This window comes from Luteolibacter algae (assembly GCF_042683045.1).
Taxonomy (GTDB): Bacteria; Verrucomicrobiota; Verrucomicrobiia; order Verrucomicrobiales; family Akkermansiaceae; genus Luteolibacter; species Luteolibacter algae.
Genome location: NZ_JBHUIT010000002.1, coordinates 634385 through 692055 on the forward strand (window position 1 = coordinate 634385; position 57671 = coordinate 692055).

The 57671-nt window shown below is 53.2% G+C and carries 49 protein-coding genes and 1 tRNA gene (2 of these 50 running past the window's edge); 13 read left to right on the top strand and 37 right to left on the bottom strand.

Annotation, left to right across the window (positions count from 1 at the left end):
- Window positions 1-389: the final stretch of an LLM class flavin-dependent oxidoreductase gene (locus ACFSSA_RS03915; protein WP_386818502.1), read on the top strand. Its footprint begins 616 nt before the window's first position; 389 of the gene's 1005 nt are visible here — the last part of the coding sequence; the start codon falls outside the window, past its left edge; it ends in the stop codon at window positions 387-389.
- A 12-nt stretch (window positions 390-401) separates the two neighbouring features.
- Here ACFSSA_RS03915 and ACFSSA_RS03920 read toward each other — a convergent pair whose 3' ends face one another.
- Window positions 402-1640: a GAF domain-containing sensor histidine kinase gene (locus tag ACFSSA_RS03920; protein WP_386818504.1), complete on the bottom strand. Its 1239-nt coding sequence runs from the start codon at window positions 1638-1640 to the stop codon at window positions 402-404.
- A gap of 252 nt (window positions 1641-1892) precedes the next feature.
- Here ACFSSA_RS03920 and ACFSSA_RS03925 point away from each other — a divergent pair, with 252 nt between their 5' ends.
- Window positions 1893-2672 carry a tRNA threonylcarbamoyladenosine dehydratase gene (locus tag ACFSSA_RS03925; RefSeq protein WP_386818506.1) on the top strand — a complete coding sequence of 260 codons (780 nt, stop codon included), beginning with the start codon at window positions 1893-1895 and terminating at the stop codon, window positions 2670-2672.
- Here ACFSSA_RS03925 and ACFSSA_RS03930 read toward each other — a convergent pair.
- Entirely contained in the window at window positions 2656-4155 is a 1500-nt protein-coding gene (locus ACFSSA_RS03930; RefSeq protein WP_386818509.1) for an alpha-L-fucosidase, read from the bottom strand. The two genes, ACFSSA_RS03925 and ACFSSA_RS03930, sit on opposite strands and share 17 nt — an antisense overlap.
- 199 nt (window positions 4156-4354) lie before the next feature.
- Here ACFSSA_RS03930 and ACFSSA_RS03935 point away from each other — a divergent pair, with 199 nt between their 5' ends.
- From ACFSSA_RS03935 to ACFSSA_RS03970, 8 genes are all read left to right on the top strand, one after another.
- Window positions 4355-5029 (top strand): LURP-one-related family protein, encoded by a 675-nt coding sequence (locus ACFSSA_RS03935; RefSeq protein ID WP_386818511.1) that lies wholly within the window; start codon window positions 4355-4357, stop codon window positions 5027-5029.
- 174 nt (window positions 5030-5203) lie between these two features.
- Window positions 5204-6172 (top strand): AAA family ATPase, encoded by a 969-nt coding sequence (locus ACFSSA_RS03940; RefSeq protein WP_386818513.1) that lies wholly within the window; start codon window positions 5204-5206, stop codon window positions 6170-6172.
- A gap of 31 nt (window positions 6173-6203) precedes the next feature.
- Window positions 6204-7052 (top strand): DUF58 domain-containing protein, encoded by an 849-nt coding sequence (locus ACFSSA_RS03945; protein ID WP_386818515.1) that lies wholly within the window; start codon window positions 6204-6206, stop codon window positions 7050-7052.
- Between the two features lie 13 nt (window positions 7053-7065).
- Window positions 7066-7833 (top strand): hypothetical protein, encoded by a 768-nt coding sequence (locus tag ACFSSA_RS03950; RefSeq protein WP_386818517.1) that lies wholly within the window; start codon window positions 7066-7068, stop codon window positions 7831-7833.
- Window positions 7830-8855, top strand: a complete 1026-nt coding sequence (locus tag ACFSSA_RS03955; RefSeq protein WP_386818518.1) for a vWA domain-containing protein — start codon at window positions 7830-7832, stop codon at window positions 8853-8855. Before ACFSSA_RS03950 ends, ACFSSA_RS03955 begins: the two co-directional genes overlap by 4 nt.
- The gene (locus ACFSSA_RS03960) at window positions 8852-10930 is read left to right on the top strand and encodes a vWA domain-containing protein (protein WP_386818520.1); all 2079 of its coding nucleotides are present in this window, start codon (window positions 8852-8854) and stop codon (window positions 10928-10930) included. The genes ACFSSA_RS03955 and ACFSSA_RS03960 overlap by 4 nt, the downstream gene beginning before the upstream one ends.
- On the top strand, window positions 10930-13428 hold the full coding sequence (locus tag ACFSSA_RS03965) for a hypothetical protein (protein ID WP_386818522.1): 2499 nt from the start codon (window positions 10930-10932) through the stop codon (window positions 13426-13428). Before ACFSSA_RS03960 ends, ACFSSA_RS03965 begins: the two co-directional genes overlap by 1 nt.
- 69 nt (window positions 13429-13497) lie before the next feature.
- The gene (locus ACFSSA_RS03970; protein ID WP_386818524.1) at window positions 13498-16167 is read left to right on the top strand and encodes a DEAD/DEAH box helicase; all 2670 of its coding nucleotides are present in this window, start codon (window positions 13498-13500) and stop codon (window positions 16165-16167) included.
- Between the two features lie 8 nt (window positions 16168-16175).
- Here the strand turns inward: ACFSSA_RS03970 and ACFSSA_RS03975 are convergent, their stop codons facing one another.
- From ACFSSA_RS03975 to xseA, 16 genes are all read right to left on the bottom strand, one after another.
- Window positions 16176-17531: a tetratricopeptide repeat protein gene (locus ACFSSA_RS03975; RefSeq protein WP_386818526.1), complete on the bottom strand. Its 1356-nt coding sequence runs from the start codon at window positions 17529-17531 to the stop codon at window positions 16176-16178.
- Window positions 17528-18250 (bottom strand): TonB family protein, encoded by a 723-nt coding sequence (locus ACFSSA_RS03980; protein ID WP_386818528.1) that lies wholly within the window; start codon window positions 18248-18250, stop codon window positions 17528-17530. The genes ACFSSA_RS03975 and ACFSSA_RS03980 overlap by 4 nt, the downstream gene beginning before the upstream one ends.
- A 30-nt stretch (window positions 18251-18280) precedes the next feature.
- On the bottom strand, window positions 18281-18688 hold the full coding sequence (locus ACFSSA_RS03985) for an ExbD/TolR family protein (protein WP_386818681.1): 408 nt from the start codon (window positions 18686-18688) through the stop codon (window positions 18281-18283).
- Between the two features lie 17 nt (window positions 18689-18705).
- Complete coding sequence (locus ACFSSA_RS03990) at window positions 18706-19272, bottom strand: MotA/TolQ/ExbB proton channel family protein (RefSeq protein WP_386818530.1); 567 nt, start codon at window positions 19270-19272, stop codon at window positions 18706-18708.
- Complete coding sequence (locus ACFSSA_RS03995; protein ID WP_386818532.1) at window positions 19269-20660, bottom strand: MotA/TolQ/ExbB proton channel family protein; 1392 nt, start codon at window positions 20658-20660, stop codon at window positions 19269-19271. Before ACFSSA_RS03995 ends, ACFSSA_RS03990 begins: the two co-directional genes overlap by 4 nt.
- A 52-nt stretch (window positions 20661-20712) precedes the next feature.
- On the bottom strand, window positions 20713-21450 hold the full coding sequence (locus ACFSSA_RS04000; RefSeq protein ID WP_386818534.1) for a DUF3450 family protein: 738 nt from the start codon (window positions 21448-21450) through the stop codon (window positions 20713-20715).
- Between the two features lie 189 nt (window positions 21451-21639).
- Complete coding sequence (locus tag ACFSSA_RS04005) at window positions 21640-22566, bottom strand: sugar phosphate isomerase/epimerase family protein (protein ID WP_386818535.1); 927 nt, start codon at window positions 22564-22566, stop codon at window positions 21640-21642.
- Between the two features lie 26 nt (window positions 22567-22592).
- A complete protein-coding gene (locus tag ACFSSA_RS04010) occupies window positions 22593-24416 on the bottom strand; it encodes a sodium:solute symporter family protein (RefSeq protein ID WP_386818537.1) in 1824 nt (607 codons plus the stop codon).
- Window positions 24417-24443: 27 nt separating this feature from the next.
- Window positions 24444-24734: a DUF4212 domain-containing protein gene (locus ACFSSA_RS04015; protein ID WP_386818539.1), complete on the bottom strand. Its 291-nt coding sequence runs from the start codon at window positions 24732-24734 to the stop codon at window positions 24444-24446.
- A gap of 105 nt (window positions 24735-24839) precedes the next feature.
- The gene (locus ACFSSA_RS04020) at window positions 24840-26033 is read right to left on the bottom strand and encodes a prenyltransferase/squalene oxidase repeat-containing protein (RefSeq protein ID WP_386818541.1); all 1194 of its coding nucleotides are present in this window, start codon (window positions 26031-26033) and stop codon (window positions 24840-24842) included.
- A gap of 46 nt (window positions 26034-26079) precedes the next feature.
- Entirely contained in the window at window positions 26080-26895 is an 816-nt protein-coding gene (locus tag ACFSSA_RS04025; RefSeq protein ID WP_386818543.1) for an LpxI family protein, read from the bottom strand.
- A gap of 49 nt (window positions 26896-26944) precedes the next feature.
- Window positions 26945-27025 (bottom strand) — tRNA-Leu (locus ACFSSA_RS04030).
- Window positions 27026-27162: 137 nt separating this feature from the next.
- A complete protein-coding gene (msrB, locus tag ACFSSA_RS04035) occupies window positions 27163-27711 on the bottom strand; it encodes a peptide-methionine (R)-S-oxide reductase MsrB (RefSeq protein WP_386818545.1) in 549 nt (182 codons plus the stop codon).
- Window positions 27712-27768: 57 nt separating this feature from the next.
- On the bottom strand, window positions 27769-28521 hold the full coding sequence (locus tag ACFSSA_RS04040; protein WP_386818547.1) for a succinate dehydrogenase/fumarate reductase iron-sulfur subunit: 753 nt from the start codon (window positions 28519-28521) through the stop codon (window positions 27769-27771).
- Window positions 28522-28603: 82 nt separating this feature from the next.
- Complete coding sequence (locus ACFSSA_RS04045; protein ID WP_386818549.1) at window positions 28604-28939, bottom strand: hypothetical protein; 336 nt, start codon at window positions 28937-28939, stop codon at window positions 28604-28606.
- 18 nt (window positions 28940-28957) lie between these two features.
- On the bottom strand, window positions 28958-30250 hold the full coding sequence (gene xseA, locus ACFSSA_RS04050) for an exodeoxyribonuclease VII large subunit (protein ID WP_386818551.1): 1293 nt from the start codon (window positions 30248-30250) through the stop codon (window positions 28958-28960).
- Between the two features lie 127 nt (window positions 30251-30377).
- Between xseA and ACFSSA_RS04055 the strand changes: the two genes are divergently transcribed.
- Window positions 30378-31043 carry a hypothetical protein gene (locus ACFSSA_RS04055; RefSeq protein ID WP_386818553.1) on the top strand — a complete coding sequence of 222 codons (666 nt, stop codon included), beginning with the start codon at window positions 30378-30380 and terminating at the stop codon, window positions 31041-31043.
- A gap of 115 nt (window positions 31044-31158) precedes the next feature.
- On the opposite strand, the gene ACFSSA_RS04060 is transcribed toward ACFSSA_RS04055, so the two are convergent.
- Together ACFSSA_RS04060 and ACFSSA_RS04065 are read right to left on the bottom strand one after the other, a co-directional pair.
- Window positions 31159-33921: a phosphoenolpyruvate carboxylase gene (locus ACFSSA_RS04060; RefSeq protein ID WP_386818554.1), complete on the bottom strand. Its 2763-nt coding sequence runs from the start codon at window positions 33919-33921 to the stop codon at window positions 31159-31161.
- Window positions 33922-34114: 193 nt separating this feature from the next.
- Entirely contained in the window at window positions 34115-35041 is a 927-nt protein-coding gene (locus tag ACFSSA_RS04065; RefSeq protein ID WP_386818555.1) for a ribose-phosphate diphosphokinase, read from the bottom strand.
- A 78-nt stretch (window positions 35042-35119) separates the two neighbouring features.
- On the opposite strand from ACFSSA_RS04065, the gene ACFSSA_RS04070 reads away from it, so the two are divergent.
- Both ACFSSA_RS04070 and ACFSSA_RS04075 read left to right on the top strand, forming a co-directional pair.
- Window positions 35120-36118: an exosortase/archaeosortase family protein gene (locus ACFSSA_RS04070; RefSeq protein ID WP_386818557.1), complete on the top strand. Its 999-nt coding sequence runs from the start codon at window positions 35120-35122 to the stop codon at window positions 36116-36118.
- A complete protein-coding gene (locus ACFSSA_RS04075; RefSeq protein ID WP_386818559.1) occupies window positions 36115-36846 on the top strand; it encodes an EpsI family protein in 732 nt (243 codons plus the stop codon). The genes ACFSSA_RS04070 and ACFSSA_RS04075 overlap by 4 nt, the downstream gene beginning before the upstream one ends.
- 33 nt (window positions 36847-36879) lie before the next feature.
- On the opposite strand, the gene ACFSSA_RS04080 is transcribed toward ACFSSA_RS04075, so the two are convergent.
- The 17 genes from ACFSSA_RS04080 to ACFSSA_RS04160 all read right to left on the bottom strand — a co-directional run.
- A complete protein-coding gene (locus tag ACFSSA_RS04080; protein ID WP_386818561.1) occupies window positions 36880-39093 on the bottom strand; it encodes an O-antigen ligase family protein in 2214 nt (737 codons plus the stop codon).
- A gap of 25 nt (window positions 39094-39118) precedes the next feature.
- Window positions 39119-40528 (bottom strand): sugar transferase, encoded by a 1410-nt coding sequence (locus ACFSSA_RS04085; protein WP_386818562.1) that lies wholly within the window; start codon window positions 40526-40528, stop codon window positions 39119-39121.
- A gap of 68 nt (window positions 40529-40596) precedes the next feature.
- Window positions 40597-41556: a glycosyltransferase gene (locus tag ACFSSA_RS04090; protein WP_386818564.1), complete on the bottom strand. Its 960-nt coding sequence runs from the start codon at window positions 41554-41556 to the stop codon at window positions 40597-40599.
- 10 nt (window positions 41557-41566) lie between these two features.
- Window positions 41567-42718 (bottom strand): glycosyltransferase family 4 protein, encoded by a 1152-nt coding sequence (locus tag ACFSSA_RS04095; RefSeq protein WP_386818566.1) that lies wholly within the window; start codon window positions 42716-42718, stop codon window positions 41567-41569.
- A 54-nt stretch (window positions 42719-42772) separates the two neighbouring features.
- Window positions 42773-44323, bottom strand: a complete 1551-nt coding sequence (locus tag ACFSSA_RS04100; RefSeq protein WP_386818568.1) for a hypothetical protein — start codon at window positions 44321-44323, stop codon at window positions 42773-42775.
- A gap of 151 nt (window positions 44324-44474) precedes the next feature.
- On the bottom strand, window positions 44475-45302 hold the full coding sequence (locus ACFSSA_RS04105; protein ID WP_386818570.1) for a glycosyltransferase family 2 protein: 828 nt from the start codon (window positions 45300-45302) through the stop codon (window positions 44475-44477).
- Window positions 45271-46317 (bottom strand): acyltransferase family protein, encoded by a 1047-nt coding sequence (locus tag ACFSSA_RS04110; RefSeq protein ID WP_386818572.1) that lies wholly within the window; start codon window positions 46315-46317, stop codon window positions 45271-45273. Before ACFSSA_RS04110 ends, ACFSSA_RS04105 begins: the two co-directional genes overlap by 32 nt.
- A 34-nt stretch (window positions 46318-46351) precedes the next feature.
- Window positions 46352-47191 (bottom strand): alpha-1,2-fucosyltransferase, encoded by an 840-nt coding sequence (locus ACFSSA_RS04115; protein WP_386818574.1) that lies wholly within the window; start codon window positions 47189-47191, stop codon window positions 46352-46354.
- A gap of 4 nt (window positions 47192-47195) precedes the next feature.
- Complete coding sequence (locus ACFSSA_RS04120) at window positions 47196-48308, bottom strand: glycosyltransferase family 61 protein (RefSeq protein ID WP_386818576.1); 1113 nt, start codon at window positions 48306-48308, stop codon at window positions 47196-47198.
- A 13-nt stretch (window positions 48309-48321) separates the two neighbouring features.
- Window positions 48322-49878 (bottom strand): lipopolysaccharide biosynthesis protein, encoded by a 1557-nt coding sequence (locus ACFSSA_RS04125; RefSeq protein ID WP_386818578.1) that lies wholly within the window; start codon window positions 49876-49878, stop codon window positions 48322-48324.
- A 47-nt stretch (window positions 49879-49925) separates the two neighbouring features.
- Window positions 49926-50645, bottom strand: a complete 720-nt coding sequence (locus ACFSSA_RS04130) for an FkbM family methyltransferase (RefSeq protein ID WP_386818580.1) — start codon at window positions 50643-50645, stop codon at window positions 49926-49928.
- Entirely contained in the window at window positions 50642-51706 is a 1065-nt protein-coding gene (locus ACFSSA_RS04135; RefSeq protein WP_386818582.1) for a hypothetical protein, read from the bottom strand. Before ACFSSA_RS04135 ends, ACFSSA_RS04130 begins: the two co-directional genes overlap by 4 nt.
- 227 nt (window positions 51707-51933) lie before the next feature.
- Entirely contained in the window at window positions 51934-53034 is a 1101-nt protein-coding gene (locus ACFSSA_RS04140) for a glycosyltransferase family 4 protein (protein ID WP_386818584.1), read from the bottom strand.
- Window positions 53035-53182: 148 nt separating this feature from the next.
- Window positions 53183-54427, bottom strand: coding sequence for a sulfate adenylyltransferase subunit CysN (gene cysN / locus ACFSSA_RS04145; protein ID WP_386818586.1), 1245 nt, complete (start codon window positions 54425-54427; stop codon window positions 53183-53185).
- A gap of 130 nt (window positions 54428-54557) precedes the next feature.
- Window positions 54558-55463: a sulfate adenylyltransferase subunit CysD gene (gene cysD, locus ACFSSA_RS04150; RefSeq protein ID WP_386818587.1), complete on the bottom strand. Its 906-nt coding sequence runs from the start codon at window positions 55461-55463 to the stop codon at window positions 54558-54560.
- Window positions 55464-55662: 199 nt separating this feature from the next.
- Window positions 55663-56256, bottom strand: a complete 594-nt coding sequence (gene cysC / locus ACFSSA_RS04155; protein ID WP_386818589.1) for an adenylyl-sulfate kinase — start codon at window positions 56254-56256, stop codon at window positions 55663-55665.
- Between the two features lie 173 nt (window positions 56257-56429).
- Window positions 56430-57671, bottom strand: partial view of a nucleotide sugar dehydrogenase gene (locus ACFSSA_RS04160; protein WP_386818591.1) — the 3' portion only. The gene runs 147 nt beyond the window's last position; 1242 of the gene's 1389 nt are visible here — the last part of the coding sequence; its start codon lies off the right edge, out of view; the stop codon is at window positions 56430-56432.

A 57671-nucleotide genomic window follows, 5' to 3' on the forward strand; every position in this document is an offset into this window, starting at 1 on the left:
GAGAGGAGTTCCAACCTTCCGGATCATTGGCTAAGCCGTATGTCATGATCGGTCTGCCGGTAATTGCAGCGGATACGGATGAAACCGCGAGACATCTTGCGACATCTCCACAACAGCAAATCCTCAACCTGATCCGAAATGCCCCGACACCTGTCCCTCCTCCGGTGGAGTCGATGGAAGGGCGCTGGAATGCGGCTGAGAGATCCGCGGTTAATGATTTCCTGGCCGCATCAATTATTGGTGGTCCGGGATCGGTAAAATCCCAGTTGGAGGAATTTGTCGCGGCGACGGATGCCGACGAGCTGATCATTCACTCCGGTTTTTACGATCAGGAAGATAGAAAACGCTCCTACGAGATCGTTGCGGAAGCAGCGGATCTGGTGCTGTGAGAGGGAGTAGATTCAGGCGACCGAGGAGGCATTCTGGACGGCCAGAGGAAGATCGAAACTAAAAGTGGAACCTTCACCGACGCGCGAAGCAATTTTCAACCGGCCACCGTTTTTTTCCACGAATTGCTTACATAATAGAAGGCCCAGTCCGGTGCCTTTCTCTCCAGCGGTTCCCGCTGTGCTGATGCTTTCCTGGAGATTGAGAAACGATTGTAATACTCCCTCGGGAATTCCCACTCCTGTATCGCTGACCGAAATGTGTGCGTGGGTGGCGGTTTTTGTGACCTTGAGGACCACGCTCCCGCCAGGAAGGGTGAATTTCAGCGCGTTGTGAAGAAGATTCTGAAGGACCGAAAAGAGCATATACCGGTCTCCGAAAACCTCCAGGCCCTGAATGCCTTCCATCCGCAGGGTGATGGATTTTTTTGAGACCATACCGCTCACCAAGCCTTTTACTTCATCCGCAAGGTGCTCAAAATCAATGAGTGAAGGGCGATACTTGATTTTTCCAGACTCGCACATTGCCCATTCAAGTAGGTTGTTGAGGAGTTTGAGCGTGGATTTACAGCACTGGCTGATTTCTTCTGCCATGTCCTTGGAGTCGGCGAGCTCCGGGCTGTTCAGACTGTCCTCCAGCATTTTTGCATAGCCAGTCATGATATTGAAAGGGCTGCGCAGATCATGGGCAATAATATAGAAAAAGCGGTCTTTGGCATTGTTCGCGGCAAGCATTTCCTGTCCGTAGGTTTGCAATCGCTGGCATACCTGGCGGAGCTCGATGAGCTTCATGACCTGCTTGGCAAGGATACTCAGAGACTTCCTTTGATGCGGATCGAACTGCCGGGGAACGCGATCGATGACGCAAAGAGTGCCCAGCTTGTGCCCTTCCGAGGTGATTAGCGGAGCACCCGCGTAGAAGCGGATATGGGGATCGGAAGTGACCAACGGATTATCGGCAAAGCGGCCATCCTCCAGAGCGTTTTCCACGACAAAGACCTCGTCTTGCAAAATGGCGTGAGCACAGAAGGCAAGCTCTTTGGGCGTTTCTCTGGCTTCCAATCCCACTTTGGATTTGAACCACTGGCGTTCGGAATCGATCAGGCTGATCAGAGAAATCGGCGTCCCGCACATGATGGAAGCTAACTCTGTAAGCTCGTCATACGAACGCTCGAATTCTGAATCGAGAATGTCGTAACTCAACAATGCTGCGATACGTTCGGATTCATTAAGTGGAGTAGGCGCTATTTTCATTACGAAATCGATGCCATACAGAGTGCTAAAATGTTATTTATTGATAGTTGCACCCATAGGTCGCGGGGAATGTTTCATCTAACAGAAAATAGGTAAAGAGAGAAAATCGGATATTATCGACACAGCAGTTCTTTGACATAGACGTTTTTAAAAATCCGCCTTTGGGAAATTTGATAGGGAAATCTTCCGTGAAAACTTCATTGTAAGGTAGAGCTCGAGCTTGGATGGTGCGGGCGGATGCTCAGTGAAGAAGTGAAGAATCGGTTTGGTGGGATCGCCCGGCTCTATGGGGAAAATGCGTTGCAGCGCTTTGCCGGTGCGCGCGTTGTCGTGGTGGGGATCGGAGGTGTTGGCTCCTGGACGGTCGAGGCCCTGGCCAGATCCGGCATCGGGAAAATCCGGATGGTGGATCTTGATGAGATCTGCATCACCAATGTGAACCGTCAGCTACATGCGATGGATGGGCAAATCGGCCGTCAGAAAACGGCGGCAATGGCGGAACGCGTCCGGGCGATCAACCCGGATTGTGTTTTGGAAGTCATTGAGGGCTTTTTTACCGAGCGATCTGTCGAAGAGGTTCTGGGCGGTGAAGTCGATGGCGTGGTGGATGCGATCGATTCAATGAAGCACAAGGCGCTATTATTGGCGGAGTGCCGGAAGCGGGGGCTTCCTGTCGTCACTTGCGGTGGGGCAGGCGGCAGAAGGGATGCGACGCGGATTTCCATACGTGATCTGGCATTTTCCGGGAAGGATGCATTGCTGCATCAGCTCCGGAAGAACCTAAGAAAGCACCACGGATTTGCCAGCGTGCCAATGGGTTCGAAACCAGAGGAGATGGGGATCACCGCAGTTTTCTCAGACGAGCCTCCCGTCTATCCGGGAAGTGATGGGGAAGTCTCCTGCGAGCGGCCGGAAGGCAGCGATATGCGGCTGAACTGCGCCACCGGATATGGAACGGTGACGCATGTGACGGGTGCCTTTGGGATGATAGCTGCGGGAGCTATGCTGGATCTTCTCAGCGGTGGATCTTGAAAACGTAGGCGTGCGAATTTTCAAAATCCTCCGGAATGGTGATCGAGAGGCTTTGTTTGTCTCGGGTCCAGGTAATATCTCCGGAATAGCCTAGAAGGGTGATGCCTTTGATCTCATCGTTATACGCAGTTTCGCTGAGTTCTTCTATGGTCACGGGTGCGTTATCCTCGTGACGATCCAGAGCGATGGCGTAGAGCGTCTGGCCGGACGTTGTAAACCGGATGTCTTCCGGGCCGAATCCATTGAATTTCAGATCACCCAGATGGCCGTCTCCTCCTGCTTTTGTATCGCCTTCGCCATACACGAACCAAGGGCGGGAGCTATAGATCGCCTCGCCGTTGATTTTGAGCCAGGCACCCATACTGCGGAGAATTTCCCGCTGTTCATCGGGGATGGTGCCGTCCGGAGCCGGCGCAATGTTGAGCAGCAGACAGCCGTTTTTACTGACAATGTCGATCAGATCGTCCGTGAGCCTGTCGGCGGAGTAATACTCCGGCGCAGTGACATAAGACCAAGTATTCTTCGCAATTGATGTATCTGTGAGCCACGGGTCCGGATAGATATCGGGCATGCGGGAGCGCTCTAGATCGACAGTGCCCGTGCCGACGATAAGATCCGGGCGTTTGTAGCTGAGGACCGCCTCCCGCTGATTCTCATGGCTGCTATTGTAATAAAAAGCCGCCATTTCCTTCCGGGTCTGCTCCGGCAGAATTTGCATGCGGTTATCGAACCAGAGTAAATCCGGCTGGTAGCCTGTCACCACTTCTTTCACCCGGGCCAGCCAATCATCGGCGAAAGCTTGATCCGGCATCGGATCCACCCGCATGGGATCAAGCTTGCCGTTTGCCTGCTTGGTGGAAAACCCCGTCATCGGGACCGAAGGGCCGTAGAGATCCTGATAATGGGGATCTGCGCTGTCAGGCTCCGGTTGCTCGCTGGAAAACCAGCCGTATTTCCACTGGTGGTGCATGCTGACCATGAACTTGAGGTCGGTTTTCCGGATCGCTTTTTCCATCTCCGCCACGATGTCCCGTTTCGGTCCCATGTTCGCAGCATTCCATTTTGTTTGCTTTGATGCCCACATGGGAAAGCCATCCGCATGTTCACCCACAGGACCGGCAAAACGAGCTCCGGCCTCGATGAAAAGTTTCACCCATTCATCCGCATCGAAATTTTCCGCGGTGAACTTCGGAATAATGTCCTTGTAGCCGAACTCCGAGAGCGGCCCGTAGGTCTCAAGATGGAATTTGGTCATTTCACCATTCTCACCGTAGACTTTGCGTCCATACCAATCGCTGTGATCCGGAGCCATTGTGGCGGAATAGGGACCCCAATGGGTGTAAATGCCGAATTTCGCATCCTGGAACCACTGAGGGCGTTCGTATTTCCTTAGCGAATTCCAATCGGCGGAAAATGGCTCGGCATGGATGATGCCTAGTCCGAGGCAGCTGGCTATTAGGGCGAAGTAGGATTTTGTGGTCATGAGAAATAAGAGTGTGGGGTGCGACTGTCTGTCTGCTCGGGGAGCGCTGGATTACGCGGCCCAAGCGGGGAATGTATCGGTGGGATCGATTGCTGCAGATAATGGTATTGGGTAGTCGAAGGTCGGAGCCGATTGTTTCCAAATGAAAAATTTGTGATTACTTACTTGGTATTTTTATAGGCTCTCATTCTATTGCTGCATGAATGAAAATCCTCACAACACCCCGGCGGACAGGTTCGCGGGGATACCTCCAACGGATGATATCGCAAAGCAACTGGCGGGAATCCAATATCCGCTGCGATTGAGTTTCAAAGTTCTGGCATTGGCGAGTCAGGCGACGGTTGTCGATGCTTCGGGAAAGACAGTTCTTTATACCAAACAGAAGATGTTCAAATTCCGTGAACACGTGGAGATCTACACGGACAAAAGCCGCGCGACACGTCTGGCGGATATCCGGGCGAACAAGGTAATTGATTGGTCCGCCCGATATGTCTCCACGGATGCGGACGGAAGGGAAATCGGTGCTGTGGGCCGGAAAGGCTGGCGCTCGATCTGGAGGGCGCATTACGAAACGTTCAATCCGGGCGATAACGTGCCGGATTTCTCGATTCGCGAGGAGAATCCTGCCGCGAAACTGATGGACGGCTTGCTTGGCGATATCCCCGTCCTAGGCCTTGCCACAGGTTATTTATTTCATCCCAAATATCTTGCCACCCGCTCCAATGGGGAGCCTGCAATGCGTTTGGAAAAGAAGGCAGCCTTTTTCGAAGGGCGATTCATGATCGAAAAAATTGGCGAAATGACCCCGCGCGAGGAGCTGAATCTGATCCTTTCGTTCATGATGTTGGTCATGCTAGAGCGGAAACGCGGCTGATTTTGCTCTTTTTCCGTTTAAATTCCAGAGCCGCAGGAATTTCCCATCCGGAAGGCCATCTCTTGCAAAATGTGTCCAAATCCGCGTTTTGGGTGCTAGGAACCGGCTCTGGGATTCGTATAAACTGATGTCCACGTTTTGCGTCTCCCGCAAGCTTCCCATTTTACTTCGATAATGACTGAACTCTCATCCCATACTGAAAAACTGGCCAAAATCCGTGAGTCCATCGGGCAAGTCGTCGTTGGTCAGGAAAACCTCGTAGATCGTCTCCTGCTCGCGATGCTGTGCAATGGCCACGTGCTGCTGGAGGGAGTTCCCGGTGTTGCGAAGACTTTGACGGTCAATACCCTGGCGAAGGCGGTGCATGCCACTTTCAGCCGGATCCAGTTTACTCCGGATCTCCTGCCCGGCGATCTGACCGGGACATTGATCTACGATCCCCGGACTCATGAATTCACGCCGGAAAAAGGACCGATCTTTGCCAATCTGCTCCTTGCCGATGAGATCAACCGCGCTCCGGCGAAGGTGCAGAGTGCTCTTCTCGAAGCGATGCAGGAAAAGCAGGTCACTCTCGGGAAAGAGACGTTTCCGCTGCCCAAACCTTTCCTCGTGCTGGCGACGCAAAACCCGGTGGAGCAGGAGGGCACCTACCAGCTTCCGGAAGCCCAGGTCGATCGGTTCATGTTCAAGCTAAAGGTGGGCTATCCGCCGATGGAGGAGGAATTGATCGTGATGCAGCGCATGGCGCGTGCCCAGCCATTATTGGAGATCGCGGCGATCATGACACTTGAGGAACTGATGGAAATGCGTGCGGCTCTGGAGAAAATCTTCATCGATGAAAAAGTCGAGCGTTACATCCTGCGTCTCGTGGATGCCTCACGTTACCCGGAAAACTACGGGCTGGAGCTCGGTAGATATCTGCGCTTCGGAGCATCGCCCCGGGCTTCTATTTTCCTATCACTTGCCGCGCGCGGGCAGGCAATGATGAAGGGCCGTGATTATGCGACTCCGCAGGACGTGAAGGATGTCGCCCACGATATCCTACGCCACAGGCTGGCGATATCCTACCGTGCGGAAGCCGAGGGAATGACCTCGGATGACATTTTGGATCAGATTCTTTCCAAGGTTCCGGTGACTGTTTGAGCGTGGAAGACGCAGTTAAACCACGGCTTTAATGTTAGAAGATCTCGATAAAAACCTCAGCTTTCTGGAACTCAAGTGCCGGCGTCCGGTCGAGCATCTGTTGGCCGGAGAATACCGGTCGGTCTTTCGGGGCCGTGGTGTGGAGTTTGAGGACGTGCGTCCCTATCAGCCGGGTGACGATGTCCGGACCATGGACTGGAAAGTCACAGCCCGCACGGGAGTGGCCCACATCAAACGTCACATCGAGGAGCGTGAGCAGTTCGTCTATCTTCTGGTCGACCTGTCTGGATCGATATTGCACGGAGCGGACGGAAAGACGCGGCGGACTGTCGTCGAGGTCTGCTCGCTCATCACGATGGCGGCAATAAAAAACCAGGACCGGGTCGGCCTGGTGCTTTTCACGGACCGGGTGGAGATGATCATTCCTCCTGGGAAAGGGCGCAGCCATGCGATGCGGATCATGGATGCGTTATTGAACTTCCAGCCACAAGGGAAGGGCACCGGTTTCGCGGAGATGTTCACGACCTTCGGTCATTTGGCCCGGAAGCATTCGGCGACGTTTGTGGTCTCGGATTTCCTGAGCTCGGATTTTTTACAGGAGATGCAGGCATTGACTTTGCGGCATGATATGAATGCGATCCGCATAGAATCCTCGTCTGTGACCAAAACAAAAATCTCTGGCCTGGTCAGAATGAAGGATGCGGAAAGTGGAAGACAGAGGGTTGTGGATTTGAAATCCGGCGACGGGGACGATGGTTCGGTGCTGCGGCAGCAAATGGTGGAAGCCGGTGTGAATTTGATGGAACTCGCTGTCGGTCAGGACTGCGTCGAGAGCTTGGCAGGATTTTTCCATGCGCGTCAGCGTATGGTTACGCGATGAAACGGGAGGCTGAATGATGAGCGTTTATTCCCATCCGACATTCCGCGCGCTGCTGTGCTTCTTTTCTCTGTTCACGGCGATTGCCGCGCAACCGGAGATTGTTTTGGAGTGGTCGAAAGACCGCTGTGAAATCGGCGAGGTGGTGAAGCTGAAAGCGAAGATGAGGAGTGATGATGTCGCTGGTTTCGAGTTGAAAACCGCGCCGAATCGCTCGGTGGAATGGATTGGGCATGAGAGTGGCGTGCTCCGTTTTGAGAGAGGTATCTATGTGCTGGAGGAAACGTTGATCGCCCAGCCGACACGACCCGGCACGGTCCAACTTGCGAAAATTCCTGCTGAAGTAAAAGATGGTGAAAGGCTTTTTCAGCTGGAGCTGACGGTGCCACCGTTGGAGGTAAGCGGCTATGGTGGTGACAAGGATGACGATTTTTCTCCACAGCCGCTGCCGGCCGAGAGTGTCTCTAATGTGGCAAAGCGCCATGCGGGGTGGATAATTCTCGTGCTGCTGGCGCTGGGTGGCGGAATTGTTTTCAAAATTCGCTCGAATCGCAGCAGGCAGGGCTCCGGTCCGGTGGCTGATGCGTCCCCGGCGCTGCCTGAAAGGTTGAGGATTATCTCGGAATGCGGGACTCCACCGCAGGGTGAGATTGAACGTTTACTGGCAGAAAAGGCCGGCGACCTGCCGCCGCTGCTTCGGCAGGCTCTGGAACGTGTCGCGTATGCACAGGATGCGGATTGGGCGGCTGTTTGTGAATTGATCCGCAAGGAGGTGGCACGATGAGTTTTTTATATCCTTGGGTGTTGACTCTGATTTTGCCGGTTCTGTGGTGGCTTTTCCGCAGTCGTTCGCGGGCGTCTCTCGTTGTAGCCTCGCTGGAGCCTTGGGAAGGCAAGCAAGAAGGCCGTGCGCGGTTTTTGTGGCTGCCGAAGGCGCTCCGGGCTGTTGCTTATGTATTCTTTATTGTCGCGCTTGCCCGCCCACAGGGGACGGCGGATTATAATATGGAGCAGACCGACGGAATCGCGATTCAAATGCTTGTGGATGTCTCAAGCAGTATGGATATGAGCATCCGGGATGCTGATGGAAAATCCGCGACACGGATGGATGTGGCAAAGGAAATGGTGGAGTCCTTCATCGCTGGCGACGGAAAAAAATTGAAGGGTCGCGATGATGATCTGATCGGGCTTATCACATTTGCCCGGTATGCGGATACCCGCAGTCCCTTGACGCTCGGTCACGATGCCCTGCTACAAATTGTGCGCCATCTCAGTATCCAGGAGCGTCCAAACGAGGATGGAACGGCCTACGGCGATGCGTTGGCAATTGCCGCGGCGCGTCTGAAAAATCCTGAAGAACTCCTCTATGGTGCGCATGCGGAGGATGCATCAAAGATCAAAAGTCGCGTGATTATTCTGCTGACGGATGGCGAAAACAATTCCGGCGCACACCTTCCGGTGGAGGCGGCCGGTCTTGCCAAGCATTGGGGGTGCCGGATTTATACGGTTAGTCTCGGAGATGCTCCGGCGGTGCCGCGTGATGGTGTGGCTGTCAGCCGCTTGAGCCCTGCGGAAAAAGTGCTGGAACATATTAGCGTGGAAACGGGAGGAGCGTTTTGGCAGGCGCATGACTTTGAGTCGCTCCGCTCGGTTTACGAAGAGATCGATAAGCTCGAAACATCGGAAATATCGGTGCGGTCTTTTGAGCGGGTTGCCGAATGGTTGGCGATTCCATTGGCGATCGGTCTTTTCGCTCTATTGTTGAGTCTCGTATTGGAAGCCACCTGGTTGAGGATTGTGCCATGATAGGATTTGTATTTCAGAACCCGGGAATGTTGCCGCTGGCCTTGGTGGCCGCCCCTTTGTGGTGGCTACTCGCGTATGCGCGGAAGTGTCGTATGGCAGTGCTGGAAGCGATGGGCGGCGGTATTCCCACTCACCGGATGCGCAGGGATTTTCTGCGGGTAGCGGCGTTCGTGCTTCTCGTCCTGGCACTAGCCCGGCCTGGTTATTCTCCGCGGATGGAGCCCTCTTCCCGCAGTGGCCGTGATGTCGTTTTCGCTCTTGATGTCTCGCGCAGCATGCTGGCGGAAGATGCCACACCATCCAGGCTGGAGGTTTCCAAACAAGCGCTCCGCGATGCGTTGAAGGCGATGAGCACAGAGAGAGTGGGGCTCGTGGTTTATGCCGGGAGTGCTTCGGTTCTTTGCCCGTTGACGTATGATTATGATTTCGTGCGATATATGCTTGAGCAGGCCCAACCGCGCACCGTGGATTTCGGTGGGACCACCCTGCAGTCCGCAGTGGAGAAATGTGTGGATCAGGTATTCATGGCGGATCGCGAAGGGATGCAGGATCTGGTCGTTATGACAGACGGTGGCGATCATGGCTCGAAGATCGAAAAGATGGTGGAGCTTCTTGATGAGCATCAGGTGGATCTATTGCTACTCGGTGTTGGCGATGAAAAAAATGGTGCGCCCATTCCGGTGGAGGACGAGGAGGGGAACAAAGTCCTGCTGGAAGAGGACGGGGCTACCATCTTCACCCGCTTGGACGATGCGGCTCTGCGGGATTTCGCCTCACAGACAGCACGGGTCAATTATCTTGCTGTGGGCACGAGGCCATTCGATCTGGGAACACTTTATAAAGATTTTGCTGCGGCTCGGGCCCATGAATCGGTAGACTCCGGATCGGGGATTCGCGTCTATCGGGAGGCTGCAGTGTTTTTTCTGATCCCAGCGCTTTTACTGCTCATTCTCGGCGAGGCGAGCGGATCGTTCGGGTGGATTGGGCTTCGTAGAGGAAAGGCGGCGGTGGCGGTGCTATGCGGTTTGTTGCTGTGGACACCGAGTGTGGCTGAGGCTGCCGGGAAGGAGTTTATCACGTCTTTTGAGGAGGCTGTGAAAGTGATGGAAAGTGGGAAATACGAGGAGGCTGGTGAACGCTTTTCCGATCTTTTCGCGAAGACCGAAGCAGGGGTGGCAAGCGCTGCGGAGCTCGCCGCCGCAGAGTTTAATCGTGGATTGTGTCTGTTGAAATTAGCCGAAGGAGAGACATCTACGGCCGCTTCCCTCGCCATTGCCCACCGTGCCCAGTTGGCCTTTTTATCGGCGAAACGGGGAGACCCGGGACTGGACCGTGCAAGCTTACGGCTGGAGATGACTGCAAGCATGATGGATGGTTTGCAGCAGAAGCTTGCCGAGGAAGAGGCGGCTCAGGAGGAAATGGAAAATGCTCTGCAGCAGCTCATTGAACGCATCCAGGCCTTGCTGGAATCCCAGCAAAACCTGGACAATAAGGTCCACGAGGCAGATGGGAATCCTGCGGCCGAGACACAGCCCGGCGAGTTCAAAACCACGCAATCCGAGATTTTGGATGAGACCACGGAGATCATTGGCGAGATGAACCAATTGGATGAGGCAATGAAAATTCCGATCCCGAACATGCCAGCGGTCGAAAGCGTAATGACAGAACCGCTGGTTCTCATGAAAGAGGCTGGCAGCGAGGAACAGCTATCGATCGACAACCTCGTCAACGTAAGTAATTGGCCGGCGGCACGCGCTCATGGACTGCTGGCAGAGCGGCGCATCCGGGCCGTGCTGGACCTTTTGGCGAATAATAACTCCCAGGATGGCGAGTCCGATGAAGATGGTGAGGAAATGGAAGATGAGGGCGAGGACTACGAAATGGAAGAGTCCGATCAAGGGACGCCGGATTCAATGACCATGGAGGGGGATCTCGCGGCAGATTCTGAAATGCAGGAGCTGCCGGTTCCGAACTACTCTGCGGAAGATATCCTGGCCGAGGAGCAGGGCAGCATGCAATTCCGCCAGCAGAAACGCGGCAAGGCCAGCTCCGCTAAAGTGGAAAGAGATTACTGATGGGAAAAATCCTTACATACGGTTTTACGCTATTTCTGATGTTGGCAATGGAAGTGGCGGCGGGAGAGCCAGTGGTCATCGATCTGGAGATGAAAGATCGCTCATGGTTCACGGATAGAACTGCTACGGCGGTTGTAGTATTCCCGGACATCGTGGATCAATTCGAAGAGCTCCCGGATGGAAATGCCGATTGCCACATTCTCGATATCGAAATCAGTGAGACCCCCGATGCGGATACTAAGGCAGCGGCCGTCATTCGTTTTCTACCGGGACGCACGGGACTGGTCACCGTTCCTGCCATTGATTTCACTGCAGGCGATAAGGTATTCCGGACCCGTCCCGAACAGATCATCGTCGGTGAGCCTGTGAGCTCTCCGAAAATGTCGCTGAGTTTCACTCCGCTGAAAGAAAAGGTCTACGTGGGCGAACCGCTGCGGATCAATCTGGTTTGGAAAAGTGAACTCGAAGCCGGAGCTTTGCGCGATCTGAGGTGGTTTCCCGCCTTTTTCAGTAATCCGGATATCGAAGTGGTGGTGCCGCGGAATACTGCTCCGGAGACCGAACACGTCGGCTTGCCGCTAGGGGGGCGTCGGGTGATCGGCACGCGCACTTTGGCGGGCGACCGTGAGTTGGGCATGGTGGAAATTCCCGTTTATATCCGCTTCAAAACGCCGGGTGTTCATACTCTGGATGAAATGCGGCTGGAATGTGCCAAGCTGCAGGACGGAGGCACGGACTTTGCGCGATACGCGGCCTATTTCAATAACGGCCTGTTTGAACCTGTCGATCTGGGCTCGGTTTATGAGCGAATCTACGCGACAGCTCCCGCCAAGGATATCGAGGTCCTCCCGCTTCCGGGTGAGGGGAGGCAGGCGGATTTCAGCAATTTGTTCGATCCACTTTCGCTGGAGGTGTCTGTCTCGCCAAGGAAGGTGAAAGTCGGAGAATTGTTGGATTTGGAAATCAAGCTGAGCGGCCCTGCTCCGCATGGAATGCTGGAATTGCCTGCCTTGAGCCGCCAGCGGGGCCTGCGCGGACGCTTCCTGGTGGACGATGCGGGCGGACGTTTATGGCACGAGCAAGGCACTATTTTCCGCTACCGTCTAAGGGCGCTGACGACATCCGTCCAAGCGCTGCCCGGGATGTCTTTTCAGGTGTTCAACCCGGAGTCCGGGACCTACCGGAGCCTGGAAACAACGGCAATCCCTCTGGAGGTCAGCTCTGAAAACGGCGCGGATTTTATCCCGTTGAGTGCTTATCAAGGGGCGGTGGCTCCCCTTACTTCCCAACCGGATGGGATCTGGCATAACCAGCGTGCAAACTTTATGAACGACGTATTGAACCAACTCTTCACCCTGGCTCAGAAGGGATTTCCAGTGCTGTTACTGGTCGGTCCAGTTGCATTTTTACTCTTGCTGCCCTGGGTGCGTGAGCGCCGCCGGAGAGCTCTCGATCCCGCCTACGGTGCCCGCGTCAAAGCCTATGCTGAAATGAAGAAGCTACCCGCCGGGGATGCGGAGAAATGGTCTGCCTTCCTTCGGTTTATGGCAGCATCTTTCGGTGCGGAGGATAGAACCTGGACTGTGGGAGATTCACAAAGAGCTCTGCGGAAAATTGGTGCCAGCGAGGAAGAGATCGGTGAGCTTGGTGCGATGCATGCAGCGGCCGACGCCCGGGATTTCAGCACCGGGAATCCTGATGCCCGCTTCTCCGGGCTTGATCACTTGGCGACACGAGTGATGAGACTGATTTCGAAAAGTGCAATGTTGTGGTTGCTTGCGGCTTTGCTTTTTATCGCGCCACGGGTGCAGGCAGACGAATGGGATGAGGCGCAAGTTGCATTTGATCATGCGCTGGAAGCTCCGGCTGGAAGTCCTGCCTCACAGATCGCATACGAAGAGGCCGGATTGAAGTTCCAGGCAGCGGCCGAGGCTGGATTACACCCTGGTGAAGCATGGCAAAATGCCGGGAATTCATGGTTTGAGGCAGGAGCCATCGGGCGTGCGATTTTCGCCTATCTCAAAGCGAAGGAATACCGCCCCTTCGATCCCTCGCTGACGGAGAGCCTTGCTGTGGCGCGCGGCTTGGTCGCGACCGATGTTCCTGTAAAAAGAGCTTTCTGGCAGAAGATCCCAACGGCGTGGCTGATGTCCGCTATCGTTTGCGTGAATCTTTTCTTCTGGGCTGCGCTGCTTCTCAAGGCACGCTTCCGGGAGCGGCGCTCAAGTGCGGTGATGGTGATTGCGAGTGGCGTGTTATTGCTGATTCTGGGAAGCCTTTACCTCGCAAACCTGCTCACTTCAAAACCAGTGGGCGTGATTATTGTGGAGGCTGTGGAAGCGCGGAAGGGACCGGGATACGCATACGCGGCTGCGTTCAACGAGGCGCTGGGGGATGGACTGGAGTTTTCTGTGGTTGAGCAGCGTGGGGAATGGGTCCGGATCCAGCTTGCCGATGAGCGTCAATGCTGGGTGCCAGCTAGTCAGATTAGCCAATAGCATTTGGAGCCCGGAAGAACCGTTCGTGGCTTGCATAAAAGCGCGGGCGAAACCTAGTGTTTGCCCGGCGTGGAGATCGTTGCAGCACTGGAGGAGTTTTTAGCGGAAGGGGCCTGGGTAGAGAGGTTCGATGATGAGGTGCGCGGTCTTGGCACGAGACTTGTATCCAAAGTGAAAAATCTCCGGCTGGATGGCGATGAGGAGATCGAAGCCAGCGCACGCGTGCTCGAGGCGGAGACGGAGGCCTTCTTTTGGCCTGAGGGAGGCGGCTTTGGCCTGGAGAGTAGCTGCACCTGCGATGCGGGTGCTTTTTGCGAGCACGGGTTCGCACTGGTTGGCCGCATGGCGAAAGAAAGAAAACTCGGGAAATTTTTCGGGAGATCCGCCGGAGAAGCCGTCTCTCTGGCGCTGCAGGACCGCGTGCCAGTGGTCTCTGACAAGGAGAATGCTCCGGAGCCGGAGTTTGAACTCGTCGTGAAAAAGGGCGAGGTCGACCGCGCGACCAAGCTTCTCCTGAAGTCCCTTGGCGAAAAGGAGCTTGATCAGTGGATTTACGCGGAGGCATTTGTCAACTACGGTAAATTACGTAGTCCGTTGGCTGGTGCAGGAGAGGGGGGTAAAACGCCAGCCGAAATGAGGGCGATCCGGGAGCTTCGGGACACCGGCTTGTCCTCGATGAAATCAAATCCTGCCTGGCGATTTATGCTCAGCATGAAATCCCGCTCGGTTAACGTGGAGGAGGGAAATGACAAATGGTTTCCAGATCCGGGAAGGGTGACGGTCGATGCCTTCTGGCATCAGTTCCGGGGTGAAATGGTGGATGTTCTGGAAAGTTCTGGCTGGAAGATTTCATTTGAAAAAGGAGTGGGCCACGAAGTTCACGATGCGGATCCCGGGCGATGGGAAACACGATTGCTATCCGCGGATGGCGAGAGGGATGCGTATGAAGGAAATTTCTCAGATGGCGGCTGGTTCAGCCTATCAGTAGGTTTCGATGTCGATGGCGAGCGTTATGATCTGATGCCCATCCTCGCCGGTTTGCTGAAACAGGACTTTCTTGAGGAGACCCTGGATCGGCCCAATAGCGGCTATGTCTATGCGCCCTTGCCGAATGGCGATGCACTCAAGCTGCCCATCGGAAGGGTGAGGAGGCTGCTACATCATCTGTCCGCGCTGGTCGATCCGAAGTTCTTCGGCAAAGTCCAGATCCACGCGCTGGATGCGGCCGCGCTCGACGGGCTGGAGGGACTGGGAATAGAAACACCCAAAGGGCTGGAAGTGTTAAAAAAACGTCTGGAGAACTTCTCTAAAATCGAGGAGATCGAGACTCCGCTGGAAATCAAGGCCACCCTTCGGGACTATCAGTTGGCTGGATTCCAGTGGATGCAATTCCTCGCAAGACATGGCCTTCACGGTATTCTGGCGGATGACATGGGGCTTGGGAAAACACTTCAAACCATCACCCATCTGATGGCGGAAAAGACCAGCGGCCGGAATGGAGGGAAACCCTCCCTGGTGATCGCACCGACTTCTGTCGTGCCAAACTGGCGGGCGGAGGTTGTGAAGTTTGCTCCGGGGTTACGCGTTCTCGTCCTTAATGGAGCGGATCGCAAAAGATATTTTCGATCCATACCCCATGCGGATCTGGTGATTACCTCGTTTGCACTGCTGCAACGTGATATCGAAAAGTTACTAGGTTTCCAGTATCACATCATGGTGCTGGATGAGGCGCAGTATATCAAAAACCCACGGGCAAAGGTCGCGCAAGCGGCATGTCGGGTCATCGCGAAGCATCGGTTGTGTCTCTCCGGCACGCCGATCGAAAACCATTTGGGAGAGCTCTGGAGCCTGATGCACTTCCTGATCCCGGGGTATTTGGGCACGGAAGATATTTTCAATACCCGTTTCCGCAAACCGATTGAGGATGAGGGGGATGCTGAAAAGAATGATCTGCTCAAAAAGCGTATCGCCCCGCTGGTTCTGAGAAGAACGAAAGATCAGGTGGCTAAGGAATTGCCACCGAAGACCGAAATGGTGCACTTGATCGAGCTTCATTCAGATCAAAAGGATCTTTATGAGACCGTCCGTGCAACGATGGACAAGCGGGTGCGGGAGGCGATCGCTGCCAGAGGGATTGAGCAATCCCAGATTGTCTTTCTGGATGCGCTCTTGAAATTACGTCAGATATGTTGTGATCCGAGGCTGCTCCCGCCGGATTTTGCGGATGGAGTGAAAAATTCCGCGAAGCTAAAATTTCTCATAAATTTGCTCGCCACCCTGATCGAAGAAGATCGCCGAATTCTTATTTTTTCACAATTTACGACGATGCTCTCGTTGATCGAAGAGCATCTGCTAAAAAAGAACATCGCGTATTTGAAGCTAACCGGCGGTTCCAAGGACCGGGGAAAGATGGTGGAGCAATTCCAGTCGGAAAAATTTCCGGTGTTTTTGATATCACTCAAAGCTGGCGGAACCGGCCTGAATCTTACAGCAGCGGACACTGTGATTCATTACGATCCCTGGTGGAATCCTGCCGCGGAAGCACAGGCGACGGATCGTGCGTATCGGATCGGTCAGGACAAGCCGGTATTCGTCCACAAGCTGCTCTGCCAGGAAACCGTGGAGGAAAGGATTCACAGATTGCAGCTGGAAAAGGCGAGGCTGGCGGACGGCTTGCTGGCGGATTCGGATATCGTGAGGAAGCTGGACGCGGCGATGATGCGTGAGCTACTTGCGTGAACGACAGATCACTCGGACGCTGCTATCGTTTTCAACAGTGATTGCCGGTAATTGCGGAGACTATCGGTTGGATTAAGCTCCAGTGCGCGATCCACCGATTTTAAGGCGTCGGCGTATCTTGACTGGGCGACATGAAGGCGCACCAGCTCGACGTGCGCTTCATAGGCGTGGGTGGTATCCGCTGTGGCTCGTTCATAAAGTAACTCGGCGGAATCAGGCTGTCCGTTCGTGGATTGATATCGTGCCAGAGCGATCAGAGCTTCGCCATCGGTGGGCTCCTCCTCCGTGAGCTTCTTCAATAAATCGGCACCGGATGCGGGGTTCTCTCCGGAGGCGATAAGATAACCCGCTTCTGCAAGCCGCAGGGCCCGCACGGGAGCATCGGTTTCGGCTTTTTTCAGAAGGCCCTTCACCATGTTCCATTCGCTGCGTGTCGAAGCCGCAGTGATCAAGCGAAGGATCGAGGGAATCGCGGGTTGCATTTTCTCATCCGAGAACGCGGCTGTTACCGCCTGTTCGGCGGCTTCCGTCCGGTCACCGCGCAGGTGAAGTTCTGCCAAAAGGAGGGTCGCGTTCGGATCCAGAATTTTCAGGCGGTAGGGTAGTTCTAGAGCTTTTACCGCAGCCTCGGGCTGATCCAGATCCATGAGGATATTTGCCTGGAGGACAGAGTAGGAAGCCTCGGTGGGACGCTGCCGGATTACCTCGTCCAGAAGAGCAACCGCTTCGGCCTTTTCATCAAGATTCTGCAAACATTGGGCGATCCCCGCTTTCCATTCCGCGACATCGGGCTCGGTGATCTGAGCCAAGCGGTATGCCTGGAGTGCGCTGGCCCACTCCTCGCGGGCAATGCGGCAGTAACCGAGCAGCCCGTAGGTGTTGCCTTCGGAATCGCCGAGGCGGATGGCTTCGGTAAGGTGGGTGAGTGCCTCCTCCAGCTGGTTCTCGCGGACGAGGGCGAGGGCGAGATTGTGGTGGGCCCGGCGGAAGGACGGATATGCCTTCAAAGCGTTTTTGTAGGCTTCAATCGCTTTTCCGGTGTCTCCAGTTTCAAAATAGAGGTTTCCCAAATTGAAAGTCAGGGCGGCGGATTTGGCAGTGAGAGCGGAGGATTTCAATTTCTCCAGCGAAAGGGTGCGTTTCTCATCGCCCATCAGCTCTTGAATTTCGACAAGCAGTCCGCGTTCTTCTGTGGTGAGAGTGGGCTCGATACGAGCCTCGATGCGGTAGGTGCCATTGAAAGATTTGAGAAACGTCGGATCATTCCAGTATGAGGTGGAGAGCGGCAATGGCTCCGCAGCATGGGAAAATCCTGCGAGAACAAGGCTGAGGAATGCAAGTTTGAGACCGGTGTGATTGCTCATTTTTCGATAACGATGGGCCAGCGCATGATCGCTTTGACTGCCTGGCCGTTTTTCTTGGGAGGGGTGAAGCGAGCACCGGAGGCGACTCGCCGGGCGGGTGATACCAGCTCTGGATAGGATGAGGAAACGACTCTGCGGATGCTTACCGAGCCGGATGTGGAAAGCTCCACTTCCAGAACTACTGTTCCTCTGGTAACTCCTTTTCGTGAAAGGGACGAAGGAAATGAGGCGGAGCCGTGCCGCAAAAGACGCGGGGTGCCATCCAGCTCGCTCGTGCTGTAATGGGACTTGGCTACGGGGGGTGCCGGAGTTCTCCGGGGAGGGGCGGGGCGCGTAGCCGGGGATGGTTTGCTGGGCGCGGCAACGCGGCGCACCGGGGCGGGAGCCGGAGCTACCGGAAGCGGTGCCGGAGCAAGATCCGTAAAGAAATTCTCCACAGGTGCGGAAATATCCATGGGCACCTGAGCTTGTGGGATAGGGACGCGGCTGGGATCCGGCAAGGTGCTGACCTGGGTAAGAGCAGGCGGTGGAGGAGGTGCGTCCGGCGGAGGGGACTCCATCGGTGGGGGCGGCGGAGGGGACTCCACAGTGGCAGTCTCGATTTCCCGCACCAAGAGCTCCGGAGTATCCGGCGTGACGGTAAAAAGACGGGCAAAGCCGAGCACCGCGAGGAGTAGAGCGGATGCTGCAATGCCGGTGATGACTGCTCGGTAATTCACAAGAATGATGCGGGAGGGAGAAGCAAGGGGCTATTTTTCGGTGGCAAGGGATACGGATGCCGCGCCGGCGAGCTTTGCGGAATCAATCACTTTCACGGTAGCTTCCGTAGGTGCGGCGGCATCGGCACGGATGACGACCGGAGTGTCCGGAGTTTCCTCAAGAAGTGCCGCGACGACTGCGCGGACTCCGTCCTGGCCGATTTCACGCCCGCCTTGCCAGACTCTGGATTCTGCTGTGACTGCGATCAATATCGCCTGACGATCAAGATCCTGTGAAGTCGCGGCACGGGGTTTTGATACTTCAACACCGGTTTCCTTGACGAAGACCGTGGTGACAATGAAGAAAATCAGCAGCAGGAAAACGACATCGATCAATGGAGATATATCGATGGTGCTGGCATTTTCAGAGCTGGTGGAGTGGCGGAAGCGACGCATGATTCTTTGGATGGGAGATCTCAGAGAGAGTTGGTGGCCGGTTCGCGGACTTCGGCAAGTCTGGTGTGGAGCTGCCGCTGCAGCTCCAGATGGGTGGTCTCTGTTTGACGTTTAATGAGGGCGAGTAGGAATGCCGCCGGGATGGCGATGACCAAGCCGGCCTGGGTAGTGACCAGCGCCTTGGAAATTCCAGTGGAAATCGTATCAATCGGCGCGTCGTTTCCTGCCGCCATACCGGAGAAGGTAATGAGCATACCGGCCACAGTGCCTAACAAACCGAGCAACGGAGCTGCCGAAATGAGAACATTCAGGAAGGGGAGACGGCGTTCCACCCAGGCCATCTCGTCGAGCTCGAAGGAAGCGTAGCTACGCTGAACCTCGCGGGGAGAAGGCATGGTGCGATTCCACGGCAGTGAGTTACCAACAGAGGAGGGCATGAGCCATTTCTCCTTTGCAACGACCTTCCGCGTGCAGGAGATGTGGCGCCATACGCTAAAGAGGATGGAGTAGATCGTGACCGCGAGAATCAGCAGCGCATAGAGTGTGAGGCCGCCCTCACGCAAGGTAAGTTGTATGGCGTTGATCATTTTGCGCGTAGTCCGTTGACAAAGGATAAGCCAAGACGCTCGGTGGTTTGGACGATGCCTTGGGCACGTCTTGAAAGGAAGGCGTGGAGGACCAGAGCAGGAATGGCGACCACCAGGCCGAACAGTGTGGTGATCAATGCTTCCGAAATGCCGCCGGCCAGCGGCTTGGGATCACCGGAGCCGAAGAGTGTGATGAGATTGAAAGTGGAAATCATTCCGGAAACGGTGCCGAGAAGTCCTAGCAGAGGTGCGGTCGCCGCAGTGATGGCAATCACCGGCAGGAGCGTGGAAGCCTTGCTTTGCACGTTCATAAGTTGCTCGTAGAGAGTCTCTTCCACGAGATCCGCGGAGTTTTCTGAGACGATGACCAATTTTTCCATGACCGGGCCGGCCGGATGATTCTGATCAATAGCAAGCTGGGCTGCTTTTTGGCGGTCTCCCGTGCGCAGGGCAGCCAGAATCGCTGTGACCCATGCATCGGATGGCTCGCGGAGACGGACAAATTGGGAGAGCTTGATCAATCCGAAAATGATCGAGAGAACGGCGAGGAAAATGATCGGCCAGATCCACAGTCCACCTTTGCGCACAAGATCGAGCGGGCCTCCGTCGATTTCATCCATGGCTCTCGCGTTTCCTCCGGTGGGGTCGAGCGGGAGAGTGGTTTCATTACCTGAGATCAACGATGCAATTGCCGCTGCGTCGCCGGGAACAAAGCTCGGGGCGCCACCGGATTTTGATGCGACGATATCCCCACCCTTCGATTTATCGGATGAAAGGAAATAGGAAACCGGGCCAAACGCCGCGAGTGTGCCGTCGAGAATCTTTCCTTCCGGGTCAGCCGCTTGTCCGCTGGCTGTGGAGCCGCCAAGTAGCTCTTCCAGCTGTGACAGGGATGCGTCCAAAATCGAGAGACGTGCGGCAAGTGCCTCGGCGGGAACATTCGCGCTGGCGGCGATAGTCTCAGGTTTAACGTCCAGAGTGGCCGCTCCCGGGATGCTGAGAGTCGTTGTTTTCAACGCATGATCTTTCAGTAGCCCGGCAAGATAGGTGGCGTCTTGGCGGCGGGTATTGAGATCGGCCTGTAGCTGACGGAGCTCCATCGCGCGATCGTCTTTGGACAGTCTGGCAATGCGTGCCAGGCGGCGTTTTTCGCGGAGTTCTTGCTCTATTTTCTGGAAGACGGCAGATAGTTCCGGTTTTTCGGCCGCTATTTCCGTCCGGGTTTTCTCAAGCGTGGCGAGAGTGCTGTTAAGATCGCTTTTGGCTTCCTTGAGGGCATCCTCGATTGACGTTTCAGCGTGGCTTGGACCTGAGGCCAGGAGTAAAATCAGCGGAGAAATCATGCGGATGCGCAAGACTGCCGAAGTAATTTTTTGAGCGGAGGACATGGAGAAAAAGGGCAATGGAAAGTTGTGGAAGATATTGGCGGGATGCACCGGATTACTTCAGCTCCAGAGGGAGGCGCACCATGCTCGGCGGACGTTTTTTATCGAGTGCGTCGAAGGCCATTTGGACTTCGGAATGGATTTCCGGCCGTGATTGCCAGGTCCATCCTTCCGCACCGGGTTTGCCGGTTCCCGCGGTTTTTTTACTGCCTGCGTAATAGGCGCCGGCAAGCCCTAGATAGAGAACCTCAACTTCGCGGTTATCACGGATTTCGGAGCTTCGAGTAAGGCGGCGGTTAAATTGTTGGGCCTTCGCTATGACCGATAGTATCGATTGGAGCGTTTCGCGCGGCTCACTTGAGGAGTCCCAGACAGAAAGTGTGCTCAGCTCCGGCTCGCAGTCTTTCAAGAGAGGTGCCGGGAAAGATTTTGCGAGAGCAACGGTGCGGGGGACGTTTCTGGCGACAGCTTCCGAGGTGAGACGGCGGGTTGACTTCAGCGCCTCGATCTCAGCCTTCATTTCCTCGGTGGCATCGGAGTGGCCGGGCGCGGATTGGCCTGCCTTTTCCAATTCCTCATCCAGTAGCGCCAATTCCTTCCGGTGCAGTTTCAGCAGAGCGGACATTTCTTCTTTTCGAGCCTGCCAGTTCAGGCGCTCAGCAGATTCCAAGCTCTGGGTATCTACAACCTTTGAAATGGTTTCCCGGAGCTCGATGATCCCGGCGTCTTGCTCAGCGGCGATGACGGGGAATGATGAGAGGAGCGTGAAAGTGATGGTAGCGATGCGATTCATAGCTCTTTATTGAGAATCAGTCTCAACTGTGTGAGGCGGATATCTCACGGATCGCGGGCGGGGTCAAATAAAATGGAAATGATCCTTCATCCGGCCCAGACGGTGATCCGAAAAAATTTCCGTCCCCAGCACGGCATGTGAGGTCGTTGATTCACGGAAAGAATATACGCGGAGAAAACCTTTGGCTTTTCAGCAGCGATCGGGAAACCGGGATTTCCAGATTTCCAGCGAGTTTTTGATCTCGTTTGTCTCGCGTGTGGGGCTGAGCTCCCAGATCAGCGGGCATCCGGCAGGGAAGAATGGCAGAATCGCCTCGTAATCCAAGGTTCCGGTAAATGGGGTTCGATGATCCCGCGCAGGCCATTGCACATCGTGAACATGGCCTCCGATGAGGTGTGGTGAAACATTTTCCAGCCACTCATAATGATCCAATAAACCGAGATTGTGCTTGAGCTGCACGTGGCCGAAATCGTGCCAATAGCCAACGGCGGGGTGATCCTTGAAGTGCTCCTGAAGCTGCAGCATCTCGCGCTCATTTGGCATATCTTCAAAACGTGAGCGGGACTCGACTGCCAGTTTTACGCCGTATTCCTGGGCTTTTTCGGCAAGGTGTTCCAGCGCTTCGATCGCCCGGTGATAATAAAGGGGCGCTAGTTTCTCCCGCTTTTTGATGAATTTGATCTTCTGTTTGATATAGCTCGGATCCCGCTGTTCACCGGCGGCAACTAGCTTAGTCAGCGGCTTTGTAAACTTCGCACTGCTCATCGGTGCGGAACCCATATGGAGAACCAGGTATTGTGCTTTGAATTCTGCGGCGAGTTCGAGGGTTTTGAGGGTCATTTCCATAGCCCTTTTCCGCTCGAACGGGCGATGGGAAGTGTATTCGTAGGCATCAGGCGCATCGATCATCACCTCCACCGGTGAGGGGAAATAATTGTGGACTCCGGAGCAGGTGAACATGCCTGCTTCATAAGCTTTCCGGATTCCTGGCAGCTTTGCGATGGTCATCCCGTGGGATAGCTCGATATTGGAAAATCCCAGCTCAAGAATTTCTTCGATCATCGCCTCGCCTTCGGTGTGGCGACTGTTATTCCAGCAACTGGAGAACGCTAACATAGAGGTGATTCCATTCTTTTGGTTGATCAATGACTCGGGCCGGTATCCGCCTTTCCGAAGGCAGCCCGGGGAAGGCGGATGCTATCGACAAGCATTTCAATATGCTTTGGAGGATGAGGCGTAAACCGGGATACGGAAATTGCCACCGCGAAGTTGATCAACATTCCGACCGATCCGATGCCTTGTGGGGAAATCCCGAAAAGGTATTGATCCGGAGTGCCTTTGAAATCCCCCACGCCGAAGTTGAAATACCAAATGTAGGTTGCCGTGAAGGTGATGCCGCTGAGCATCCCTGCAATCGCCCCGAAGCGGTTCGTCCGTTTCGTGAAAATTCCCAACACGATTGCCGGGAAAAATGATGAAGCTGCCAGGCCGAAGGCGAATGCGACCACCTGTGCGACAAAACCCGGAGGGTGAATCCCGAGATATCCGGCTACTACCACTGCAACTCCGGCGGAGAGCCGGGCGACGAGGAGCTCTGTTTTATCCGAGATGGAGGGATTCAGTGTGCGTTTCACCAGATCGTGAGCCACGGAGGTGGAAATCACCAATAGAAGCCCGGCTGCCGTGGAAAGTGCCGCGGCAAGCCCGCCAGCCGCAACAAGTCCGATCACCCAGCCCGGAAGCTGGGCGATTTCCGGATTGGCCAGCACCATGATGTCCGGATCGACATAGAGTTCGTTGCTGAAATCCGTTGGTTCATTGTAAAGTATGCGCTCGCCGAAAAATCCTTTCTCGTTCGGAGGGTCATTGGTGACAAAGACAGGCTCTACCTTGGCGGTGCTGGCGTGTTTTTCGAAGGCGTCTCCGCTACCGTCGTATTGGATCTTTCCATCGTTGTTCTTGTCCAGCCATGCAATGAGACCGGAGTTTTCCCACTTTTTGAACCAGGCAGGCATTTCCTGGTAAGGCTGATCGGAAACAGTGTTGAGGAGGTTGGTGCGGGCGAAAACTGAGATTGCCGGAGCCGTCGTATAGAGAATCGCGATGAAGAGCAGCGCCCAGAAGGCGGACTTGCGGGCGTCGCTGACTTTTTTGACCGTATAAAATCTAACGATCACATGCGGCAACCCTGCGGTGCCTACCATCAATGCGAGGGTGATGGCAAAAACATCGATCATGGGCTTTTGTCCGCTGGAATACTCGGCGAAGCCCAGCTCGGTGCTAAGTTCATCCAGCTTTTGCACCAGGCCAATTGACTCGCCCTGCGCATCGGAGGCCAGACCCAGCTGTGGAATCGGATTTCCCGTTAGCATGATCGAGATAAAAATCGCCGGGACGAGATAGGCGAAAATCATCACACAATACTGGGCTACCTGGGTGTAGGTAATGCCTTTCATACCGCCTAGCACGGCATAGAATAGGACAATCACCATCCCGATGATCACGCCGGTTTCCACCGGGACTTCCAGGAATCGTGAAAAAACCACGCCGGTCCCGCGCATCTGACCCGCAACGTAGGTGAAGGAAACAAAGATCGCGCAGAAAATGGCGACAATCCTGGCCGTGCCGGAATTGTATCTGTCTCCGATGAAATCCGGGACGGTAAACTTTCCAAACCTTCGAAGATACGGTGCGAGTAGTAGCGCGAGGAGGACATAGCCTCCCGTCCAGCCCATCAGATACACTGCTCCGTCGCGCCCCATGACAGAAATCAATCCGGCCATGGAAATAAACGAGGCGGCACTCATCCAATCGGCAGCCGTCGCCATGCCGTTGGCTATTTTAGGGACTCCACCGCTCGCCACGTAGAAATCACCAGTCGAGCCTGCGCGCGACCAGATGGCGATGCCGATGTAAATGGCGAAGGAGATTCCTACGAAAATATATGTCCAGATTCTGGCGTCCATTTGGGTATTTTTTTTTAATGAAAAGGATCAGGAGCCTTCCTCGGCATCCGTGTGGGATAGTAGCTTGCGGTCCAGGCGGTTCATCACGGCCGCATAGACGACAATGAGTAGAACAAAGCAGTAGATGCTACCTTGCTGGGCAAACCAGAACCCCAGCTTGAGATTCGATCCCGGGACAGTGAATTTATCGAGGAAATCGACGAGAAGAATTCCGCAACCGAACGAAACAAAAAACCAGATACTGAGTAAAATGGCCAACCAGCGGAGATTGGCACGCCAGTATTCTTGTTTTGCTTCCTCGGTGGGTAATCGGCTCATGGGCTGGAGATGGGTTTGATTTCACCTATGAACTAAACGCCAGCTCTGGGACTGGAAAGGATATTCCGTTTTGGGGAAAGGCGCGGCGGCTTGGGAAGGCTGCGTCTAGTGATCCAACATTGCTGATTTGCACCAGGCGAGAGCCATTAGCGCGTAGCCTGTGCCATAAGGCTGGTGGTAATCATAAAGTGGATAGTCCCACCAGGAGCCATCTTTCTCCTGTTTCGAGAGGATCAGCGTCGCCAGCTCTTGCGCGTATTGCTTTTGTTTCTCCGGGGGGAGAAATCGAGCGGACTCCGTAAAATAGTAGATTCCATAGTAGTAGAAATACCCGGAAATCTGGAAGTGGATATCGTGTGGCATCGGGCGCTTGCGGGCTATCGAAAGCCATCCCTCGCGTGCGAGGAAACGATCCGCCCACTCAGTGATCACGTCATCGCTGATACCCTCCCGGCCGTAGGCACGTAGCGCTGCATTACATGCCTGGGATCGGGCAAGAGAACCGGCCGGCCGGTTGATGGGCAACCGCGGGCGCATGATGTGCTCGTGCGAATAGGCGTAGGATTTATCGGGAAACTGCTGGCGCTTGATGGAGTCCAGAGAAGTGCCAACGACCTTTTTGTCCAAGGTGCAAGCCATGGTATCACTTGCTTCTTTCATTGCGAGAAGCACTGTCGCCGAGCCGAATGAAGTGGTGATGCCGGTAGGCCTTTTCGAGGTGAAACCGTCGAAGACATCCAGATAGCCGAAGCCGCCGTTTATATCCTCGTAACGATTGACGAGATTGATCTGTTCCTGGGCAAGCGCCTTGTAACGGGCTTTCTTCAGCGCATCATTTTCACGTAGATAGAGCCGTGTTAATGCGCGTGTGCCGTAGGCATGTCCCCAGATATTGTAGGTGGTCGTTTGATCCGCGCGGCGTAGCTTGGGCAGATTTTCCTCCATCCATGCGGAGGCTTTTTCGATACTCGCGATCGTGGATGGGCGTTTGTCCGCAGAGTCGATCAAGCCGGAGAGGGCTAGCCCGGATGCTCCCGCCCGATACGCATGATGGGCGCCGGGTAGGGGAGCGTAGATATTGATGTCTTTGGTATGGGTGGCACTGCCCCAGGAGCCGTTGCTGTTTTGATCCACGACGAGAAAATCGATTCCTCTTTTCACCGCCGCATCGATTTCGGCGGTAGTTACCGGCTTCAATTTTCCAGCTGGGATTTCCTCCGCACACGCCATCGGAAATACCATCAGGCACGCCGTCAGCATGGCACCGAGCTTGTGGGATATCAAATCGCTGAAGAACATTTCAAATGTGTCGAGAAGTTGTGAAACGGCAAGACACTGGTCCCGGTTACAATGCTTGAATGGCGATCTTGTGCTGGGCACACAGCTTGGCGACGGCATCGATCTCGAGCAGAATCGTCTTATCCGCCTCGATCCCAATGGCAATAATTCCAGCTTCCGCACAGGTTTCGATTGTTTGCGGCCCAATTACCGGAACATCGAAACGGAAGTCCTGCTTTGGTTTGGAGACTTTCACCAAAACTGTATCCTTGTTGCGCCCGAGTTCTCCGCCACGGCGGATACAGGCGTTCGTCCCCTCGAAGGCTTCCACTGCGAGCACGGTGCCATGGCGGACGACCACGGATTGGCCGATATCCAGAGCGGATGTCTGCTTGGCAATCTGAAAGCCGTATTCGAGGTCTTCCAAGGTGCGGGGCTTGATCGCGGGACCGCTGACGTGTCCCGCGGAAGGGAGGTTTTCGTCAAGGAATGTGGTCGCAGGGAGGAGGGTGATGCCGTCTTTGGCCAGCTCATCGGCAATAGCTCCAAAAAGACTTTCGGCATTTCGCTTTTTTACCTTGGCCAGCATCATGAGTATCCGGAGATCCGGACGCAGCATGAAAAGGTTCTTCGGTGAGATCTGGCCCATCATCACAGCTTCCGTAACGCCTTCTTTGACGAAGAATTTAATCAGTTTTGATAGCTGGCCGACACGGACCGACTGGTAGGCCTCCACTTGTTTTTCCAAATCCGGGCGGGTTTCCCCTTCGAAGCCAACCACAACCAGGCGGGCTGTGGGCTCTGCCTTTCTTGCAGCGCGGACGAAGGTCTCAGGATAGACTCCGCTGCCTGCGATGATGCCGATGCTTCGCGGAGTGGACATGCTGAGGTATTGGCTAAATTTTCGTTGCCGGATAAAAAATATTAAGAAGTAGCGGCTGTGGGAATCGAACCCACACTCACAAGGAACTCGATTTTGAGTCGAGCGCGTCTACCAATTCCGCCAAGCCGCCGTTGCCCGGCAATGATTATGATCGTTTTTGAGATGAGCAAGATTTAAACCTCAATTTTTGCGGATAAATGCACGAAAACGAAAAATGCCCAGCCGACGGTGGTTCCGCTTCCGGCTGGGCTGGAAAATTGCCTGTGTCTATTTCCCTTTGTTCCCGGATTTTTCGGCAGGGACGAATTTGAGCCCGACTCCATTGATACAGTAGCGTTGATCCGTTGGTGTATCGAAGCCCTCTCCCTCGAAAACGTGGCCGAGGTGTCCATCGCACTTGGCACAATTGACTTCGATGCGGACCATTCCAGCCGATTCATCGCGTTTGGTGGTCACATTTTCGGCCTTCGCAGGATCGTAGAATGACGGCCAGCCACAATGTGAATCAAACTTCACAGCTGAAGAGAAAAGCAGGGCTCCGCATCCAGCGCAATGATAGGTGCCTTCGCCCTGCTCATTGAACTGGCGATAAACCTCTCCATTGGGACGCTCGGTTCCGGATTGGCGAAGAATTCGATACTGCTCCGGTGTCAGAATCTTTTTCCATTCCTCATCGGTTTTCACCACTTTGGCAGTCGGCTCGGATGGTTTTTCGCTAAGTGTTTCCATAGGTTTGTCGGCTTTTGGCTCCTCTCCGCGGATGCTGCTGGAGAAGAAGGTGAATGCTGAAAATATGATCCCGAGAGTAAGTTTCATGGAAATATGAGTGCCGAGATTGGCTTTTATTGCGTGAAAACTTCCGTCGCGCGGAGATCAGACGAATTGTTCCGCGAGGACAGCCTTGCCGTAATCGCGATTGAGGCGGGCGATGTGATCGACGGAAATTTCTTTCGGGCAGGCAGCCTCACACTCGTATTGGTTGGTGCAGTTTCCAAAGCCCTCGCTGTCCATTTGGCGAACCATCGCAAGTGCCCGTTTCTGGCGCTCTGGCTGGCCCTGTGGAAGGTGCCCGAGGTGGGAGACCTTTGCGGCGACAAAAAGCATGGCGGAAGCATTTTTACAGGCAGCGACGCAGGCACCGCATCCGATGCAGGCCGCGGCATCGAAAGCGCTGTCAGCATCGTCCTTGGCAATAGGCAGGGAGTTTGCGTCCACCGCAGATCCGGTGCGGATATCGATGTAGCCGCCGGATGCGATGATGCGGTCGAAAGCGGAGCGATCGGTGATCAGATCCTTAATGATTGGGAACGGCTGCGCACGGAACGGCTCGATCCAGATGGTATCTCCGTCCTTGAACTTTCTCATGTGAACCTGGCAGGTGGTGATTCCACGGTCCTTGGAGTGGGGAATGCCGTTGATTGTAAGAGAGCACGCACCACAGATGCCTTCCCGGCAGTCATGATCGAAATGGATGGGATCTTCGCCTGCCTCAATGAGCCGCTCGTTGACAATATCGAGCATCTCCAAAAACGAAGCCTCGGCTGGGATATTCTCGGCAGGGTAGGTGTTGATGCTGCCTTTTGATCGCGGGCCGGTCTGACGCCAGACTTTTAGGGTAAGATTCATGAGAGATTTCCAGTTGTCGTTTTTCAACCCAAAGGAAGATGAATTATGACATGAGGGCAAGGAGAAGATTGGATTTCCAAGCTTATGCGGACCAGTTCAGACCCTTGTCGGCACGCCATTTACGGTAAGCCTTGAACTGTTCTTTTTTCGCCAGATTCCTTCGTTGTGGGTCCTCATTGAGAAATTCCTCAAAAGGTGTGCCCGGACCCGCCTCGATGGATTGCGGCTCGGCATCGGGATCGGCAAGTTTCACGCTCCGGCTTTCCTTGCTCATACGGACGGATAAGGCGGCGAGCTGACCGCTGATCCGGAATTGGAGGAGCAAAATGAGAAGAAGCAAAATGACTCCCGCATAACACAGGATCGTGATCGCTGCGGGAAGCTGAAGGCTGACGACGGGATTGATGGCGGATAGCATACGGTGATTCTTGTGAAGTTAGCGGATGGTGGAGCGGACCTCGCCATCCAAGAGTTTGGTCCGGAGTTGGTCGCCGGATTTTGCCTGGTGAATGGAGCGGACGATTTTTCCTGATGAGTCCAGGGTGATGGAAAAGCCTCGTTGGAAGGCAGATTCCGGGCCGAGGGTGCGAAGTAAATGCTGCAATCTTTCGAGTTGATTCTCGCTCCCGCTTATCTGGTGGGAAACGAGCTGACAGAGATTTTTTTTGAGCGAGACGACCTTTTCCTCCCGGCGATCGATCACTCTACGCGGATGATGGGCCTGATGTCTCATCGCGCACTCGCGGAACTGCTGTTCGCGCTCTCTTAAGCAGGCTCGCACCGTGCCAGCCAAGGCATCCCGCAGGGAATCGAGTTGTTGGGAAGGTTCCCGGAGAAGGCTGGTGATCGCACGGGTCATGCGTTTTTTCGCGGTTTCCAGCAGGCTGAAAAGCTCCGCGGAATCCGGAACCGCCAGCTCCGCAGCGGCACTTGGGGTAGGCGCGCGCATGTCTGCCGCAAAGTCCGCGATTGTGAAGTCGATCTCATGGCCGACGGCCGAAATGACGGGGATAATCGATGCGGAAATGGCCCGGGCGACAATCTCCTCATTAAAGCACCAGAGATCTTCCAATGAGCCGCCACCGCGGCCGACAATGAGCAAATCGCAGGCTGGATAGCCGTATTTTTCAGCTGAATTAAGCTTATGGATCGCATTGGCAATCTCCCGCTCCACGCCCCGGCCCTGGACTCTCACCGGGAAAAGCACCGGCTGAACCCATGGCGCACGGCGACGGAGGATATTAAGGATATCCTGCAGCGCCGCGCCGGTGGGGGAGGTGACAATCCCGATCGTGCGGGGGAAAACGGGCAGCCGTTGCTTTTTGTCCGCATCGAAGAGGCCTTCCGCGTTCAGTTTTCGCTTCAGTGCCTCGAATTTTGCCTGAAGGTCCCCCAATCCGGCCCGTTCCACCTTTTCAACAATGATCTGCAGCTGACCGCGTGCTTCATAGACAGTCGCTTCCGCGAAGACTTTCACCTTTGCTCCATCCTCGAGTGCTTCGGAGCCCTCTTTGCGCCGTGCATTGAACATGGCGCACTGGAGTTGGGAGCCCTCATCCTTCAGCGAGAAATACCAGTGACCGCTGCCTTGTTTTTTAAGATTGGAGATTTCTCCTTCGATCCAGAGCCGGCCAAGTCCTGATTCGATGGCGCGCTTCATTTTCCGCACCACCTGGGTGACAGTGATCGCCTTGGTTTCCTTTTGCGGGATGTCGGAGAATAAGTCCACGGGCTGAGAATTGAACAGGTAGAGCGGAACGTCCAACACTCATCTGTAAACGACCCGGGATTTTTTATAGGATTCGCCGCGATTCACATGCGTTGACATTATTGGCGGAGCTAGACATTTTCGCCATGTGAACACGATGACGATATTACTGGGAGCGACTTTTGCCCTGCTGCTCGCAGCAGTGGTTTTCTCCTTCCAAGGCATGAATGAAGGTGTGCGGAATGCACCACCGGAGGAGTTGGCGCGATTGCGTAGTCAAATCGAGCAGCTGCGTATCGAACAAGATAGATTGAAACTGGAGAAGCAGCTGCAGGAAGTGCGTGAAAGCTCCGCCCCGGAAGTTGCGCCTACGCCGCCTAGCGACGTGGAGAAAATGAAAGCGGAACTTGCCGAGAAAGAGGCGGAAATCGCGGCCCTTGCCGCGGAAAAAGAGGATGCCGAGAAAAAGGCGGAAACGTATCGGGACGAAGCTGGGCTGATTGGCCAGCGGGAGCTGGAAAAGGGCGATAACGAGCTGCGCCGCGCCCGAATGATCCGCGATGCATTACTCATCGGCCGCGTGAAGGAGTATGTCAGCGATCCGGATTTCGGCGGGTTTGCGACGATTGAAATCGTCCTTCCAGAGCACGTTCAGACAGGGACGGTATTGGCGATCCGTAGAAACACGGGGATTCTCGGCCAGGTGAAGGTTTCAGATATTTCGGCGGATGGTGCGATCGCCAGCCCGATGCCTGGCTTCGGACAAGTGGAGCCGCAAGCGGGGGATGAGCTGATTATTCCTCCACAATTATAAGCCGGGAAAGGCAACCACTAGCTGGAAGCCTGGAATACGGTCCAAAAATTTAGTCCCGGGGAACTTCGATGTTCCGCGGGAGTTTTTTTTTGAGAGACGAGCGGCGCTTTATGGCTCAACCGGTGGTGCGGAGACCGGAGGCGATGGCATTGATGGAAAGGAGCAGCTTCGGCAGGAGCGCATCGGCAGCCGTCAGATTGTCGTTTTCCAGATGTCCACGCCACTCTCTGAGGAGATCGATTTGCTGGTAGTGCAGCACTTTGAGCGGTGCTTCCCGGATCGAGAGAGTCTTCGCCATACGTGGGCGACGATCTGCCATTGATCCGTCGAAGAGCTCGGTGAGCAACCGTTCGGTGAGCTCGAACTCTTCGGTGATGATCTTCACAAAATTGGATCGCGTGGAGTGATCCGTCACGAGTCCGGCGTAAGCCTTCATTAGCTCCAGGTTCGCTGATGCGAGGTTGGTCTCCACGTTTGTAAGAACATAAGCGAGGAAAGTGGATTCTTTGAGAGCCGCTTTCAGCTCGGTGAAATCTTCCGGATGGGAATTCTTCAGCTCCGCCAATGCGGTGCCGACCCCGAACCAGCCCGGCAGATAATAGCGTGCCTGGGTCCATGAAAAGACCCACGGGATGGCACGAAGGTCTGAGATGGAATGGGATTTCTTACCGGTGCGCCGTGCCGGACGGGAGCCGATACGGGCGTTTTCAAGCGCATCGATCGGCGTCGCCTGACGGTAGAAATCAATGAAACCATCGGAACGCAGCAGCGCTTGATAGGCTTTTTGGCTGGAAGCGGAGAGTGTGTCGAGGAAGCGTTCCGCGGGATCCGGAAGCTCCGGAAGATGACGATGGCGGGCTGTATTTACCGCCGCGCCAGCAAGAAGCAGCTCCAAATTATAAGTGGCACTGGCAAGGTTCGCATACTTTTGCGCAATCGTCTCACCCTGCTCGGTCATCCGGAAGCTGCCGGACATCGCACCGTGGGGGAGGGCGGCCATAAACCAATGGGTCGGGCCTGCTCCCCGGGAGATAGTGCCTCCCCGGCCATGGAAAAAGCAGAGATTTACGTTCTTTGCCTGCCCTGTCTTGGTTAGTGCGGACTGGGCGCGTTGCAATGCGACTTGGGCCGCGAGTATGCCGCAATCCTTGTTCGAGTCCGAGTAGCCGAGCATGATTTGCTGTTCCGGGCGGGATTTGCCATTCACTTTTGCCTGCTGGGATATGGAGCGCTGCGTTAGCGGATGATCGAGGAAATCCGCCAGAATGCCCGGGGAGTTGGCTAGATCGTCCATGGTTTCGAAAAGTGGAACAACCGGAAGCGGACAGGACATACCTTCCTCATGATGGGTCATCAGCCCTGCCTCTCTGGCGAGGAGGTAGACGGAAAGCAAATCGGAAAGCTGGCGCGTCATCGATATAATGAGTGAGCCGAGACCTGCATTGCCCCAACGGGCCATATGCCGCGTCAGCACCCGATAGGTATCAAGGACATTGTCCGCGTATTCGCCGATTCTTGAGCCATCGTGTAGGAAAGGACGTTTTGACTGGAGCTCCGCATTGAGGAACTCAACGCGCTTGCTTTCCGGCCACGTCGGGAAATTCTCTCCGTCCTCGATCCCTGCTACAGTGAGGATTTCCGCAATCGCATGATCGTGGAACTCGGAGTTTTGGCGGACATCGAGAGTGGCGAGGTGGAAGCCAAAGATCTCGATTTTGTGACGGATGGGACGGATTGCCTGCTCTTCGAGCAAACGGCAGCCGGCAAGTGAAAGCGTGCGGGAAAGGAGATCGAGATCCGCGGTGAGCTCCTCGGGTCTGCGGTAGCCTTCCACGCCTTTGACGTGCTCGCCCAGGCGCAGGGCCATTAGGCTGGCAAGTTGTCTCCATGGTTCCTCCGATTGGCGATCGAGGATTTCCTTTACCTCTTTTTCATTGGTGATGACGAAGCTGAGCTCGTCAATGCGGTCCTGCAATTCCTCCGGAACTTCTACAAGCTGGCGGGAGACGGTGAGCTGGGAGGAAAGGTTCTGTAGCTCTCTTTCCAATAGCTGGAAGGCTGCTGTGCGGAGCTCTGCTAGGCTGAGATCTGTTACAGACGGAGTGACCAAAGGGTGGCCATCGCGATCGCCGCCGATCCATGAGCCAAAGCTGAGGCGGGGAATGTTCCCTGCGGATCGCAGCAGGTCGAGAGGGAGCCCTGCCTCACGCCAAGCCTCGGTAAAATGCATGTCGAGGCGGTTGATGGCATTTGGGAAAAGATCGCGCAGGTAGTGGACCGCGTTACGAAGCTCGGAACTGATATCAGGCCGGACGAGATGGATTTCCGCTGTCAGCCAAAGGGTCTCCAAGGTGGTAACGACCCGCTCCCGGATCCGGTTTTTTTCGCGGGTGGTAAATTTCGGATATTCGTTGCGGACCAGTTCTTCGTAAAGGCAGCGCTGGCGGGCGCGGACGGACTCACGCTTGGCTTCTGTCGGGTGTGCGGTAAGGACGGGCTCAACATGCACATCTTTCAGCACAGCGAGGATCTGCTCAGGATTCAGGCCAATCGCGTTGAGATCCCGTAGGGCTTGCGGCCAGAGTCCGCGAATAGACTCGGCACCGATTGCTTTCTCCCTCTCGCGGCGGATCTCGGAAGCAACACGCTCCTCGATCATGTTCAGTAGTTGGAAGCCGATGGAGTAAAGCTTTGGTAACCCTTCGGGAGTCTTCGCGTTGGGAAGTGGTGCTTTCCCCGACCACGGCATGTGGCCGAGAAGTTCTTTCTCTCCGGTGCTGGCGAGAGCTTCCTCCAGACAGCCAAGTAGGAATTTGAGACGCTCGTCGATAAGATCGAAGCCTTCATTGCGGAGCTGGGCACGAGTGTTGTTGGTCATGAAAGATAGAATAGATTTTTTTCGAAAGTGTCGCGGTATTGCCAGAGCACGGCGAGTGCCCTGCGCTGTTTCAGGAGAGCATGTTGCACGCCGCGAACATGGAAAATAAAAAAAGCGCGGAAACCAAAAGGTTGCCGCGCAAAATTTCAAGCCGTGAGGTGATGGAAAGCATCCGGCTTTGGAAACGGGATCGTTAGATGCTGAAGAGCGAAGTAACCGATTGCCCGCCGCTGATGCGTCGGATCGCTTCACCGAGGAGTGGCGCGATACTTACTGCCTGGATTTTCGGGCCGAAGGCCTGTGGGACGGAATCTGTCGTGATGACTTCCTCGATCGAGGAATTGGCGAGGCGCTCGTTGGCAATATCGCTGATAATTGCGTGGGAGACCCCGGCGAAAACCCGTTTCGCACCGTGTTGACGGAGGATTTCCGCAGCTGCGGTAAGAGTCCCGGCAGTCTCGGTCATGTCGTCGACAAGCAAGACATCGCGCCCTTCGACTTCACCGATCACATTCATCGCCTCGACCCGGGTGGCGGAGATCCGGTGCTTGGCCACGATGGCAAGTTCCGCGCCGAGGGCGTCCGCGTAGGAGCGGGCCATTTTCACTCCGCCGACGTCCGGAGAAACCACGGTGAGGTTGGAAGTGTCCGAGTGGCGGCCGCGGAGATAATTGATCAGAGCGGGTTTCGCATATAGATGATCGACCGGGATATCGAAGAATCCCTGGATTTGCGGGGCGTGGAGGTCCATGGTGAGCACTCGGTTGACGCCTGCGGAGGTGAGAAGATTGGCCACCAGCTTGGCGGTGATGGGGACGCGGGGTTGATCTTTCCGGTCTTGCCGGGCGTAACCGAAGAAGGGCATGACAGCAGTGATTCGTTCGGCACTGGCACGCCGCGCGGCATCCACCATGATCAGTAGCTCCATGATATTATGGTTGGTTGGAGGACATGATGGCTGAATAATGAAAACATCTTCACCCCGGACGTTTTCGTTAATTTTGACCGCAGTCTCCCCGTCTGGAAAGGCTTCGACCTGGACGTCTGCCAGGGGTTGGCCAAGAGTGTCTGCGATTTTTTCTGCGAGTGCGCGGTGGGCGGTTCCACTGATGATTTTCATGAGCGGGGGCATTGTTGACATACATTGGAGGCTCGGCAATACTTTGCGCGCCCGGAATCAACTTTAAGTGATTTTTTGATGTCGAACCCAGCCCCCACCACTCCCGAGAGCGCTTCTACCGGGAACCCAAAATCCAAGCCCGCTCTCATCACAATCGTATCTTTGTTGATCACCGTAGCGGCCATTGTCTGGTTTTTCGGGATCGAAACGCGATTCGGCGGTGCTCGCGATACTTCTGTTTTCGGCTGGCTGAGAAGTGCGTGGAACGCGGAAACAGATTATGAACACGGGATTTTGTTTCCGTTTGTCATCATCGGACTGATTGTCTATCAGCTGAAAAATCTTAGAGCGGTGGCAGGTCAGGGGAGCTGGCTGGGCCTAATAGCGGTTCTCCTCGGGGCGGTGTATTATGTGATTTCCTACCGGACTTTCCAGCCGCGGATCGCAGCAGGAGGCCTTCCATTTATTCTCTGGGGTGGCGCTTATTTCCTCTGGGGGTGGCAGGTCGCCCGGATTCTGATTTTCCCGCTGTTCTTCTTCTGGCTGGCTATTCCTCTACCGAGTTTCCAACAAGCAACAACCCATTTGCAGCTGCTTGCCACTTCGCTTGCGCATCATGGGTCCGGACTTTTCGGGGTCGAGACAAGAGTTGTTGGCACGACGATTCTTCCTGTGCATGGAGATTGGAAGCCGCTTGATATTGCTACCGGATGCAGCGGAATACGGTCTCTGATGGCGCTTTTGATGATTTCCTCGGCGTGGGCCTATGTGGCGAAGATCAAGCTCTGGCAAAAGGCTTTGCTGTTCCTGTCCGCCCTGCCTCTTGCGATCATTGGAAATGCGCTCCGGGTGATATCGATCTTTGTAATCGCAGAATATGGCGATGCCGAATGGGCGGCAACCACATGGCATGACTGGTCTGGTCTGCTGCTTTTCTACCCCTTTTCGCTGTTTCTCCTATTGGTTCTGCACTCCATTTTCGAAGGTGGCTTGCCCTGGAAGAAAAATTCAAAACGCAGGCTGACCCGTCAGACCGTCAAGGCTAAAGAAGAGAGCGTATTTATCCCCGAATCATGAAAGCCAAACCCCTGATACTTCCCGCTCTGCTCTCGGCCGTTCTGGCATCGGTGTATTTTTTGCCTACGGCCGGTGAGGTGGCGCAATCGGCGATTCGGATGGAATTGCCCGAGGGTTACGGCGTCTGGCATTTCAAGAAAACTCCTCCGAGTGAGCAGGAATTGAGCATCCTCGCCGCTGATACCGAGTTTGCAAAAGCGGTATGCTTTAGAATCCGCCCCGGGGAGTTCGATGAAGAAGGGAACCCTATTCCGGATCGGATCGATCTCTCAGTCGTGCTTTCGGGAGCAGATATCAATAACTCGATCCACAGGCCGGAGCGGTGCATGCCTGCACAGGGTCATCAGATTTTATCTTCATCGAATAAAGTTCTGCCGTTGGAAAACTCGCACTCGCTCGAAGTAAAACGCCTGAAAAGTCTTCAGCGGATTCCCACCAATGCCGAGGGCACCGAGTTTCTGGAGCTTCAGTGCGTGACCTACTACTTTTTTGTTGGCCATGATTCTGTGACAAACGATCACTTGGACCGCACCCTCACGGATATGAAAGACCGTCTGATCCGAGGGATGGATCAGCGTTGGGCCTATGTTTCGGTATCCATGTGGTATGGTGAGATGCCATGGATCAAGGACAGCATTCTCACCGAGGAGGAGGTCGATCGCAAACTTTCCGACTTTGTGGAGACCTTCGCGGAAAAGCAAATCCGTTGGGATCAGGTCAAGGGCTAGAAGGTTTTGCCAGAAGGTAGCGCCGAGCGATGGCTAAAGCTCCAACTTGCTGGAAGGCTGGATTTTCGCCCCCTGCAGATAGGCGACGGTCTTTCGTAAATATGCCAGATACTTATCCTTCAACTCGGGTATCACCTCATCGGGCAATACGTTTGTCGCTGAGACGCGTTGCTCGGCTTCCATGAAAAGCCGCAAGGCTGCTGAACCACGCCGTTGCGACCAGACTTCGACCGCACGTTTCCCCAATAAAAGTCCGGCCCTATAATTGGCGGAATTCCCCTCCGGTAAACCGGCTGCTTCATCGTAGGCTGCAAGGGAATCCTGATATTCGCCGGCCGCCTCCAGAGCTTTCCCGTAATTACAGATTACATTCACGCGGAGGCGGAAATATTCTGTTCCGCCATAGTAGACGTCATAGATTGCATCAATGTTTTCGATGTGTTTTTTGGCCAACTGAAAGCTATTGAGCGCTTCGATTGGATTCTTCGGATCATATTGGCGCAGCCCCTTTCGTTGTAGATGTATGGCCAGAAATTGATTTGCCCGAAATGCCGCCTCCATTTCTCCTTGCTTCTGGATCGCAAAACGAAATTGCTCCTCCGCTTCATTGTCTCGCTGCAGGGCGCTAAGAATGTTCCCCCGGGCAACAGGGAACTCCGGATTATATTGGTGCTTTGCCGCAGCTTGTTCATAATCGGCTAAAGCCAGCTTTAAGAAGTCTTTAGCATCGTCTTCTTTGCCGCGATTTGCGGCGAGTGTTTGATAATTGATCGCTCTCTGTTGCATCAGAGAATACAAGGGCCAGATTGATATAGCGTGGGTGAGTCTATCCGCTTTGCTTTCGGGACCCATCGGAACTTCGGCGAAATAGACGCTCCATATTTTTTGAGTCACAAGACTGCCTTTCCATCCGAAAAACAACAATAACGCGGCAGCTGGAAGCGCGAGTGAAGATGCTAAAATCGAGCGGAACCACGCGCGGGGAGCTTCATGACTGCGAGCGGAGATAGCTGGCAAGCTCGCTGCAGCAATACAGAGCCCCAGCAAAACCGCACCCGGTGGCAATCTTAGAATTCCTTCGAAATTTGACTGGGTGAATAGACCCGCCAAGCCAGCCAAGCCACCGATCCGCCAGGCATCTGTGTAAGTGCCCTTGGGCAGAGTATCTCTCGAAATGATCCGGAAAACCCCCAAGATCGTCACGGTCATGAGCATCACGATTACTAAAACACCTCCGATGAAGCCATAATCGCTGAATGTCTGGATGAGCTCATTGTGAACATGCTCGGGCTTGAGGAAACCTCGTCCCATGGTTTGTGTGTCCCAGAATTGAAAACACTCCCAACTGTAACTTCGGCTCCCACCTCCGACAAACGGATGTAATCCAATACATGATCCGGCAATTCCCAGCAGATACAGGCGAATATTCCCGTCCAGCAATGTGGTCATATCGCTGCTTCCAATCCTGCTCTCCTGCACTTTTCCCAGGCCATTGAGAAAAAGATAAGCTATTCCCATCAGTAGAAATGGCAGCAAAAGGATGGCTGGAACAAACCACTTTTTCTTTTCCCGCCCTCCAACCAGAATGGAGAGAAGGGCCAGCACTCCGGTGCCCGCGCCCATTCCTATCCAGCCACCTCTTGATTTGGTGAAATAGACCGCAGCAGCTCCTGCCAGAAAAAGGAGAAACAGCCAGATGCGGATGCCTGCGTGGATCCGGCCATGAATGGCGATTGCCCCGAGAATCAAGGAAGCCGGGATGAGAAAAGCCGCGCCATAGCTATAATGCGCGAAAAATCCTGCCGGAGCCTGAGGCTCGTCATTCGGAAAAATTGGGGAATAAACCGGATCGGCAATCTGGAGCCCGATCACGACCAGGCTGGCGAGGAAAAGCAGGCTTACGCCGGCAACAAGTAAATGCTGGGGCAGGCTGTTGCCGATGAGTGTGCGGAAGGAAACAAAAGTGGCCACCGCCATTGATAGGAGCAAGGCATCCGACTGAGCCAATTCGGCGACGGGAGAGGTGCCCGCGCGGAGGTAGAGCCATCCTACAAGGGCGAACCCTCCGAGAACTACCAGCAAATCCCCGGTGTTTTTGCGCTCTTTCCAGATTTGTGGAAGGGCCGTGAATGTCGCAATCGAGAAGCAAAGCATCGCCGGACCCCAGGTCCAGATTCTGAGTTGTGGCGCGATTACCACAGAAAGTATCAGCCCGAGGACCCAGAAAATCGAAGTTACAACAGTCATCTAGAAAATACGCGGCGAAGAGGGTTTACTTTGCGCCCTTGCCGAAGAGAACGGCGGGGATGGTCCTGAGTAGAATTTGGAAATCCAGCCACAGGGACCAGTTGTCGATATAACGCAGATCCATGGCCACCCAATCCTCAAAGTTGGTGATCTTATTGCGGCCGCCTGCCTGCCATTCGCAAGTGATGCCTGGTTTCACGCTCAGTCTTCTGCGATGGGAGAGCTCCCCGAAGGCTTCCACCTCATAGAGTGGCAGCGGTCTGGGGCCAACCAGGCTCATATCGCCCATCAATACATTCAGAAGCTGCGGCAACTCGTCGATGCTGAGCTTGCGCAGCAGCGCACCGAAAGGAAAAATCCGCGGGTCGTTGTCCAGTTTGAAAACCGGGCCATCCATCTGATTGCCATGCTCTTCCTTGATTTGCTGGAGAAGCTCTTCTGCGTTGGCGACCATGGTGCGGAATTTCCACATCCGGAATGGTTTTCCGTATCGGCCCGCGCGCATCTGCGAGAAAAGAACCGGTGCGCCCGGGCTGGCGATCTTGATCCCGATTGCCGCGATGATCCACAGCGGCAGAGAAAACAGAATGATAATCAGCGAGCCCATCCGATCGACAAACTCCTTGCATAGAAGTTCCCAGGATAGTTCTGGAGTCGAGCGGAGCACCAGCATGGGCTTCGAGCCGAGTGCGTCAAAGACCGGTCGCGCAATTTGTGTTCGGATAAAGGAGGCTGCTACCCAAGCCTCAACTCCCTGCAGTTCACAGGCTTCAATAGCCCGTGCGACCTTATCGAATCCCGTTTCTTTGGCGACGAAGATCACCCGGGAAACCGATTCCTTACGTAGGATCTCAAACAGATCCTCCACGGGTTTCTCGGTGAGATTGAAGTAAGCTACAATTTTCCAGGAATCGATGATCTCAGGATCCAACTCCGCCAAAATCGCATCGGTTTCCTCCGTGGTGCCCGCCAAGACCACATGCTCTTTACTCGCTTCATCCGCATTCCTTCTGCGCATCCAGGCAGTGGTCATCCGGTCACGCGCCAGTAGCAGGACGAACACAAAAGCAAAACCATTACCCACGGCCAGACGCCGGGTATCAAGGAGCTTGGCAAAAAGCGCGAATGTCCCGACGAAAAGCGCGATGATGAGCAGAGCTTGGAGCAGCTTGACGACGGATTTCGCCGTGGTCTTCGTGCGGATATGATCGTAATACCCGAACTTCTCCAGAACCAAGGGGATGAAGGGGACAACAATACACAGCACCCAATTGATGGAATCCCGTAGTTCACTTCCCTCCAATCCCAGTCCCAGCCAGACCCTGACAATGTCGCGCATCTGCCAGCCGAGCCAGAAGGCGATCCATACGAGAACGGCATCAAGAATCTGAAGTGCCTGGATACGGAAGGCTTCGTTGCGGCTTACTGGCATCATGGAGAATTGCTAGGTGGTGAACGCCAAGAGGCATAAACACAATGTAGCTACTAAGCAAGGCGGAGAAATTACTTCGGATCAGAGCGTTTGCCCAATCGATCGGAGAGCATGTCCTTCATTGCTTCAGCCCATATCCCGGTCCACTTTCCAGAAAACCCTTCCCATTTTACGAGCGCTGCCCCGTAGAGCAATGCATCGAAAAAGGCGCGGAGCGTTCCAGAATTCTGCTTCTCGATCCACCAGGCATTTCGCAGGCGGTAATATAGTTTGTCTCCCGAAAGCCCACTTTCCAGGACGATCTCCTGGCCCAATGCGGACCAGCGATGAAGACGGCCTGCCGGAGGATGATGTAACACGGATTTCGGTAGGAGAAAAACCTGGTAGCCCGCTTTTTCGATGCGCCGGGGGTAATCCTCGTCTTCACCGCGCAAGAACAACTTTCCGTTGATGGGCCCGACCGCATTATAGACGCTCTTCGGAATCAGGGCTCCCAGCCACGAACGACGGATCCTGAAGCAATCACCCTCAGGGAGAGGGTCGTCTGCTTCCAGCAGACCCCAGGAGCGCCCGCGCGTCACCTGCATAGGCCAGCTGAGGTATCCCGTAGTGGGGTCGATCACTCGCGAAGAACGGACGGAATCCGCCGCCAGTTCGCCTTGGAGCAACTCAGAGAGAGCGTCGATTTCCGGCCAGGAATCATCATCCAGGATCCATACCGCATCCGCACCTTCATGAAACGCCCTGTCCATCAGTCGTTCCATCCCTCCTGCGTTGCCCAGGTTATCCGGGGAATCAAGGATAGTTAGAAATTCAGGGTGGCCTTGTTGAAACGAAGTCAACGCGGCCAAAGTGTTATCGGTCGAAGCATTATTGAATACAATGACGCGCTCAGGAGGACGTGTTTGTTTGAAAAGCTTTTTCAGGCAGGTCACCGCAATTGCACTGCGATTCATCGTCACAAATACAGCAGTGACATTGATCTTGTTTCGAAGGCTTTCGGACTTCGGGGAGTGGTTGGTCAAACTCATTGGACTGGTTTCATCGATCTGAGTTGGATTCAACTTGTGGGCCGGAACCTGAAAGTTCCCGGATGAACGATGCGGTTCTTCGCCCGAGAAGTTTGACGTCGTATTTCTCCGCCAGCTTGCGTGCGGCTCTTCCCATCGTGCGGCACCGCTCTCTATCATCCATTAGATATTTCATACGCTCTGCCAATTCATCGACATTATCAGCATCGATGGAAAACCCGGTGACTCCTTCCTCGACAAGTGTTTCCACCGCACCAGCTGTGTTTCCTACGATAACGGGTAATCCGCTGGCGGTGGCTTCGTGAACGGTTACAGCATAGGTATCGCCTGCCGTTGGCAATACATATGCATTGGCATCCCGGTATTCGCTTCTCAGAAAATCACCTTCAAGAAAGCCAGCGATCGAGAGCCATTCTTCTTTTTGCCCGGCTAGCCAACCGGATAGCGGACCCGTGCCAACCACTCTGAGCTCAAACTCGTAACCCTCGGTTCTTAGCTTTCTTGCTGCCTGGACGAGCTGTTTTATCCCCTTTTCCTCCCGAACACCTGCAGCGAAGAGAAAGCGAAAAATTCCCGCTCTTTCATTTTCTGGAGGATGATAGTCGTCGGTGTTGATGGCATGGGGAGCAAAATTAATGGGAGCATCCGCCGGATGATCCCGTCGTGTTGCTTCCATCGTTTGCGCGATCACACCTTGATAGAGGAATGAAACGAATTTTTGATAAGCGAGTTGGGTTCTGGTGCAGGAATGCTCGGGTGGATTCGAGCCCAGATCCGAAGACAATAGGCAGAGGCGCTCGTTGAAGCTAGCCCAGAAGGCAGCGGCGAGGCAGAATGGAGAATACTCGTGCGTCCATACAACCTTGGGGTTCTTGCTGTCCAGGATTCCAAAAAGCTTCCGGTTTGGTAGCACCGGGTTGAAAGGCAATTTTTTCGTTAGTGTATTCTGAAATTCCGAGGGCGAAGCTTCTATGATCTCCAGATGACTGCTGTTCCCGCTTGCGTTTGCCCACGGATGATCATTGGCGCCTAATTTGGCAACGATGAGCACGACTTTCCATCCTGCAGCTTCAAGAGCGATGGCAACTTCATTATAGAAGCTGACACGGTAGGGAGCTAGTGCCTTCGAAACGATACACAGCACAGGAATATTAGATTTCACGGGCAATCTTTGAAATTATGAACAATGCATGCGGGAATTCCACCTACCTGATCGTTAGTGATGTGGCACGGCATTGCCGAAGCGGTTCATGCTGCGGCGTTGTGGTGGTGCAAGCGGTTGCTCTGGTATGGCCTCCGCGATTTCGGGCGCTTGATCTTTATTCCAGATGAAAATCGAGTAAGCGACTCCCAGAAACATGCACCAAAAGAAATTAATAGGAAAATACAGAATCATCGCGCCTTGGCTGAATCCGCCAGACATCAGGCCGATTCCCAAGGCTGCAAAATATGTAGTCAGCAGACGATGAGGACCTTTTGGCATTTTGAAGAGTTTACCAAAGGCAATCAAGGTCCCCCCGAGGAAGCAGATTAGGAAAATACTCAAAGGAATGTATCCAATCATGACCAAGGTTTCGGTAAGAATATCGTGAATCCAGTCGACCTGGTGATTGGACCCTGCGGCAGCTAGCCCAAAGGGGGTCCATAGTTTGGGGTCGGTGGCAAAACTGGCCATACTATCGAGACGTGCATCAAGAGTTCCCAGAACCATCATTTGCCGCATTTCGGCGGATGTTCCGAATTTTTCGAACAGGATATCCTGGGCATTTACCATGGTTCGGGATTCCAGCAAATAGTCGGCGGAAAGGTAAAGAGTAGTCACTGCTACCAGTGCCGTGAAAAACGCGGTGTAGGTGAGCGCCCGGCTTTGAAGACAGATGAAAGCCAACAGAGCGACAATTGCGCATGCCCAGCCCGTGCGGCTGAAAGTGTAATAAGCGCCTGCCATGAAAAGAACCGCGCAGAGTATTCTCAATGGGTTGAACCACGCCTTTGAGGTTATTTTCCCGTCTTTCCATGATACCGGCAATAGTAGGGCCATGGCTAGAATCGATGAGACCATTGACAGAGCATGGGCACTGACCATTGTCCCCATGTTCCGGAAAACCTCTTCATCGAGTTGGCGTATTTCAATGGTCATCCCGGATAGCAGATATTGCATTTCAAAGTTAGCCAGTCCGAAGTGGGCCTGTTGGATCGCCCACAACGCTGCTGGTAGGTAAATGAGAACTGTGGCCCGTAACAGAGATTTGATTTCCGCAAGGTTCCGGAAGATGCGCGGCACAAGGAGCGGCATATACAGGTAGGCGACCATGTTGACCCCGTTCCCGATTCCTCGTAGTCCCCCGGCCATGATCAATTGAACTCCGCCTAGTCCGACACACAAAAAAGTAGTGGCACCGAATAAGAGTAGATCGCGTTTGGTCACATTCGGGGACTTCATGATCACATCCACTACGAACTTGAGCACCATCCCGGCCACCAACGCTGGAGCAAAACCAAGCAGGAAGGCCAAATCGATATCCGAAAAGCGACTGTCAAGGATCATGAATCGCTTGATGAGGTCCAGATAAGCTCCAGAAAAAAGTAGCAGATAAAAAGCAAACCGTGGGATCATCAGTCCGACAAATGCCGCAAGTGGAGTCAGATAACGGAATGAACTTCCCAAAACATTTCCCGATGAAGAGAAGATCTGGACAGTGAATACCACCGATAATGCGGCGAATACGATGAGCGCCAGGGTTTTGAGTATCGCGTTTTGCTGCATAGGATGAATGGGTTGGGTGAAATGCTCGCTCCTTTTTCACTCCTGAGATACGGGAGTATCGGCTTGCTCGCAAGCTGGAAAGGGGCAGCTGACAAGCTTGCCCCCTAGTTTTTCCCCGCTCTTACGACTAAGGTTTCAGCGTAAAAAAATCTCAGCGTCCTACCAAAATTCGTAAGAAGGGTGAGATCGACGTATAGGGCCATTTCCAGCCCATATTCCTTTTGCAAAACACGACCCATTCGCGGAAAGGTAGTCCTTTTGGCTGCTGCAAGAGCCTGAGCCGCTGAATTCTCGGCAGGGTTTTGTCCCGCCAGGTGCCGGTGACCGGATTGCTACCGCAAGTTCCTAAAAACTCAGACGATTTTTTGATCACGATACCTCTACGTGTGGCTTGTATACCGTAGTCAGTATCTCCCATAGCATGAGTGTAGGTATGATGCAGTATACCGAGCTCCTTGAAGACAGCTCTGGGAACAACCACGCAATTCGCGTTGAATGTATCGCCGTTTTCAGAGTCCGATGGTCGTAGTAGACCCTTGGAATTGTGAACGGCTCCATAGTTGACTTCTCCAGTCAGATCGTCTGCTATCGTTGCTACCCCAATGATTCTTGAATCGGGGCTAATAACTATCTTGAGTAGCCTGTTTAGGGCATCCTCTCTCAAATGCGTGTCATCGTTGAGCAAGAGGTAATACTCCGGGTCATCGGGTGCAGCAGCTTTCCATGCCTCCCTCATTCCACCGCACCAATAGAGATTGCCGGATCCCTTAATCACTCGGACTTGAGGGAATTGTTTTTGAACGGCATCCGCAGTTCCGTCATTAGAACCGTCATCGACTAAGATCACACCCAGATGCGTCCCCGCTGGGAGAATCTGTCCGTATAGACGCTCTAGGCATGTCAGGGTGTGGTTCCGTCTATTGTGGCTTGTTATGAGTGCGGTCATATTAATCATGCCTGGTGATTCTTCGCTTTCCATACCTGTTGAACGGTTTTTCTATCCAGTTATAAATTATAAACGATGCTGAGATTATCGGAAGGAATACTATTATCAAATATTGAGCTATCGTCAAGTAGGGGTTAGTGAAAATTCTGATTTCTTTTTGAATAAACGGGCTGTAAAATAAAATCAGGAGTGGCCAGTGTATCAGGTATGTTGAATAAGATATTTTACCTAGGAAACAAGATGCTTTGACTATCCTTGTTGATTCATATTTGGTAGCAAAATGATTTAGGTGGCCTGGTAGTGTTGATCCCAGAGCGAACGTCCAAATGGTCAGCGAAATATTCTTGGTAAATGCGGCAACCAATAATGCTGTGAGCAGAATAATCCAAATCGATATATTTATATTTGTTTTTTTTAGCTTGTTCCAGCTAACGTAGGAAAGTATGCCAATAAAAAAGTAATGTAGCTTCAGTGGGAGAAATGATGGGAAAATAAAAGCATGCTCCAGATTAGTTAGGCGACTTATCGCCATGCAGGCTATAAGTAATAAAATGACCCAAACTTTTTGAGATTTAATTGCAATGAATAAGAATGGAGCTACGAGATAGAACTGCCACTCTAATGAGATCGACCAACTAGGGGGTAGCAGACTGCTGGATATTCCGGGTAGTAGAGATTCGGGAATTATCCCGTGCAGCATTGTTAGGTTGGAGAGAAATACTAAAGGTGGATTATTAGAATTCAGATATTTTGGTAGAATGCTGGCTATTAATATGCATACTACAAATGCTGGCCAAAGCCGGAAAAAACGGCCTTTGATAAAGCTAATCCAATTTGTCTCACGTTCAAGTAGCAAGGATATGACAAATCCACTTAATATAATAAATACGTTTACAGCATGCCCCCCCCAGATGGCTTGGATGAAGACTTCGGGAAAAGTATCAGGCAGGAATATTCGGATGTGGTCGGCAACAACCCACCAACAGAGAAAACCGCGTAATGCTTCAAATTGCCAAATTCTGGTGTTTTTAGAAAGGGAGTTTTCCATGCTTTCGAATTTAAAATATATTATCTTTATTTTTTTATAAAGAAGTCCAAGTATTTGGAATAATGTTTTTGCTGCTAAAGTTTTTCATCCACATCTCAGGAGCAACAACTTGCTTTGAATTTGAGGGGTTCAACCATGCCCCCCACCAAGAGTAGCTGCTATTTACGATTATATGATGATCGCACGCTGCCATTAGTCTTAGATCATGAAGGGGGTCGTCGGAGGAACCTTGGAGATCTGCGAACACAAAGTCTTCTTCTAGAAAATGTTTTTTACACCACGGAATATCATCGGAAAACACACAGAATCGGAGGTTTTCATGGCGGCTGCGGAACCATTCGATGGCTTTTTTATGATAATCGGAGGCTAAGCATTGGGTATCCTGAATTGCCAGATAGTCACCCCTACGCACATGAAGCGATACGGTTAGTTGTTCATGGAGTTTATTCTCAAAATCGACTGATTCCGGAGGAATCACAATTTTTGTCAAGTCGAGCTCATTTCGTATTTCTTGCTCTACACTGTCGAACAGAATTGGGCTCTGGAAGAATCCAATGAGTAATGAATTGGCTGATGCAAGACTCAGATCTGGAACTAGGCCGTCAGAATGATCGATAATTACTGGGCCTGCATGAAGTATTTCAGGTTTTATCCGAAGAAATCTATTAGCTAATCTTTTCAGAATTGTAAATTTACGCTCATATGTTGCGTTGATTGGCAGCCTTAAGAGATGTGAAAACGTTTCCGCATGAGCTTTGTTTGACCAAGCTCCATCGAGGATCAGTGAGGTATTATGGCGTTGCGCTAGCGCACGACCGACAGCGTATTGAAATAGATTATTGCCTGTCCTACCTTGAAGGAGTATGCGAATCATGTATCTAGGAGTTGATTGCTGTAAGTATATTCGAGTTTATCGATTTATTATTGTTGATTATGTAATTATATTTTATTCCTTTGTAGAAGGCGATTTGTTCGTAACAGCTATTTAAGTAATCCTCTTGAAATATCTCTATTATTTTCGTGTTATCTTTAGTCCATAAGATATTAGTCATAGCTGCTCCATGTAATCCTGCAATGATGCTTGCTGAACTAGATATCAGAATTTGTTCTCGTAATGTTAATTTTCCACAATCAATAATTTCAAATCCTTCGTTTATAAAGATATTTTCAATCTGGGAAATATTATCAGGTATTCTATTGCTTCCCACACGCGTGAAAAAAAGACGTCGTGAGCCATTCTCTTTTGAGAAATACGGAGAAAATTTTTGTTCTAGCCATGCATAAGCAATAGGATTCCATTTACCGGTATCCGCAGGAGGAGAAATGAAATAAAAACGTTCGGGCCTCACGCAAGGTTCGTCGTGGGTCTCACACCTATCGATTAATCCTAACATTTCCAAAGACTCGCTGACAAATGGGTAATCTGAAATAGGTATGATGATTTTTGGGAATTCAGGTAAGTGTTCCAATGCAGCAAGTCTTCCCAAACAATCGATCATCCAGTGATAATAGTTATTACCAGTTCCCCAGTTTGAAATAATTGATGTCCATGGACCGGGCAATTTTCTTTCTGGAGCTAGCCAGTAGCGGCCAATCCCTTGGCCATCTCTGATGCCTAGCCTTTCGGTGCAGTTGAAACTCCCCTCTAGAACTCCCTTGTTTTCGGTGTTTCTCCAAATCCTCAAACCACCAACTAGTCTGGCATTAGTTATCAGGAGCCAAAAGAATGGCCAATTCTTACTAAAATGTTGATTTTTATTATATAGTCTTGCGAGGCTATTTTCAGCGTTTTGGCCTTGTCCTTGATCATTCGAGATGATCATTCCGTTTTCACTGTTTTGTTTAAACTGGTCGAATGCTGAGAACCATCCACTTTGAGGACTAAAATATGAAATGGTTGGTATTATTGATACATGTTTGTCAAATCTCCTTAAGTATCTAAGATATGTGGCCTTTATTTTTGCGAGTGATTTATTAGCTATTGTTTGCATAAATCGGAGAATGTTAAAGAGCAGGAAGGGGAGTAGCTACGCCATTGCGAATTTTCAGCAGACATCTGATTGCTTGGATACTTCCTAACGCTATGGCTATAATGCCTACAGCGAGTTCTCTGAAGGTTGGTAGATAAGTTGTTCTGCCAAGAATATCAAAGGCTTCGGTGGCTTCGGAGCCGGAAGCACTCCAAGCACCTCCGATCAATATGAGTGAGAGGCCAACAATCAATGCGACCACTGCATTGCCGCAGACTGACCAAGTTTTGAAGCCGCAGAAGCGGGGACCTGCGTAGAGTGAATATGGAGCGCGAACGAGGAGGGGTAACAGGGCAAACGCTGCCGCGATCCCCGGCATACCGCCGAAATGAAATCCCATCCAGCAAAGTGCTACTCCCAGAGGTAATTCCAGCATGGCAAAACCGGCTGTTTTTCCCATTTTTCCGGCGAGCTGGAAAAGATCCGAAATACCATTCACGAAGGGGAACGTGATCATCCAGCAGGCAAACCAGAGATTGGTCCAGCCTCCCGCGTAAAAGTCGAGTTTAGCAAGCCAGCATACCAATGGACGGTTTCCCGCGATAATTCCTCCCGCACCGATTAATCCTACCCAGACACCGAGCTGATTTACCTTCCGGAATTTGTCTCCAAAGAGATCGATCTTTCCCGATACATAGAGTTTCTGCAAGTTTGGGAAGAATGCGTAGGTCGTGCGCTGGGCCACAGAGTGCAGCATACCAGGGCCGCGATTGGTTAGATTGTAAACAGGAACCAGTGGAAGGCCTCCCAGGCGTGCCAAAAGGAGTGCGGGCAAACTTTGCAACACAGACTCGACAATACCGATCACCGCCAAGCTGCTACTATAGGAAAAAAGTTCGTGGAAACGAGATTTTGTCCACCCGCTGAAATCGATTCTAATCCGGAACCCTTTGCCATGGACCTTCCAGACATAAATTACCCACCCAGTCGCCTGGCTGAACGCGAGAGCAGGGAAATAAGAGCGAACTCCAAAGCCAAGAGACAATAGTCCCCAAAAGCAGCCTAGCTGCAGCCAGGGCATTAGAGCCTGAACCAATGGAACCCAATGGAAACGTTCTTGGGCGATGAGAAGTCCCGGATAAGCCCGGAAAGGCATACCAACCGCGCTAACCGCAGTCATTCCGAGAAACAGCCAAAGGGTATCCCCGGTGTATTCGGAAGGTATGTTGAGTAGGCCTGTGAGAAATGGACTTAGGAAAAGTGATGCCAGAAACATGACCCCCCCCAGGAGTGCCAGAACACCGATCGATAATGTCCACCAGCGATTTATTTCGCGCTGATCGTCTGCGAGGATAGCGGCCGCGATCTTTCTCCCGGTTGCATTTCCTATTCCCAGATCAAGCCATAGTAGATACCCGACGATCGTGAAAACAATGCTCCACAATCCCATTTGAGTTTTGTTCAAATAGGATACGGCGATTGGAATCGAGACCAAACCACAGACTGCGGATGAAGCGAATGCCAGATAGGAAGCCGCAGCATTGCGAGCCGCATGGCTGTTTTTCAGGTTCTGAAAAGAAATCATAGCCATAGAGCGGACCTCGAAGAGGCTAGAAAAACGATCCGCGAGTCTTTGAACTAGTCGCGATGGAAGGTAATATTGGCTTGTAACAAGCGACCCGTTGTTTGATCGCAAAATTCAGGTTCAATATCGATGATGCCGTAGCCATGGTCCGCCATCAAAGTGATCATTTCTTGTATATTCAGTGCGCCGCTATAGAGAGGCGTCAAAGAAATTTCCATTTGGATGGTGTGGATTCTGTGAAGGCTCTTGACAGCGCCTGAAATAACTTGGTGTTCGAAACCCTGCGTATCGATCTTCAACCAGATGGATCTGTCGGCCTGGGATATTTCCGGAAGTAAATCATCGAGCGTTTCTACCTGAATTTCTTGATCCCGCACATACTTGGAATCCGGTGCTGCCTCTTCGTGGGATGGCAGCATATCGAGTAATGAGCTACTGAAAGAATTACCAGAGACATGGATAATACTGGTTCCTCTTTCAGCGCCGAGAGCGCAGTTTTTGACACGCCAATCTTTTGAGCGCGAAGCCACCGATTCGAGCACCGAGAAGGCATCGTTCAGGGGTTCGAAAGAATAAATTTCTCCGAGGTAGCCATTGTGTCGGAGTTCTTCACCGAATTGTCCGGCGTTTGCGCCCACGTCGATGACCAGGTCGACTCCGTAGAGCTTCATCTGGGCCTTTCGACGGGCGAGGGAATGAGTATCAGGACGATAACGCCTCAAATCATATCCTAGATTGTTGAAGACCTTTACTATTTGTTGCTTCCATGTCATGGCTTTTTTAGTCTGTGAATTGTGATCTGAGATGCTTGCTTTCCGACATTTCTGAGAAAATTTCTTCCGTGCCTAGCAACTCCTTTGGCTTTCATCCATATAAGTTCGGCGAATGAAACTTTGATGTGGAATAGGCGGGCTGCTCGTTGGGGATTGTCGGGATAACTTTTACCTGATGCGATTAGGTGAAACGCTTTGATTATCCCCAGTTTCTTTTCTGCAGGTAAGTGCCAAATAGTCAGATCCATTTCTGATCCATCAAGGTTGGAATACCATCCTCGGTCTGTCCAAATTCTTTTGATCATGTCGTTGGCAGAGGCGTCGGGTGATCCGAGCACTTCATAGACGTAGCTTAGCAGGTGTGCTTCTTCGTTGAACTTAGGTAAACCAGCTCTATGCCTCTCGATGGATATTTCGTAGGTTCGTCTGCCTAATTTTACGACTTCCGGAAGTATATCCGCGCGGCCGCAGAAAATTTCTCCCCCCGCATATCGGATAACCTCTCTATCGAGAGGCGGATCATATTCGGCCGCCAATCGGCCGAGATCCCTGTTGCTAAGTCCGTTCTCCGGGCTGTCATCATTGCTGCCCAGGTCGTATCGAAGGATTTTATCTTCTGCGATTCTTTCGATCAATTCCGCTGATAGGGGCCTTATGAAAACGCAGTCGGAATCGAGAAGTAGGACTGGAGTGGCTCCAGATGAAATGTCAGAGAGTTCTTGGAGTGCATCAAGAACTACGAACTGCGTATTCCATGCATTGTGGTAATCGCCGGGTGGCCGGGTGATGTCCTTCAAGACCCGTATCTCAACTTTGAGGCGTTCAAGGATTGGGCTAACGAAGAATCCATCGATCTTTTCCGGTGGAAGTTCATTCACAAGCAGCACTCTACGGCTTTCCGGGTGGTGAGTGGCTGCACTTGCGAAGAGAACCACAACAGAGCGCCAATAGTAATTCCTAACCTTCTGCGCACCAATATCTGTCCCCACTTGATGGTGTCTGGATTTATCTCCTTTAGGTGGAGAATACATCCAGGTAGCTATCGTAATGTCAGTTGGCATGTGGAATATTAGTTTTAAATTTTATTTAGAAGTCGCGCCCTAAGGGTCTTAGTATCAATCGATTCATTGCTTTCGGGAAGGAATGAATTACGGCTCTGATGCGTATCTGTTTAGTTTTGGTAAGTTATCGATTTGGGGGCCTTTTTATGGATATTGACTCGTTCTGAATGTAGTGGTAATCGATTTGATCTTTAGTGGGACTCCTTATTGTATGTTGTCATTGGGTTTTATTGGAGGATGTCACAGATTTTATTCAGGTGAATCTGTTTTGTTAACGATTCAACGTATTGCTTATTAGCATGGATGGTCAGGTTTCGGCGCAGGGTCTGGTCTGACGCCATTTTATCGATGGCCGCCGCCAATTGATTGATATCGCTTGGTTTTACCAACAGCCCGGTTTTTCCGTCTTCCACAAGGGATTTTATTCCTCTCCAGTCGGACGCAATGACTGGCAATCCGGCGGCCATGGCTTCGATGATGACGAGCGGGAGGTTTTCCGAGCTGTAATAGGAAGGGAACGCGAAGACATCGTGGGAGCGGAGAGCTTTCCATTTCTCGTCGCCATAGGCGGGAGCGGGAGGCGGGCAATCGACATTGGAAGGTAGCTCTGAAATGGCATTTTCTATCTTTGATCGGGTTGTCTCATCCGGCCAGCCACCGATCAGAGAGAGTTTGAAATTTTTCTCAGGAGATTGTTTACCCAGTAGCGTGACAGCGCTGATGAGATCGAGAACCCCTTTGTCGATGAAGAGGTTGCCAAGAAACAGAATACGGAAGGTGTCACTTTCCGTGCGTTCGGGTAAATACTCGGGGACATCAATTCCGTTCGGCACATCGAAGACCTGATTGCCCGGATAGATAGGGGCTGGGCAATATTTTCCGAGGCGTATGGTGCAGGCGCCTCTGCCGTAGGTGAATTGGCCGAGTTTCGAGCGTAGCGGAGAGGCTTCCAGGAATTCCACGAGATTACCGGAATGGTAATGAATGACGGTTCGTTTGAAAAGTGGACGGCACAGAGCCAGAAATAGAAAGTCCCGGGTGAAGGGGACCCATGCGCCGCTTCCTGCGGTGTAGTAGAGTGTTTGTGGCCGCTTCCAAAGCCAGAGAAGCCAAGCTTTTAAAATAAGGGGGAAGAGACTTAGTGCCTTGGAAAGTGAAAGTTTGCCAACTGTGTCAATGCTCTTGCTGGAGCGGATGGGTAGTAAGATTTTTTCGATGGGAGAGAGATCCGCATCGAATAAAGCCTTTGTGGCAATGGATTGTCCGTGAACCGGCGGGGGCACGACTCCTACCAACATGACTTTTTGTTTGGCTGAGTCGGATTTCATGATCGTGGGGAGGGCAGAGCGTGGGAAAAGACGCTATGACAGATTGGTTAACACAGAAGCGCGACTCGCACGGGGTGGTGTGCGAGTCGCGTGGTAGAAGAAGAGGGCTGTTTGAGCTCGGGAGAAGCGTTGGCGCTTCTTGGTTCTCTTAGATGATCATGCCGGCGGCAACGGTTTCGTTGGTGCCGGGATCAATGAGAATGAAGGAGCCGGTATTGCGGTTGCGACGATAGCTATCGTGGATGAGCGGGACGGCGGTGCGCAGAGTGATGCGGCCGATGTCGTTCATGCTGAGGCTATCGATTCCTTCGATCTTGTGGAGGGTGTTCACATCGACCTGATATTTGACCTCCTGGATGATGGCTTTTGTCTCTTGGGTGGTGTGGCGGATGATGAGCTTTGCACGGGAAGGCATTGCTTTGGTGGAGAACCAGCAGACCATGGCTTCGATATCCTGGGAGACGCGCGGAGGGTTGTTGCACTTCACGATGGTATCGCCGCGTGAGATATCGATCTCGTCGGTGAGTGTGAGGCAGACGGATTGCGGGGCAAAGGCTTCGGTTTTTTCGCCGTCAGGTGAGTGGATGGCCTTGACGTGGGTTTTGAACCCGGAAGGGAGCACGGTAACCTCATCGCCAGGCTTGAAAACGCCGCCTGCCACCCGGCCCGCGTAGCCGCGGAAGTCGTGAAACTCATCGGACATCGGGCGGATCACCCATTGAACCGGGAAGCGCGCATCGACGTGGTTTTCCTCGCCGCCGACGTATACGTTTTCCAGATGGTAGAGGAAAGTAGGGCCTTCATACCACGCCATGCTTGCTGATTTTTCGACGACGTTGTCCCCGTTCAAAGCGGAGATCGGGATGGCTGTGATATCCACGATGTTATCGAGGCGGGATGCGAACTCGCGGAAATCCTTTACGATATTGTTGAAGACCTCTTCCGAGTAGTCGACGAGATCCATTTTGTTCACTGCGACGACGAGGTGCTGGATGCGAAGGAGATTCGCGATGAAGGAGTGGCGTTTGGTCTGCTCGATAACTCCTTTGCGGGCATCGATCAAAATGATGGCAAGGTTGGCGGTGGAAGCACCAGTAACCATGTTCCGCGTGTATTGGGTGTGCCCCGGGGTATCCGCGATGATGAATTTCCGTTTCGGCGTGGCGAAGTAGCGGTAGGCGACATCGATGGTGATGCCTTGCTCGCGCTCGGCTTTGAGGCCGTCTGTGAGGAGGGCGAGATTGACGTTCTCATCACCGCGTTTGCGGGAGGATTCTTCCATGGCTTCGAGTTGGTCCTCGAAGATGGATTTTGAATCATAAAGCAGGCGGCCGATTAGTGTGGATTTTCCGTCATCGACGGAACCGGCGGTAGTAAAGCGAAGGAGGTCCATTGGAAGAAGTGGGAAGTGATCAGAGTTTAGTGATCAGGAAAAAGGAAGAGGTATGCTGGTTTGGAAGGTGTGGGATTGGAAGAAGATGGCTCAGTGGGCGATGTGAATGCCTACGGATTACCTTGGGCTATTAGAAATAGCCTTCCTTCTTACGGTCTTCCATGGCGGTTTCCGAGCGCTTGTCATCGGAGCGGGTTCCGCGTTCGGTTTGGCGGGCAGCGGACACTTCCGCGATAACTTCGTCGAGATTGGAGGCGTTGGAACGGACGGCACCGGTGCAGGTGGCATCGCCAATGGTGCGGAAACGGACGATTTCCTTGGTTACTTTTTCATGCTCCTGTGGCTTGAGGAAATCGGTCACCGCGAGGAGTGTGCCGTTACGCTCGAAAACTTCGCGCTCGTGGGCGAAATAGATGGAGGGCAGCGGGATTTCCTCACGTTGGATATACATCCAGATATCCATTTCGGTGAAATTGGAGAGAGGAAAGACGCGGAAGTGTTCGCCCGGATTGCGGCGGCCGTTAAAGAGGTTCCAGAGCTCCGGACGTTGGTTTTTCGGATCCCATTGGCCGAAGTCATCGCGGTGCGAGAAAAAGCGTTCCTTGGCGCGGGCCTTTTCCTCATCGCGGCGTCCGCCACCGAGAGCTGCGTCATATTGATGTTTTTCCAGAGTATCGAGGAGCGTGACGGTCTGGAGCTTGTTGCGGGAAGCATTCGGTCCCTTTTCTTCGACGACGCGACCGGTATCGATGGATTCCTGGACGGAGCCTACAACCAGCTGGGCACGGAGAAGTTTTACGAACTCATCGCGATAGTGCATGGTTTCCTCGAAATTGTGGCCGGTATCCACGTGAACGAGAGGGAAAGGAGGACGTGCAGGCCAGAATGCCTTTTTCGCAAGCCATGCCATGACGATCGAGTCTTTGCCGCCGGAGAAAAGCAAAGCGGGATTTTGAAACTGGGCGGCAGTTTCCCGGAGAATGAAAATAGCCTCGGCTTCGAGTTGATCGAGGTGGGAGAGATTATAATTGGGCATGGCTTGGTTTAAAACGATGATGCTGAAAAGCGGCAGCCGGATGAGCGGGTGCGTGCTACGTGCGGGAACATGCAGCCCGCTGCAGCAATGAGTCAAGGAATAATTAGTAACTTGAGTGATTAACTAATCATTGGGGCCGTGATGGCGACTGGAATTGAATTCCCTTGGGAAAGAGGCCGGGCCCGCTTCGCGATGCTTTTCACAGGGTGCTGATGCGGGGCAGAATCCCTTCAACCAATTCAATGGCTGCATCTTCCACGCTGAGCGCCTCGGTATCGAGGGTGAGATCCGGATTCTGCGGCTCCTCGAAGGAGCTGGCCTGGCCGGTGAAATTCGGGATTTCGCCTTTAGCCGCTTTTGCATAGAGGCCTTTGACATCGCGTTGCTCGCAGGCTTCGTAGGATGCTTTTACATACACTTCGAAAAGGTTTTCCTCCCCGACAATTCCACGAGCAAGGTCCCGTAGCTCGCCGCGGGGAGTGATCGCGGAGATGAAAACGATCACCCCGTTGTTGACCAGGATTTTTGTGAGTTCCGCAAAGCGGCGGATATTTTCGAGGCGATCCTCATCGGAAAAGCCTAGATTGGAGTTAAGTCCGGAGCGGAGATTATCGCCATCGAGAATGATCGTAAAGTGGCCCTGTTGGTGCAGGACGCGCTCCGCGGCATTGGCGATGGTTGATTTTCCCGAACCGGAAAGCCCACACATCCAAATGGCCAGGCCTTTCTGTTTCAGAAGGCTTTCCTTGTCGTGGCGGTTGAGAAAACGGTGGAACTCTGTGTGGATATTCATGAGCTGGACTGAAAGATTAGGTGCCGGGCCGCGCTTTTACCATGGTTTCCATGGCAGTCAGCGCTGACTACAGCGGATCTATGATGTTACAGGAATTTGTGTGAAGTTCTAGTTTAACTTCTCTGCCTGAAAATCATTCTTTTTGAGACGAGCCAGCGCATGGCGTTGGGCATTTACTCGCCTTTGCCGATGATGAAGGCATCGAAGCCATGATCCTTCAGTGCGGAGGCCGGAAGGATGGCGCGGCCATCGAAGACGAAGGCTGGCTTGAGCATCAGCTCGTAGATTTTTGGAAGATCGAGATCGCGGAACTCGTCCCACTCGGTGAGCGTTGCCAGGGCGTGCGCGTCCTTCGCCGCAGCATACGGATCCGAGACGATTTCCAGATTGGAATCAATCAGTGACTGGGAAACGCCAGCCTCAAGGAGGTCCCGGTGGATGGTTGCCACTGTCACCCTAGGATCGTAGAGCGCGACATGTGCGTTTTCCGCCAGGAGGTCACGGCAGACGTTGATCGCAGCGGATTCGCGGGTGTCGTTGGTATCCTTTTTGAAAGCGAAGCCGAGAATGGCAATGCGCTTGCCATTGACCGTGTTGAAGAGGGTGCGGACGATTTTTTCCACAAAGCGGGATTTCTGCCAGTCATTGATGGCGACGACCGAGCGCCAGTAGGCGGCGACTTCCGGGAGGTTGAACGACTCGCAAAGGTAGACGAGATTGAGGATATCCTTCTGGAAGCAGGAGCCGCCGAATCCGACGGATGCTTTAAGGAATTTTGGCCCGATGCGGGAATCGCTGCCGATGGCGCGCGCGACTTCATCGACATCCGCTCCGGTGGCCTCGCAAAGTGCGGAGATGGAATTAATCGAGGAAATCCGCTGGGCAAGGAAAGCATTGGCGACGAGCTTGGAGAGCTCTGAAGACCAGAGATTTGTGGTGATGATGCGCTCGCGTGGGACCCAGTTCGCGTAGACGGAAACGAGAGCTTCGAGGGCTTCCTGGCCTTCCGGAGTTTGCTCGCCGCCGATGAGGATGCGGTCCGGGTTCTCCATATCGGTAACCGCGGTTCCTTCCGCGAGGAACTCCGGATTGGATAGAACCTGGAAGGTGGCATTGGTGGTGGAGTTCGCGGCGATGATGGTCTGGATCGCGGTCGCGGTTTTCACCGGAATCGTGGATTTTTCCACAATGATTTTGTTGCCATGGGAGACCTCTGCGATCAGTCGTGCCGCGGACTCGATGTAGCGCAAATCCGCCGCGCGTCCCGCGCCGATGCCGTAGGACTTGGTGGGTGTGCCGACGCAGACAAAGATGAGATCCGCGGCAGCGATGGCAGGCTTGATATCGGTGGTGAAATGAAGGTTCGTGCCACGGGCTGACTCGACAACCTCCTGAAGACCCGGCTCGTAAACCGG

What these genes read in the sequence shown, in the direction of transcription:
- cysN (WP_386818586.1), bottom strand. Translation starts at nt 54,427, where the DNA reads ATGGACCTCCTTCGCTTTACTACCGCCGGTTCCGTCGATGACGGAAAA.
- ACFSSA_RS03990 (WP_386818530.1), bottom strand. Translation starts at nt 19,272, where the DNA reads ATGATCAACGCCATACAACTTACCTTGCGTGAGGGCGGCCTCACACTC.
- ACFSSA_RS03940 (WP_386818513.1), top strand. Translation starts at nt 5,204, where the DNA reads ATGACTGAACTCTCATCCCATACTGAAAAACTGGCCAAAATCCGTGAG.
- ACFSSA_RS04125 (WP_386818578.1), bottom strand. Translation starts at nt 49,878, where the DNA reads ATGGCTATGATTTCTTTTCAGAACCTGAAAAACAGCCATGCGGCTCGC.
- ACFSSA_RS04060 (WP_386818554.1), bottom strand. Translation starts at nt 33,921, where the DNA reads ATGACCAACAACACTCGTGCCCAGCTCCGCAATGAAGGCTTCGATCTT.
- ACFSSA_RS03950 (WP_386818517.1), top strand. Translation starts at nt 7,066, where the DNA reads ATGATGAGCGTTTATTCCCATCCGACATTCCGCGCGCTGCTGTGCTTC.
- ACFSSA_RS03965 (WP_386818522.1), top strand. Translation starts at nt 10,930, where the DNA reads ATGGGAAAAATCCTTACATACGGTTTTACGCTATTTCTGATGTTGGCA.
- ACFSSA_RS04140 (WP_386818584.1), bottom strand. Translation starts at nt 53,034, where the DNA reads ATGAAATCCGACTCAGCCAAACAAAAAGTCATGTTGGTAGGAGTCGTG.
- ACFSSA_RS04130 (WP_386818580.1), bottom strand. Translation starts at nt 50,645, where the DNA reads ATGACATGGAAGCAACAAATAGTAAAGGTCTTCAACAATCTAGGATAT.
- ACFSSA_RS04045 (WP_386818549.1), bottom strand. Translation starts at nt 28,939, where the DNA reads ATGCTATCCGCCATCAATCCCGTCGTCAGCCTTCAGCTTCCCGCAGCG.
- ACFSSA_RS03920 (WP_386818504.1), bottom strand. Translation starts at nt 1,640, where the DNA reads ATGAAAATAGCGCCTACTCCACTTAATGAATCCGAACGTATCGCAGCA.
- ACFSSA_RS04100 (WP_386818568.1), bottom strand. Translation starts at nt 44,323, where the DNA reads ATGCAGCAAAACGCGATACTCAAAACCCTGGCGCTCATCGTATTCGCC.
- msrB (WP_386818545.1), bottom strand. Translation starts at nt 27,711, where the DNA reads ATGAAACTTACTCTCGGGATCATATTTTCAGCATTCACCTTCTTCTCC.
- ACFSSA_RS04015 (WP_386818539.1), bottom strand. Translation starts at nt 24,734, where the DNA reads ATGAGCCGATTACCCACCGAGGAAGCAAAACAAGAATACTGGCGTGCC.
- ACFSSA_RS03945 (WP_386818515.1), top strand. Translation starts at nt 6,204, where the DNA reads ATGTTAGAAGATCTCGATAAAAACCTCAGCTTTCTGGAACTCAAGTGC.
- ACFSSA_RS03935 (WP_386818511.1), top strand. Translation starts at nt 4,355, where the DNA reads ATGAATGAAAATCCTCACAACACCCCGGCGGACAGGTTCGCGGGGATA.
- ACFSSA_RS04025 (WP_386818543.1), bottom strand. Translation starts at nt 26,895, where the DNA reads ATGTCCACTCCGCGAAGCATCGGCATCATCGCAGGCAGCGGAGTCTAT.
- ACFSSA_RS04075 (WP_386818559.1), top strand. Translation starts at nt 36,115, where the DNA reads ATGAAAGCCAAACCCCTGATACTTCCCGCTCTGCTCTCGGCCGTTCTG.
- ACFSSA_RS04070 (WP_386818557.1), top strand. Translation starts at nt 35,120, where the DNA reads ATGTCGAACCCAGCCCCCACCACTCCCGAGAGCGCTTCTACCGGGAAC.
- ACFSSA_RS04120 (WP_386818576.1), bottom strand. Translation starts at nt 48,308, where the DNA reads ATGCAAACAATAGCTAATAAATCACTCGCAAAAATAAAGGCCACATAT.
- ACFSSA_RS03960 (WP_386818520.1), top strand. Translation starts at nt 8,852, where the DNA reads ATGATAGGATTTGTATTTCAGAACCCGGGAATGTTGCCGCTGGCCTTG.
- ACFSSA_RS04105 (WP_386818570.1), bottom strand. Translation starts at nt 45,302, where the DNA reads ATGGAAAGCGAAGAATCACCAGGCATGATTAATATGACCGCACTCATA.
- ACFSSA_RS04110 (WP_386818572.1), bottom strand. Translation starts at nt 46,317, where the DNA reads ATGGAAAACTCCCTTTCTAAAAACACCAGAATTTGGCAATTTGAAGCA.
- ACFSSA_RS04090 (WP_386818564.1), bottom strand. Translation starts at nt 41,556, where the DNA reads ATGAGTTTGACCAACCACTCCCCGAAGTCCGAAAGCCTTCGAAACAAG.
- ACFSSA_RS03975 (WP_386818526.1), bottom strand. Translation starts at nt 17,531, where the DNA reads ATGAGCAATCACACCGGTCTCAAACTTGCATTCCTCAGCCTTGTTCTC.
- ACFSSA_RS04080 (WP_386818561.1), bottom strand. Translation starts at nt 39,093, where the DNA reads ATGACTGTTGTAACTTCGATTTTCTGGGTCCTCGGGCTGATACTTTCT.
- ACFSSA_RS03930 (WP_386818509.1), bottom strand. Translation starts at nt 4,155, where the DNA reads ATGACCACAAAATCCTACTTCGCCCTAATAGCCAGCTGCCTCGGACTA.
- ACFSSA_RS04040 (WP_386818547.1), bottom strand. Translation starts at nt 28,521, where the DNA reads ATGAATCTTACCCTAAAAGTCTGGCGTCAGACCGGCCCGCGATCAAAA.
- cysD (WP_386818587.1), bottom strand. Translation starts at nt 55,463, where the DNA reads ATGCCCAATTATAATCTCTCCCACCTCGATCAACTCGAAGCCGAGGCT.
- ACFSSA_RS04005 (WP_386818535.1), bottom strand. Translation starts at nt 22,566, where the DNA reads ATGTTAGCGTTCTCCAGTTGCTGGAATAACAGTCGCCACACCGAAGGC.
- ACFSSA_RS04000 (WP_386818534.1), bottom strand. Translation starts at nt 21,450, where the DNA reads ATGAATCGCATCGCTACCATCACTTTCACGCTCCTCTCATCATTCCCC.
- ACFSSA_RS04020 (WP_386818541.1), bottom strand. Translation starts at nt 26,033, where the DNA reads ATGTTCTTCAGCGATTTGATATCCCACAAGCTCGGTGCCATGCTGACG.
- ACFSSA_RS03955 (WP_386818518.1), top strand. Translation starts at nt 7,830, where the DNA reads ATGAGTTTTTTATATCCTTGGGTGTTGACTCTGATTTTGCCGGTTCTG.
- ACFSSA_RS04065 (WP_386818555.1), bottom strand. Translation starts at nt 35,041, where the DNA reads ATGAAAATCATCAGTGGAACCGCCCACCGCGCACTCGCAGAAAAAATC.
- ACFSSA_RS04010 (WP_386818537.1), bottom strand. Translation starts at nt 24,416, where the DNA reads ATGGACGCCAGAATCTGGACATATATTTTCGTAGGAATCTCCTTCGCC.
- cysC (WP_386818589.1), bottom strand. Translation starts at nt 56,256, where the DNA reads ATGAATATCCACACAGAGTTCCACCGTTTTCTCAACCGCCACGACAAG.
- ACFSSA_RS04135 (WP_386818582.1), bottom strand. Translation starts at nt 51,706, where the DNA reads ATGCCAACTGACATTACGATAGCTACCTGGATGTATTCTCCACCTAAA.
- ACFSSA_RS04085 (WP_386818562.1), bottom strand. Translation starts at nt 40,528, where the DNA reads ATGATGCCAGTAAGCCGCAACGAAGCCTTCCGTATCCAGGCACTTCAG.
- ACFSSA_RS04115 (WP_386818574.1), bottom strand. Translation starts at nt 47,191, where the DNA reads ATGATTCGCATACTCCTTCAAGGTAGGACAGGCAATAATCTATTTCAA.
- ACFSSA_RS03995 (WP_386818532.1), bottom strand. Translation starts at nt 20,660, where the DNA reads ATGTCCTCCGCTCAAAAAATTACTTCGGCAGTCTTGCGCATCCGCATG.